Annotated in this window: 55 protein-coding genes and 1 tRNA gene (2 of these 56 cut by a window edge); 16 read left to right on the top strand and 40 right to left on the bottom strand. The window is 66.9% G+C overall.

Annotation, left to right across the window (positions count from 1 at the left end; all coding sequences use genetic code 11):
• A protein-coding gene (ppk1, locus tag QTI04_RS10865; RefSeq protein WP_286598572.1) for a polyphosphate kinase 1 crosses the window boundary here: on the bottom strand, positions 1–2,031 show its 5' portion. It extends 108 nt beyond the left edge of the window; the window shows 2,031 of its 2,139 coding nt (coding positions 1–2,031); it begins with the start codon at positions 2,029–2,031; its stop codon lies beyond the left edge, outside the window.
• Between the two features lie 114 nt (positions 2,032–2,145).
• A complete protein-coding gene (locus QTI04_RS10860; protein ID WP_286598573.1) occupies positions 2,146–3,012 on the bottom strand; it encodes a GNAT family N-acetyltransferase in 867 nt (288 codons plus the stop codon).
• 136 nt (positions 3,013–3,148) lie between these two features.
• Between QTI04_RS10860 and QTI04_RS10855 the strand changes: the two genes are divergently transcribed.
• From QTI04_RS10855 to QTI04_RS10840, 4 genes are all read left to right on the top strand, one after another.
• Entirely contained in the window at positions 3,149–4,825 is a 1,677-nt protein-coding gene (locus tag QTI04_RS10855; protein WP_286598574.1) for an FAD-dependent oxidoreductase, read from the top strand.
• Positions 4,826–4,855: 30 nt separating this feature from the next.
• The gene (locus QTI04_RS10850) at positions 4,856–5,116 is read left to right on the top strand and encodes a UBP-type zinc finger domain-containing protein (RefSeq protein ID WP_286598575.1); all 261 of its coding nucleotides are present in this window, start codon (positions 4,856–4,858) and stop codon (positions 5,114–5,116) included.
• Positions 5,117–5,187: 71 nt separating this feature from the next.
• Positions 5,188–5,892 (top strand): glutathione binding-like protein, encoded by a 705-nt coding sequence (locus QTI04_RS10845; RefSeq protein ID WP_286615614.1) that lies wholly within the window; start codon positions 5,188–5,190, stop codon positions 5,890–5,892.
• A gap of 50 nt (positions 5,893–5,942) precedes the next feature.
• Positions 5,943–6,019 (top strand) — tRNA-Pro (locus QTI04_RS10840).
• Positions 6,020–6,352: 333 nt separating this feature from the next.
• Here QTI04_RS10840 and QTI04_RS10835 read toward each other — a convergent pair.
• The 3 genes from QTI04_RS10835 to QTI04_RS10825 form a co-directional block, all read right to left on the bottom strand.
• Positions 6,353–8,914, bottom strand: coding sequence for a TonB-dependent receptor (locus QTI04_RS10835; RefSeq protein ID WP_286615613.1), 2,562 nt, complete (start codon positions 8,912–8,914; stop codon positions 6,353–6,355).
• Positions 8,915–9,019: 105 nt separating this feature from the next.
• Positions 9,020–9,655 (bottom strand): response regulator transcription factor, encoded by a 636-nt coding sequence (locus tag QTI04_RS10830; RefSeq protein ID WP_286598581.1) that lies wholly within the window; start codon positions 9,653–9,655, stop codon positions 9,020–9,022.
• A complete protein-coding gene (locus tag QTI04_RS10825; protein WP_286615611.1) occupies positions 9,652–10,563 on the bottom strand; it encodes a sensor histidine kinase in 912 nt (303 codons plus the stop codon). Before QTI04_RS10825 ends, QTI04_RS10830 begins: the two co-directional genes overlap by 4 nt.
• A 126-nt stretch (positions 10,564–10,689) precedes the next feature.
• Here QTI04_RS10825 and QTI04_RS10820 point away from each other — a divergent pair, with 126 nt between their 5' ends.
• Positions 10,690–12,648, top strand: a complete 1,959-nt coding sequence (locus tag QTI04_RS10820; RefSeq protein WP_286615609.1) for a prolyl oligopeptidase family serine peptidase — start codon at positions 10,690–10,692, stop codon at positions 12,646–12,648.
• Here the strand turns inward: QTI04_RS10820 and QTI04_RS10815 are convergent.
• From QTI04_RS10815 to QTI04_RS10765, 11 genes are all read right to left on the bottom strand, one after another.
• The gene (locus QTI04_RS10815; protein WP_286615608.1) at positions 12,603–13,598 is read right to left on the bottom strand and encodes a vWA domain-containing protein; all 996 of its coding nucleotides are present in this window, start codon (positions 13,596–13,598) and stop codon (positions 12,603–12,605) included. The genes QTI04_RS10820 and QTI04_RS10815 overlap by 46 nt on opposite strands.
• Positions 13,595–14,134, bottom strand: coding sequence for an MxaK protein (locus QTI04_RS10810; protein ID WP_286615606.1), 540 nt, complete (start codon positions 14,132–14,134; stop codon positions 13,595–13,597). The genes QTI04_RS10815 and QTI04_RS10810 overlap by 4 nt, the downstream gene beginning before the upstream one ends.
• Entirely contained in the window at positions 14,131–15,171 is a 1,041-nt protein-coding gene (locus QTI04_RS10805) for a vWA domain-containing protein (RefSeq protein ID WP_286615604.1), read from the bottom strand. The genes QTI04_RS10810 and QTI04_RS10805 overlap by 4 nt, the downstream gene beginning before the upstream one ends.
• Positions 15,168–16,094: a hypothetical protein gene (locus QTI04_RS10800; protein ID WP_286615603.1), complete on the bottom strand. Its 927-nt coding sequence runs from the start codon at positions 16,092–16,094 to the stop codon at positions 15,168–15,170. The genes QTI04_RS10805 and QTI04_RS10800 overlap by 4 nt, the downstream gene beginning before the upstream one ends.
• Positions 16,095–16,130: 36 nt before the next feature.
• The gene (locus QTI04_RS10795; RefSeq protein ID WP_286615601.1) at positions 16,131–16,985 is read right to left on the bottom strand and encodes a DUF58 domain-containing protein; all 855 of its coding nucleotides are present in this window, start codon (positions 16,983–16,985) and stop codon (positions 16,131–16,133) included.
• Positions 16,986–18,008, bottom strand: a complete 1,023-nt coding sequence (locus QTI04_RS10790; protein WP_286598592.1) for a MoxR family ATPase — start codon at positions 18,006–18,008, stop codon at positions 16,986–16,988.
• Positions 18,009–18,031: 23 nt separating this feature from the next.
• Complete coding sequence (locus QTI04_RS10785) at positions 18,032–19,024, bottom strand: tripartite tricarboxylate transporter substrate binding protein (protein ID WP_286615600.1); 993 nt, start codon at positions 19,022–19,024, stop codon at positions 18,032–18,034.
• Positions 19,021–19,818 carry an ABC transporter permease gene (locus QTI04_RS10780; protein WP_286599266.1) on the bottom strand — a complete coding sequence of 266 codons (798 nt, stop codon included), beginning with the start codon at positions 19,816–19,818 and terminating at the stop codon, positions 19,021–19,023. Before QTI04_RS10780 ends, QTI04_RS10785 begins: the two co-directional genes overlap by 4 nt.
• A 65-nt stretch (positions 19,819–19,883) precedes the next feature.
• Complete coding sequence (locus QTI04_RS10775) at positions 19,884–21,035, bottom strand: branched-chain amino acid ABC transporter substrate-binding protein (RefSeq protein ID WP_286599268.1); 1,152 nt, start codon at positions 21,033–21,035, stop codon at positions 19,884–19,886.
• A 23-nt stretch (positions 21,036–21,058) separates the two neighbouring features.
• Positions 21,059–21,976, bottom strand: a complete 918-nt coding sequence (locus QTI04_RS10770; RefSeq protein WP_286599269.1) for a PQQ-dependent catabolism-associated beta-propeller protein — start codon at positions 21,974–21,976, stop codon at positions 21,059–21,061.
• 110 nt (positions 21,977–22,086) lie between these two features.
• A complete protein-coding gene (locus QTI04_RS10765; RefSeq protein WP_286599270.1) occupies positions 22,087–22,800 on the bottom strand; it encodes an ATP-binding cassette domain-containing protein in 714 nt (237 codons plus the stop codon).
• Between the two features lie 365 nt (positions 22,801–23,165).
• Here QTI04_RS10765 and QTI04_RS10760 point away from each other — a divergent pair, with 365 nt between their 5' ends.
• The 5 genes from QTI04_RS10760 (at position 23,166) to QTI04_RS10740 (ending at position 27,428) form a co-directional block, all read left to right on the top strand.
• Complete coding sequence (locus tag QTI04_RS10760; protein ID WP_286598595.1) at positions 23,166–24,989, top strand: methanol/ethanol family PQQ-dependent dehydrogenase; 1,824 nt, start codon at positions 23,166–23,168, stop codon at positions 24,987–24,989.
• 123 nt (positions 24,990–25,112) lie between these two features.
• Positions 25,113–25,472 carry a cytochrome c gene (locus QTI04_RS10755; RefSeq protein ID WP_286599271.1) on the top strand — a complete coding sequence of 120 codons (360 nt, stop codon included), beginning with the start codon at positions 25,113–25,115 and terminating at the stop codon, positions 25,470–25,472.
• 23 nt (positions 25,473–25,495) lie between these two features.
• Positions 25,496–26,338 carry a substrate-binding domain-containing protein gene (locus tag QTI04_RS10750; protein ID WP_286615739.1) on the top strand — a complete coding sequence of 281 codons (843 nt, stop codon included), beginning with the start codon at positions 25,496–25,498 and terminating at the stop codon, positions 26,336–26,338.
• An 18-nt stretch (positions 26,339–26,356) separates the two neighbouring features.
• A complete protein-coding gene (locus QTI04_RS10745) occupies positions 26,357–27,034 on the top strand; it encodes a hypothetical protein (RefSeq protein WP_286598596.1) in 678 nt (225 codons plus the stop codon).
• Between the two features lie 10 nt (positions 27,035–27,044).
• Positions 27,045–27,428, top strand: a complete 384-nt coding sequence (locus QTI04_RS10740) for a hypothetical protein (RefSeq protein ID WP_286598598.1) — start codon at positions 27,045–27,047, stop codon at positions 27,426–27,428.
• A gap of 20 nt (positions 27,429–27,448) precedes the next feature.
• Here the strand turns inward: QTI04_RS10740 and pqqE are convergent, their stop codons facing one another.
• From pqqE to pqqA, 5 genes are all read right to left on the bottom strand, one after another.
• Positions 27,449–28,597: a pyrroloquinoline quinone biosynthesis protein PqqE gene (gene pqqE / locus QTI04_RS10735; protein ID WP_286615598.1), complete on the bottom strand. Its 1,149-nt coding sequence runs from the start codon at positions 28,595–28,597 to the stop codon at positions 27,449–27,451.
• On the bottom strand, positions 28,588–28,863 hold the full coding sequence (gene pqqD, locus QTI04_RS10730; protein WP_286598601.1) for a pyrroloquinoline quinone biosynthesis peptide chaperone PqqD: 276 nt from the start codon (positions 28,861–28,863) through the stop codon (positions 28,588–28,590). Before pqqD ends, pqqE begins: the two co-directional genes overlap by 10 nt.
• Complete coding sequence (gene pqqC / locus QTI04_RS10725; protein WP_286615596.1) at positions 28,860–29,576, bottom strand: pyrroloquinoline-quinone synthase PqqC; 717 nt, start codon at positions 29,574–29,576, stop codon at positions 28,860–28,862. The genes pqqD and pqqC overlap by 4 nt, the downstream gene beginning before the upstream one ends.
• Complete coding sequence (gene pqqB / locus QTI04_RS10720) at positions 29,573–30,493, bottom strand: pyrroloquinoline quinone biosynthesis protein PqqB (RefSeq protein WP_286615594.1); 921 nt, start codon at positions 30,491–30,493, stop codon at positions 29,573–29,575. The genes pqqC and pqqB overlap by 4 nt, the downstream gene beginning before the upstream one ends.
• Positions 30,494–30,583: 90 nt before the next feature.
• Entirely contained in the window at positions 30,584–30,658 is a 75-nt protein-coding gene (pqqA, locus tag QTI04_RS10715; protein ID WP_286567061.1) for a pyrroloquinoline quinone precursor peptide PqqA, read from the bottom strand.
• A gap of 206 nt (positions 30,659–30,864) precedes the next feature.
• Here pqqA and QTI04_RS10710 point away from each other — a divergent pair, with 206 nt between their 5' ends.
• Both QTI04_RS10710 and QTI04_RS10705 read left to right on the top strand, forming a co-directional pair.
• Positions 30,865–32,226 (top strand): HAMP domain-containing protein, encoded by a 1,362-nt coding sequence (locus tag QTI04_RS10710; RefSeq protein WP_286615592.1) that lies wholly within the window; start codon positions 30,865–30,867, stop codon positions 32,224–32,226.
• Entirely contained in the window at positions 32,223–32,852 is a 630-nt protein-coding gene (locus QTI04_RS10705; protein WP_286598607.1) for a response regulator, read from the top strand. The genes QTI04_RS10710 and QTI04_RS10705 overlap by 4 nt, the downstream gene beginning before the upstream one ends.
• Here QTI04_RS10705 and QTI04_RS10700 read toward each other — a convergent pair.
• From QTI04_RS10700 to QTI04_RS10670, 7 genes are all read right to left on the bottom strand, one after another.
• The gene (locus QTI04_RS10700) at positions 32,843–33,547 is read right to left on the bottom strand and encodes an HAD family phosphatase (RefSeq protein WP_286615590.1); all 705 of its coding nucleotides are present in this window, start codon (positions 33,545–33,547) and stop codon (positions 32,843–32,845) included. The two genes, QTI04_RS10705 and QTI04_RS10700, sit on opposite strands and share 10 nt — an antisense overlap.
• Before the next feature lies 1 nt (position 33,548).
• Entirely contained in the window at positions 33,549–35,444 is a 1,896-nt protein-coding gene (locus QTI04_RS10695; protein WP_286615589.1) for a chorismate-binding protein, read from the bottom strand.
• A 15-nt stretch (positions 35,445–35,459) separates the two neighbouring features.
• Positions 35,460–36,275 (bottom strand): formylmethanofuran dehydrogenase subunit C, encoded by an 816-nt coding sequence (locus QTI04_RS10690; RefSeq protein WP_286615587.1) that lies wholly within the window; start codon positions 36,273–36,275, stop codon positions 35,460–35,462.
• Complete coding sequence (gene fhcD, locus QTI04_RS10685; RefSeq protein WP_286615585.1) at positions 36,272–37,195, bottom strand: formylmethanofuran--tetrahydromethanopterin N-formyltransferase; 924 nt, start codon at positions 37,193–37,195, stop codon at positions 36,272–36,274. The genes QTI04_RS10690 and fhcD overlap by 4 nt, the downstream gene beginning before the upstream one ends.
• Positions 37,192–38,883: a formylmethanofuran dehydrogenase subunit A gene (locus QTI04_RS10680; protein WP_286615584.1), complete on the bottom strand. Its 1,692-nt coding sequence runs from the start codon at positions 38,881–38,883 to the stop codon at positions 37,192–37,194. Before QTI04_RS10680 ends, fhcD begins: the two co-directional genes overlap by 4 nt.
• Positions 38,880–40,187 (bottom strand): formylmethanofuran dehydrogenase, encoded by a 1,308-nt coding sequence (locus QTI04_RS10675; RefSeq protein WP_286615582.1) that lies wholly within the window; start codon positions 40,185–40,187, stop codon positions 38,880–38,882. Before QTI04_RS10675 ends, QTI04_RS10680 begins: the two co-directional genes overlap by 4 nt.
• A 309-nt stretch (positions 40,188–40,496) precedes the next feature.
• On the bottom strand, positions 40,497–41,204 hold the full coding sequence (locus QTI04_RS10670) for a HisA/HisF-related TIM barrel protein (protein WP_286598618.1): 708 nt from the start codon (positions 41,202–41,204) through the stop codon (positions 40,497–40,499).
• A 33-nt stretch (positions 41,205–41,237) separates the two neighbouring features.
• On the opposite strand from QTI04_RS10670, the gene QTI04_RS10665 reads away from it, so the two are divergent.
• The 3 genes from QTI04_RS10665 to QTI04_RS10655 are packed head-to-tail and all read left to right on the top strand — an operon-like array spanning position 41,238 to position 43,922.
• Positions 41,238–42,203 (top strand): ATP-grasp domain-containing protein, encoded by a 966-nt coding sequence (locus QTI04_RS10665; protein WP_286615580.1) that lies wholly within the window; start codon positions 41,238–41,240, stop codon positions 42,201–42,203.
• A complete protein-coding gene (locus tag QTI04_RS10660) occupies positions 42,196–43,353 on the top strand; it encodes a hydantoinase/oxoprolinase family protein (RefSeq protein ID WP_286598622.1) in 1,158 nt (385 codons plus the stop codon). The genes QTI04_RS10665 and QTI04_RS10660 overlap by 8 nt, the downstream gene beginning before the upstream one ends.
• A complete protein-coding gene (locus QTI04_RS10655) occupies positions 43,323–43,922 on the top strand; it encodes an aspartate kinase (RefSeq protein ID WP_286598623.1) in 600 nt (199 codons plus the stop codon). The genes QTI04_RS10660 and QTI04_RS10655 overlap by 31 nt, the downstream gene beginning before the upstream one ends.
• Here QTI04_RS10655 and QTI04_RS10650 read toward each other — a convergent pair.
• Genes QTI04_RS10650 through QTI04_RS10630 form a run of 5 tightly spaced genes read right to left on the bottom strand, consistent with a single transcriptional unit; the run spans position 43,916 to position 49,244 of the window.
• On the bottom strand, positions 43,916–44,623 hold the full coding sequence (locus tag QTI04_RS10650; protein WP_286615578.1) for a (5-formylfuran-3-yl)methyl phosphate synthase: 708 nt from the start codon (positions 44,621–44,623) through the stop codon (positions 43,916–43,918). The two genes, QTI04_RS10655 and QTI04_RS10650, sit on opposite strands and share 7 nt — an antisense overlap.
• Positions 44,620–45,213: a DUF447 domain-containing protein gene (locus tag QTI04_RS10645; protein WP_286615576.1), complete on the bottom strand. Its 594-nt coding sequence runs from the start codon at positions 45,211–45,213 to the stop codon at positions 44,620–44,622. The genes QTI04_RS10650 and QTI04_RS10645 overlap by 4 nt, the downstream gene beginning before the upstream one ends.
• Positions 45,210–46,616: a DUF6513 domain-containing protein gene (locus QTI04_RS10640; RefSeq protein WP_286615575.1), complete on the bottom strand. Its 1,407-nt coding sequence runs from the start codon at positions 46,614–46,616 to the stop codon at positions 45,210–45,212. Before QTI04_RS10640 ends, QTI04_RS10645 begins: the two co-directional genes overlap by 4 nt.
• Positions 46,595–47,254, bottom strand: coding sequence for a flavoprotein (locus tag QTI04_RS10635; protein ID WP_286615572.1), 660 nt, complete (start codon positions 47,252–47,254; stop codon positions 46,595–46,597). The genes QTI04_RS10640 and QTI04_RS10635 overlap by 22 nt, the downstream gene beginning before the upstream one ends.
• A complete protein-coding gene (locus QTI04_RS10630) occupies positions 47,178–49,244 on the bottom strand; it encodes a sigma-54-dependent Fis family transcriptional regulator (protein ID WP_286615570.1) in 2,067 nt (688 codons plus the stop codon). Before QTI04_RS10630 ends, QTI04_RS10635 begins: the two co-directional genes overlap by 77 nt.
• Before the next feature lie 153 nt (positions 49,245–49,397).
• On the opposite strand from QTI04_RS10630, the gene QTI04_RS10625 reads away from it, so the two are divergent.
• A complete protein-coding gene (locus QTI04_RS10625) occupies positions 49,398–49,892 on the top strand; it encodes a dihydroneopterin aldolase (protein WP_286598631.1) in 495 nt (164 codons plus the stop codon).
• Between the two features lie 113 nt (positions 49,893–50,005).
• Here the strand turns inward: QTI04_RS10625 and fae are convergent, their stop codons facing one another.
• From fae to QTI04_RS10590, 7 genes are all read right to left on the bottom strand, one after another.
• On the bottom strand, positions 50,006–50,518 hold the full coding sequence (gene fae / locus QTI04_RS10620) for a formaldehyde-activating enzyme (protein ID WP_286598632.1): 513 nt from the start codon (positions 50,516–50,518) through the stop codon (positions 50,006–50,008).
• 115 nt (positions 50,519–50,633) lie between these two features.
• The gene (locus QTI04_RS10615; protein ID WP_286598633.1) at positions 50,634–51,533 is read right to left on the bottom strand and encodes a triphosphoribosyl-dephospho-CoA synthase; all 900 of its coding nucleotides are present in this window, start codon (positions 51,531–51,533) and stop codon (positions 50,634–50,636) included.
• A gap of 2 nt (positions 51,534–51,535) precedes the next feature.
• Positions 51,536–52,525 (bottom strand): RimK family alpha-L-glutamate ligase, encoded by a 990-nt coding sequence (locus tag QTI04_RS10610; RefSeq protein ID WP_286615568.1) that lies wholly within the window; start codon positions 52,523–52,525, stop codon positions 51,536–51,538.
• Positions 52,525–53,532 (bottom strand): methenyltetrahydromethanopterin cyclohydrolase, encoded by a 1,008-nt coding sequence (mch, locus tag QTI04_RS10605; protein WP_286598635.1) that lies wholly within the window; start codon positions 53,530–53,532, stop codon positions 52,525–52,527. The genes QTI04_RS10610 and mch overlap by 1 nt, the downstream gene beginning before the upstream one ends.
• Positions 53,529–54,671: an ATP-grasp domain-containing protein gene (locus QTI04_RS10600; protein ID WP_286615566.1), complete on the bottom strand. Its 1,143-nt coding sequence runs from the start codon at positions 54,669–54,671 to the stop codon at positions 53,529–53,531. Before QTI04_RS10600 ends, mch begins: the two co-directional genes overlap by 4 nt.
• Positions 54,672–54,684: 13 nt before the next feature.
• The gene (locus QTI04_RS10595) at positions 54,685–55,593 is read right to left on the bottom strand and encodes an NAD(P)-dependent methylenetetrahydromethanopterin dehydrogenase (protein WP_286615564.1); all 909 of its coding nucleotides are present in this window, start codon (positions 55,591–55,593) and stop codon (positions 54,685–54,687) included.
• A 16-nt stretch (positions 55,594–55,609) separates the two neighbouring features.
• On the bottom strand, positions 55,610–55,672 hold the end of the coding sequence (locus tag QTI04_RS10590) for a beta-ribofuranosylaminobenzene 5'-phosphate synthase family protein (RefSeq protein ID WP_286615562.1). 993 nt of this gene lie beyond the right edge of the window; only the last 63 of its 1,056 coding nucleotides appear in the window; the start codon falls outside the window, past its right edge; it ends in the stop codon at positions 55,610–55,612.

The raw sequence follows: 55,672 nt of genomic DNA, 5'->3' as shown, positions 1-55,672 counted from the left end.
ATGCGTGTCCTCGTAGACGCGGTGGTAGGCACCATCCGGGCCGAGGTCCCAGGCGTCTCGCCCGTCATGCAGATAAGCCACCAGGCATTCGTCGATGAGCCGCTGGCGCAGCACCGGATCGGTCACCGGCCAGGCCAGTTCGATGCGCCGCATCATGTTGCGGTTCATCCAGTCCGCGCTGGAGAGATAGAGCGATTCGTCGTGCGCCTGACGGAAATAGAAGACGCGCGAATGTTCGAGGAAGCGGCCGATCACCGAGCGCACCCGGATGTTGTCCGTCAGCCCCGGCACGCGGGCAGGCAATGTGCAGGCGCCGCGCACGATCAGGTCGACCTTCACGCCCTTCTGCCCAGCCCTGACCAAGGCGGCGATGAGATCCTCGTCGGTGAGCGCATTCATCTTCGCGACGATGCGCGCGGGCTCGCCGGCCGCCGCGGCAGCGCCGAGCGCTTCGATGCGGGCGATGAGATTGCGGTGCAGGTCGAAGGGCGCGAGCCACATGTGATTCAGCTTGGGCAGCCGGCTCTGGCCCGCCATGTGCACGAACACGGCCTCCATGTCGGCCGTCAGCAGCGGATCGGCCGTCAGGTGGCTGATGTCGGTGTAGAGCGCTGCCGTGCGCGGGTTGTAGTTGCCGGTCGACAGATGCCCGTAGCGCCGCATCTGCTTGCCCTCGCGGCGCGTGACCAGCAGCATCTTGGCGTGTGTCTTCAGCCCGACCACGCCGTAGACGACCTGCGCACCGATCGATTCGAGCATCTCGGCCCAGTTGATGTTGGCCTCTTCGTCGAAACGCGCCTTGAGCTCCACCACCACCGTCACTTCCTTGCCGCGGCGCACGGCTTCGCGCAGCAGGTCCATCATTTCGGAGTCCGTGCCGGTACGGTAGATGGTCTGCTTGATCGCGAGCACCTGCGGGTCCTGGACCGCTTCGCGCAGGAACGCCAGCACGCCTTCGAAGCTTTCGAAGGGCTGGTGGATCAGCGCATCGCCCCGCTGCAGCCTGTCGAAGAAGGACTGGCCCGGTGACAGGGTGACCGGATAGGACGCCTGGTACGGCGGAAAGCGAAGTTCGGGCTCATCGAGCAGGTCGATCAATTGCGTCAGTCGGGCCAGGTTCACCGGCCCGTGCACCCGATACAGCGCCTGCGGTGGCAGGTTGAATTGCGCCAGCAGGAAGTTCGACAACGACTCGGCACAACTCGACGAGACTTCCAGCCGAACGGCCTGCCCGTAGTGGCGGTGCTGCAGACCTTGACGAAGCGCCGTGCGCAGGTTCTTGACGTCTTCCTCGTCCACCGCGAGGTCGGAATGCCGCGTCACCCGGAACTGCGAGAACTCGCCTACCTCGCGCCCCGGGAACATGCTCGACAGGTGCGCCCGAACGATGCTGGACAGCGCAATGAACAGCGTCTTGCCACCCGCCACCTTGGACGGCATGCGGATCACGCGCGGCAGCACGCGCGGGACTTTCACGATGGCGATGGGGTTCTCGCGCCCGAATGCGTCCTTGCCACTGAGGCGCACGATGAAATTGAGCGACTTGTTGGCAACCTGCGGAAACGGGTGCGCCGGGTCCAGTCCCACCGGGATCAGCAGCGGCCGTACCTCGCGCTCGAAATACTCATGCACCCACTTGCGCTGCGCCGGATTGCGCTCGCCATGCGAGATGACCTGGATGCCCTTGCTCACGAAGGCCGGAATGAGCTCGTCGTTGTAGAGCGCGTATTGCCGCGCCACCAGCGAGTGCGCCGCTTCGGCCAGCCGCTCGAACGATTCGACCGTGTAGTTGCCCTTGCGGTCGCCCGCCACGCTCGCGCCGAGGTGCGGCGCGGCGCGCACCTCGAAGAACTCGTCCAGGTTCGAGGAGACGATGCACAGATAGCGCAGCCGCTCGATCAGCGGCACCTCGGGTCGATACGCCCAGTCGAGCACCCGCTCGTTGAACGCAAGGATGCTGTGATCCCGATCGAGCAAGGTCAGAACGGGTTCGGCGGCAACGGTCAACCTGTCGCTGATGGCAGGCGGCATGGAAAAGGATTCTGGAACAGCCGGCACGGAAGCATTCAAAAGCCAAAGCATGACAGTGTCCGGCGCAGATGTGACATTTACATGACAAAAGCGTGACGGGTTCCCGGCGCTGTCTTAATTGCCGAGGAAGTGCTTCCGGTACCGCGCCGGCAGGTCTTCGATGCGCATGAGCATCGGCAGGTCGGCGGTGTTGAAGTCCGGATCCCACGCCGGTGGGCCCAGCACCTTGGCGCCCAGGCGCAGGTAGCCCTTGATGAGCGCGGGTGGCTCGACGGCCAGGTCGCTGTCGAGGCGGTGCACCGGCAAGGGCAGGCGCGGCTGCACGTGGTACTGAATTGGCGCCATGTGCGTGGCCGAAAGCTGACGCCAGATGCTCGCCGCCGCATCGCCGCTGGTCACACCGTTGTGCCACATGGGGATGCTGGCGCAGCCAATCATCGTGTCGAGCTTGTTGCGGTTCATGAATCCGGCCAATGCCCCCCAGAGCGCCAGGATCACGCCGCCCTGGCGATGGTCGACGTGCACGCAACTCCGGCCGAGTTCGACCATGCGCTCGCGCAGGTCGCGCAGGCGGGTCAGGTCGAATTCGGTGTCGCTGTAGGTGCTGCCGACGCGACGGGCCTGCGCCGGCGTCAGCACGCGATAGGTGCCGATGACGCGCTGCGTGGACTCCTCGCGGACCAGCAAGTGCTCGCAGAAGTCGTCGAACAGGTCGATGTCGTGGCCCTCCACCGGCGTCGTGAGGCGGGCCCCCATCTCGCCGGCAAACACTTCGTAACGAAGACGTTGTGCGGCGCGAACGTCATCCAGGTGACGAGCCCAACCCACGCTGATGCCACCGCCGCTGGTTTCGCCGGACGGCGCCAACGCCTGCGGCACGGGTATTGCTGAAGGAACCTGGACCGGATGGGGCGCAGGCCACAAGGCGGCGCGCAGGCCCAACTGCGAGAACGGAAACGTGGGCGTGGGTAGTTCTTTCATGCGAGACCCTTTCTGCCGACGGAGTCTCGGGATCTGCGGTGAAACAAGCGTGTCATTCCGATGGCAATTGGATGACGCGCACGCGCGAGGGCGGCATCAGCTTTAATTCTGCAGATCACCCACTGGAGTTTTCTTGATGGCTACCGAAAGAATCGAGGTCGAAACGCGCCGCCACCAGATGTTCCCGGTGCTGAGCGCCGCCGACATTGCCCGGATCCGGCGCTTTGGCACCGTGCGCCACTACGACCGCGGCGCCTGCCTCTTCAGGGCTGGCGAGCCCGGCCCCGGCATGTTCGTCGTGCTGCAGGGCACGGTGGCGATCAGCCAGCGCGACGGGCTCGGCCATGTGGTGCCGATCGAACACCAAGGCCCGGGCCATTTCCTGGCCGAGATCGCGCAACTTTCGGGACGGCCCGCGCTGGTCGACGGCCACGCACAGGACGACGTCGAAACCCTGCTGGTGCCGCCCGACCAGTTGCGTGCCCTGATCATTGCGGAAGCCGACCTCGGCGAGCGCCTGGTCCGCGCCATGATCTTGCGGCGCGTGGCGCTGATCGAATCCGGCGCCAGCGGCCCGGTTCTGATCGGGCCACCGCAGTCGGCTGCGGTGCTGCGGCTGCAGAACTTCCTGGGACGAAACGGCTACCCCTATCAGGTGGTCGATGCCACGCAGGACGTCGACGCCGCCGCCTTGCTCGAGCAGTACGGCGAGTCCGAACTGCTGGTGGTCTGTCCCGACGGATCGGTCATGCCCAACCCGACCGAGCATGCGCTGGCACGATGCCTCGGCATGGTCGACAGCATCGAGCACGAAGACCTGTTCGACGTGCTCGTGGTCGGCGCCGGCCCCGCCGGGCTGGCGACGGCCGTGTATGCGGCTTCCGAGGGCCTGCGCGTCATCGTGATCGATTGCCGCTTCTTCGGCGGACAGGCTGGGGCGAGCGCGCGGATCGAAAACTACCTCGGCTTTCCCACCGGCATTTCCGGCGGTGCCCTGGCCGGGCGGGCCTACGTGCAGGCGCAGAAATTCGGCGTCGAGATGCTGATCCCGGCGCAGGTCTCAGCGCTGGATTGCAGCCTGGCCGAAACGCAGGGCCAGGTCTCGGTCCAGCTCGTCGATGGGCGGAAGCTGCGCTCGAAGACCTTGGTGATCGCCAGCGGGGCACGCTACCGCCGGCCCGAGGTGCCGCGCCTGTCGGAATTCGAAGGCCGCGGCATCTGGTACTGGGCCTCCGCGCTCGAAGCCAAGCTGTGCGCGCAGCAAGAGGTCGCCCTGGTCGGCGGCGGCAACTCGGCCGGACAGGCGGCGGTGTTCCTGTCGCAACACGCCGCCAAGGTCAACGTGCTGGTGCGCGGTCCGTCGCTGGCGGCGACGATGTCGCGATATCTCATCGACCGCATCGAGGCGACGCCCAACATCGCACTGCGCCCGCACACCGAACTCGTGCACCTGCACGGTGAGCCGACCAGCGGCCTGAACGGTGCCACCTGGCGCGACCGGCTCAGCGGCAATGAGGAGGACTGCCCGGCCCGCAACATCTTTCTGTTCATCGGCGCCGTCCCTGAAACCGACTGGCTCGAAGGCTGCGGCGTCGCGCTCGACAAGCACGGCTTCGTGCTCACGGGCCAGGCTGCCCGCGGCGGGTTTCCGGCGAAGACGGCCGCCCCGCTCGAATCCAGCGTGCCCGGCGTCTTCGCAGTCGGCGACGTGCGATCGGGCTCGGTCAAGCGCGTCGGCGGCGCCATCGGCGAAGGCGCCGCGGTCGTCGCGCTCATTCATCAGCACTTGGCATCTGCAGCGGCCGCTGCCTGATCCGCATCACGAAGTCACCAAGGAGGTTCGATGTCCGTGTACCCCTGCTCCCACGTACCGAACGTGATCGTCCCTCCGACCTCGGCCGGCTGCGAGGAATGCCTGGCCTTGGGCGACGAGTGGGTGCACCTGCGCCTGTGTGTCCATTGCGGCCATGTGGGCTGCTGCGACTCGTCGAAGAACAGGCATGCCAGCCAGCATTACGCAGCAACCGGACACGCCGTCATCGCGTCGCTGGAACGGGACGAGGACTGGATGTGGTGCTTCACGCACAGCAGTCAGGTCGGGTAGTCCGGCGTCTGCACGAAAAGCCCGCGAGGGCTATGCTGGCCGGCCTTGTCATCACCCACGGATCCAGAGACATGCCCCAAGCACCCATCGACGTCTACTCCTGGCCCACGCCCAACGGCCACAAGATTCACATCATGCTGGAGGAATGCGAGCTCCCCTATCGCGCACATCCGGTCAACATCGGCAAGGGCGACCAGTTCGAATCGGCCTTCCTGAAGATCAGCCCCAACAACAAGATTCCCGCCATCACCGACCCCGAGGGACCGGATGGCAAGGCGATCTCCCTCTTCGAGTCAGGCGCCATCCTCGTCTACCTGGCCGGCAAAACCGGCAAGTTCCTCCCGACCAGTGACCGGGCACGTTACGAGGTCCTCCAGTGGCTCATGTTCCAGATGGGCGGCGTCGGCCCGATGCTCGGCCAGACGCATCACTTCCGAAACTACGCGCCCGAGAAGATCGGCTACGCGATCGACCGCTATTCGAACGAAGCCAGGCGCCTCTACGGCGTGATCGACAAGCAACTCTCGGCGAACAAGTTCATCGCCGGGAAGACCTTTTCGATCGCCGACATCGCCATCTTTCCCTGGCTGCGAAGCCATGAGAACCAGGGCATCGTGCTCGCGGACTTTCCCTACGTGAAGGCATGGTTCGACGGCATCGCGGCCCGTCCTGCAGTGCAACGCGGCGTGAAGGTGCTGGCCGACCTGCGCACGCCGATCACCGGCGAAAAGGAACGCGAAATTCTGTTCGGCAAGACCCAGTATCAACGGCGCTGAGTCCAAGTCCGGATTCAGGCCCGCGAAAAAGGTTAGAATCGAAGGCTAGTCGGGGTGTAGCGCAGCCTGGTAGCGCATCTGGTTTGGGACCAGAGGGTCGAAGGTTCGAATCCTTTCGCCCCGACCATCAAAAAAGTGATCGAGGACAAGCATTCAGGTGCTTGTCCTCTTTTCATTTGCGCTGAGCTTGGAAACTTTGCTGCAGCGGGTAAGCTGCCCCTGATGAAGCACCTCACGCAACTCCTCCTTCTCAGTGCAGTCGCGTTCGCTGGCCTTGCCTCTTCGGCGGAGACTGCGGCGCCGGCGACGAAATCCACCAGGTCCTGCCACTGGGACCGGCAAACGGGCCGCATGATCTGCCAGCGGGTCCGCGCACCCGCCACGCCCGCGCCGCCGCCTGTCTCGAAGCCGAACCCTCAGCAGTCCGGCACACCTTGAGCAGGGTCGCGCCTTTGGCCGCTCAAGCGCCGAACGTATAGCGCAACCCGACCCAGGCAGTGCGCGGCGCACCGGGCGAGAACAGCGTCGCGCGGTTGACCGGGAAGTCGCCATTCGCGTTCGCCGGCAGCGGCCGGGCGATGAAGTTGCCGTTCACGGTGAAGCCATTGGTGCCAAGCAGGCCACCAGTCGTGTACTTGCGATCGAACAGGTTGGTGATCTGCACGAACAGCTTCACTCCCGGCTTGGGCTTGTAGTCCACGCCAAGGTTGAACACCGCGTAGCCCCCGCTACGCCCCGGGCCGGTGTAGTAGAGCCCGTCGGGCGTGTGCAGGCCGTTCTCGTTGCCGCGCACGGAGGTACCGCTCACCGCGTTCATGTCGGCGCCGATGCGCCAGGACGCGTTGGGCTCCCAGTCCGCGTAGAGCTTCAGGATTTGACGCGGCAGCTGCGGGATGCGATCGCCCGGATTGATCTGGATGGTCCCTTCCGTGCCGGGGAAACCGTCCACGGCGGAACTGTTGCTGCTGTTGCCGGAACCGTCGATCGTCTCCGTGCTGCGGTACGTGGCATCCAGCAGGCTCAGGTTGCCGCCCACGGTCCAGGCACTGGTGGGCTTGGCGAGGAGCCCCATCTCGACCCCTTGCCGCCGTGTCTTGCCGAAGTTCTTGAAGTAGCCGAAACCACTCGAACTGTCCGAAACGAAGAGCAGGTCATCGCGGTTGTCCGAGCGGAACACGCCAAAGTTCCAGGCCAGGGTCCCGGTCACTGTGCCGCGCAGTCCGGCTTCGAAGGTGGTGGTGACGACCTGCTTGAGAGGCGGGTCGCCCGCGAAGGAATTCGGCAGCTTGCACGGGCTCGCGGGATCCGCGCAACCCAACTCGATCGCCGTGGGCGCCCTGCTGCCCTGGTTGGCGCCAGCGTAGAAGGTCACCATTTCATTCGCCGCAAAGGTCAATCCGACGGCCGGGTTGAACCGGCTGAAGGTGTGTTCGCCGTCCAGCGAACCGGGGCCGCCGCCCGGAGTCAGGCCATCGACATTCGTCACCGAGGTGTGGTTGTAGCGGCCGGACAGCGTCAGATGCGTCTGCGTGTTGAGCGCCATGGTGTCGGTGGCATAGATGCTTCCGGTGCGCGAGCGGCTTGACAGGTCGACCCGCGCATCGAAGGCGTCTTCGGACGATTGGGAACCGTCGGCAAAGGCTCCGGGCCCGAACACCGGTGTGATCGTGCGGTCGGGGTTGATGTAGCCGAACTGCGCGCCTTGCGTGAAGGTCACGCGACTGGCGTCATAGGCGGCGCCGACGACGAACTGGTGCCCGACGCTGCCCGTCGTCGCCTGCGCCGACAACTGGCCTGCGAGGCCATAGTTGGTCTGTCGCGCCTGCGTCTGGTTGATCAGGCCGTTGCACTTCTCGTTCGGCTCGTCGTTCAGCAGCGCGTTCGCGATGCAGCGCCACTTGGGAAAGGGCGTGTTCGATGCGTTCTCCCCGCTGGTCGGGAATCCCGTGTATCCGGCGGCCGCCAGTGCCGCCCGCTCGGCGGCGTTGGGCTGGTAGACCGCCTGGTCGAGGGAGTCGTCGTTGATGTCGCCGTTGAAGGTCCTGGCCCTGATGTTGCGATAGTAGACGTTGCCCGAGAGGGTGAGCGTGTCACTCAGGGCCTGCACGGTGGCGAGATTGAGGAAGGCGGACCGATTCTGGGTGTTGTCGGGGATGGTGCGAACGCTGGCCCAGTCACGCTGCAGGGCGCCCTGCTCCTGCACGCCGTTGCCGGTCAGATCGTTATCGGCGAGCGCGACTGTCAACGACACATCGCCATCGCGTGTCTTGTGGCCGACTTTGGCGAACAGCTGGCGCAGGTCGGAAGGCGATTCGGTGCGCCAGCCGTCTTCGTGGAAAACGTTGCCGGTGACGTACCAATGCACGCCGTTGTCGACGTTGTAGCCGCCGGTCTCGAACTCCGCGGCCGCACGGCCGTAGGAGCCGCCCAGCACCTGGACCGAAGTGCCCGGGTAGTGGATGCCGTCCTTGGTCTGGATCGACAGCGCGCCGCCCAGGGTGTTGAGGCCGAACAGGGGATTGCTGCCCGGCATCAGGGCGATCGACGCGATGGCCGTGCGCGAGAACAGGTCCCAGCTGACGACATCGCCGAAGGGCTGGTTCAGGCGCACGCCATCCAGGAACACCGAGAGCCCCTGCGGCGTGCCGAGCAGCGGTGACGCCGTGAACCCGCGGTAGTTGATGTCGGGCTGGAAGGGATTGCCCTGGGTCTCGTTGACGCTCACGCCGCCGATGGCGCGAGCCAGGAAGTTCGACAGGTCGAGCGAATGAAAGCGCTCCATGTCTGCGCCGGTCGCGGTTTGCACATTCGACGGTATCTGGTCGCGCGGCACGTCGAGGCCAGGCAGCGGCGTGACCGCGATGACGTTGATGGTGGGCAGATCGGGCACACCCTGCGCGGCCGGAGGGGATTCCCTTGCGGGCTCGACCTGTGCGTGGGCCGCCAGGCCATGGCACAGCAGCAGGGCTGCCGCGGCCACAGGCGCTGACGAGAAAACAACGGCGCGAGCGTTGCCTGACATCTTGTCTCCTCGGGTGATGAAGTTCTTATCGCGCATGACGGCGCGCCCCTCCCCCAAGTTATCGCACCGCGTTCGAATGCGACAGGGAAGATTTCCCGGCGTAAATCAGGGGTTGTCGGCAGGTATGAGGCCGTGCCGGAGCGCCAGGTGCGCCATCGCGGCCGTGGTGGTGACGCCCAGCTTGTCCTTGATCAGGCTCTGGATGTTCGAAACGGTTTTCTGACTCAGATGCAGCGTGTCGGCACAGCTGGCCACCGACTCGCCGCGCGACAGCAGGCGGAAGATTTCGAATTCGCGCTGGGTCAGTGAATCGAAGCCCGATGACTCGACGGTGCCGTCGAGAAGGCGCCGGGCCAGAGCCGGGCTCAGGTAGCGGCGACCCTCACGCACGCTGTGGACCGCATCGATGAGGCACTCGGGCGGACTGCTCTTGGAGACGAAGCCGAGCGCTCCGAGCTCGAGCGCGCGGCGCACCAGCATGTTGGTGTCGTGCATGCTGAAGACCAGCGTGCGCGCGTGCGCATCGCGTTCGCGCAGGCGGCGAATCAACTCGAGTCCGCTGCAGCCGGGCATCGCGAGATCGGTGACGGTGATGTCCGGCTTATGGACTCCGAACAGTCCGAAGGCCTCATCGACACTGTCCGCCTGCGCAACGACCGCCATGTCGCCGCCCTGCTCCAGCAGGTGGCGGTAGCCCGTGCGCACCACGGGGTGGTCGTCGACCAGCAAAAGCCGGATCACGCCGCCTCCGCACGGACTTGCGGGGCCGCGGGCAACCGCATGCGAATCCGCGTGCCGGCGCCCGGCGCGCTGTCGGCCTCGAAGCTGCCGCCAAGTGCCGCGGCGCGCTCGGTCGCGCCGAGCAGGCCGAAGCCGCGCCTCGGCGATGCGACGGTGAAGCCGCGGCCGTCGTCCTCAACGCTCAAGCTCAGGCACTGCGAAGTCGCAGCGAGCTCGATCAGCACGCGCGTGGCATTCGCGTGACGCACGACGTTCGCCAGCGCTTCCTGGGTCACGCGGTAGATGGTGGTGTCGATGGCTTCGCCGCGCTCATGCAGATCGCCCTGGGAATGAAACTGACAGGGCACGCCACTGCGCGTCGCCCACGCCTCGCACAACGACTCCATCGCGGCGACCAGGCCCAGTTGATCGAGTTCCGCCGGCCGCAATCGCCGCACCAGGCGCCGAACGCCCTCCTGCAGCAGTTCGGCAGACGCGGCGGCGCGGCGCGCGGCTTCGCCGATCTGTTCGAGCGAGGACGAGCGCTGGATGTAAGTGGCCTCGATGCGGATCGCGGTGCAATGCTGGCCGAATTCGTCGTGCAACTCGCGCGCCAACGCCAGCCGCTCGCTGTCCTGGAGTGCGATCAGTTCTTGAGCGAGTTCGCGGTTCTGGGCCAGCAGGCGCGCAGCTTCTTGCTGACGGCGCCGCGCGTACCAGGCCAGGCCCAGAGACAGTGCCATCAGCGTGAGCGGGACTTCGTCGACCTGCCATGCCTCGGCGTGCTCGAGGATCGCGGCCAATCGTTCCCGCACCTCGAACGCGCTCGACAGCACGAAGGTCAGCACCGTCCCGCCAAGCACCCAGGCGAGATCCCATCGCCCCGGGAAGGAGGCACGCGAACGCAACAGCCGCCACACAGCTCTCATCTGCCATCCCTCCAGTTCGAGCACTCGCGCGGCCAGCATCGAGCACGTCAGCCGCAGGCATTCGTACAATCGATTTTGCCTCCAGCCGACCTGTTTCCGAGGTCCCCATCTACCCGAGGTGTCCCTATGCCCCATCCGACTGCGACACCCTTCGGTACCTGGTCGTCGCCCGTCACGTCCGAACTCGTGGCGAGTGCCGCGATCAACCTTGCCGATGTGTTGCTGGATGGCAGCGACGTGTACTGGGTCGAAGGCAGGCCGCAGGAAGCCGGGCGCCATGTGCTCGTACGTCACAACGAAGACGGGGCGAAGCTCGACGTCACGCCGCCGCCTCTTTCCGCACGCACGCGTGTTCACGAGTATGGCGGCGCCGCGGCGCTTGTCGCGGACGGCATCGGCTACTTCAGCAACTTCCAGGATCAGCGGCTCTATCGCATCGAAGGCGGCGGTCCTCCCGTGCCTCTCACGCCACCCCCTGCTTCAGGCCAACCCGATGCCGCGCTTCGGTACGCCGACGGACGGATCGACAAGGGTCGCCACCTGTGGATCGGCGTGCGCGAGGATCACCGGCAAGCAGACAAGGAGGCCATCAACGCGATCGTGGCGCTGGATGTGACGTCGGAAGGAGCCGGCAACGTGCTGGTCCAGGGGCATGACTTCTACGCCTCTCCGCGCCTCAGCCCGGACGGTCGCCGCCTCGCCTGGCTCGCGTGGGACCACCCACGGATGCCATGGGAGGGCACCGAGCTTTGGGTCGCGGCGTTCGACGGTACCGCGGTGGAGAACCCGACCCGGGTCGCCGGGGGTCCCGGCGAATCCGTATTCCAGCCGGAGTGGTCGCCCGATGGCGTCCTCCATTTCGTGTCGGACCGGTCCGGCTGGTGGAACATCCATCGAACGGATGCGAGGGGCAACGCCGTCAATGTCTGTCCGAAGGCGGCGGAATTCGGACGACCGCAATGGAACCTGGGGATGTCGACCTATGCATTTCTGTCGCCTGCAGAAGTGGTGTGCACGTACGTCGAGGGTGGCCTCGGCAAGCTGGCGCTGCTGGACCTCGAAACCGGCTGGCTGACGGATATCGACCTGCCCTACAGCGACTTTTCGTCGGTGCGAGCACAAGACGGAAAGGTGGCTTTCAAGGCCGGGGCTCCGACGCTGGCGAGCGCGATCGTGGTGCTGGATCCGCGCTCGGGCAAAGCCACGGTGATTCGAAAGTCCAGCACCCTCGCCGATGACCCGGCGATCCATCGACACCTTGCCGCACCCCAACCGATCGAGTTCCCGACGCGGCGCGGCCAGACCGCGTTCGCCCATTTCTATCCGCCGAGGAATGCCGACCATCTCGCCCCGGACACCGAACTGCCGCCGCTCCTGGTCCGATGCCATGGCGGGCCGACCTCTTCGGCGTCGATCACGCTCGACTTGCGCACGCAGTTCTGGACCAGTCGAGGCGTCGCGGTCGTCGATGTCGACTATGGCGGAAGCTCCGGCTACGGTCGCGCCTACCGCGAGCGCCTGCACGGGATGTGGGGCGTCGTCGACGTCGAGGACTGCGCCGCCGCCGCGCGCTATCTGGTCGACAAGGGATGGGTCGATGCAAGCCGGATCGTGATCACCGGCAGCAGTGCCGGGGGATTCACGGTGCTCGGTTGCCTCACCTCCAGCGATCCTGCCGTGCGCCGGATGTTCCGGGCCGGCGGCAGCCACTACGGGGTCAGCGATCCGGAGGCCCTGGCCCGGGATACGCACAAGTTCGAGTCCCGCTACCTGGACTGGCTGATCGCGCCTTACACGGACACGGACGGTCATCGCGAAACCTACCTCGAGCGCTCCCCCGTTCGCCATGCCGACCGGCTGACGGCGCCAGTCGCGTTCTTCCAGGGTGCGGAGGACAAGATCGTCCCGCCGAGCCAGACCGAGCTGATGATCGCGGCGCTTCGTCAGAAAGGGATCACCACGCAGTACCTGCTCTTCGCGGGAGAACAGCACGGCTTCCGTCAGTCTTCGAACATCCAGTGGGCGCTGGATGCGGAGTTCTATTTCTTCAGCACCCTGGTCTTCCGCAGCCACGGCGCCGCATAGCGCGCCAGGAGCAGGCAGAACGCCAGACCTGCCAGGACGAAGCGGCTGCCGGTGCGAACCGACGCCGGCTTGGCCAGAGCGGGCGACGTCAACGCTGCCGCCAGCCGTTCCCGCGATTGCAGACGAAGAAACACCATGCCCTGCTCGCCGGCCAGCAGACGCAGATAGCCTTCCCGCAGCGACGACAGGTGTTCGAGTCCCGGCGTGGCGCCGAGCATCGGAGCGGCCGCACCCGCGTTCTCGTCTGCCAGTGTTTCGCCACGCACACTCGCGCCGCGTCCCTGGCTGCGCAGATCGGTCTGCATCACCTCGTCGGCTCGCCAGAAGCCGAGCGGCTGTCCTTCGGGATCGGTCTTGGGGATCGGCGATGGAAGCTGGTCGCCCACACCCACGATCAGCCCCGGGACTTCGCCCGGCTTGTCGTCGAAAGAGGGCCGGTAGTGCGCGTTCAGCGGCGGCGCCTCCTGCCCGTCGGTGACGAACACCAGCGACGGCGAGTCCGGCAGTTGCTTGGCGATGCCGATCGCACTGTGCAACCCCTTGGCGATCTCGCTGTTGCCCGACCAGGCCATGCGCGCATCGATCTGCGCCAACGTCGAACGCAGCTCGCTCAGGTTGGCGCACACCTCGATCGGCGCGAGCAACAGCAACGCACGGTACTCGGTGAAGATCGCCCAGCCCACCTTCGAGCCGCACGGCAACTGCAGCAGCGATTGCCGCAAGGCGTGCTTGGCGAAAGCAAGGCGCGAGACCGGCTGGCCATCGATCTGCTCGTCGGTGACATTCATGCTCTGGGTCACGTCGAGCACGATCACGTGATCGAACAGCGAGCGCTCCATCATCACGCCCGGATCGATCAAGCTGGCCGCCAGCGCGAGGGCGGCCAACGACAGCAGCCAGCGGTCGGTGCCGCGCCGCCACGAGACGCGCAATCGGTGCCAGAGCGTCATGGCAGACCCGGCGAGTAGCCGCGCATGGTGGTGGCCGCACGTTCGGCGTCTCGCCTGGTTTCGGGCGGCGCGACGTCCATCTCGTCGGGATCGGGGAGCAGGCGCTGTGCGCGCTCCAGGTTGTAGCGCGCATCCCAGTATTGCGGGTCGACGCGCAGCACGTCGCGGTAGATTTCCTTGGCGAGTTCGATCAGCGCGATGGCCTTGCCGGGCTCGGCGCCGGCTTGCACCACCACCGCCTGACGCATCAGCAGGTTGGCGCTGTTGTAGCGAGCCGCCTGGCCCAGCGGCGAATCGTCTTCCAGGCTGCGATAGAGGCGCAGGGCCGCGTCGTCGGCGCCGCTGTCGGCCCGCGCATGGGCCTGCGCGAATCGCACCTGGACCGGCACATCCTTGTCATCGGCCGGCAACGGGCCCGAGACAATCGCTTCATTCCACATATGCTGCCGCCAGGTGTGCGCGCCATCGATTGCCGCTGCAGCGGCGACCACCGCGAACAGACCCAGCACCACGCGCGTGCGTCGCTGCGAGCTCATGCCCATCGCCGGATCTCCGCCAGGTTGGCTGCCAGCAGCAGCAGGATGCAGCCCAATGCAACACCCAACACCGGTGCCGACACGTCGCGCCTCGGCATGGTGTCGAGGTAGGTGATGGGCAGGTTCTCGAGACGGTTCACCGCATCGATGGCCTTCTTCAGCGCCTCGGGATCGCTGGCCTCGTAGGCACGGTATGAAGTGCCGAGCGATTCGAAGAAGCGATGCAGCGCGTACTCCGGCACCGACTCGACACTCTCCGGCGCTTCGCCCTTTTCCAGGATCAGTCCCGGGCTGTTGGTGGAGCGAAGGTAGATCCAGTAGAACGTGACGCGATGCTTGCGCGCAAGGTAAGCAATGCGCTCGCGGGCATCGGTGTCCAACCGGTCGCCGCCGTCGGACACCAGCATGACGATGCGCGAGCCGGTATAGGGACGATCGTCGAAGGACGACAGCGCCGATTGCAGCGCGAGGCCGATGTTGGTTTCCGAGAGGCCGCGGCCCACGTCGCCAGCCGCAATGGCGGCCTGGATCGCTTCGTTCTTCTGCGTGAACTCCAGGACCCGGATCGGCAAGGTGCTGAAAACGATCATGCCGAAGCGGTCGTCCTGCCGCTTGGCGATGAACTCCGACAGCAACTGCCGGGCGACCTTGCCCTTGGATTCGCGCATCCGGCTCGACTGCTTCATGTAGTAGTCGATGACCTCGGGGCTGGTGCCCTTCATCGCCGCGCCCGAGGGTCGTGCGCCCGCGAAGCCCTGGTCCATGCTGCGGCTGCGATCGAGCACCAGCACAATCTCGGCGCCCTTGCCGATGCGTTCGACCTCGTACTCCGGCCAATAGGGGCCAGCCATGCCGATGTCGAGGGCCGCGAGCGCCAGGACACCGATGATGCGCAGCGCCCAACCCAGAAGGTCGGAAGACCGGTCGCGCGGCATCAAGGCGGCCCAGCCGTTGTCGAGCGCACTGCCCGACCGCGCGAACAGCGGCAGCAGGGCCAGAGGCAACAACCACAGCAGCCAGGGATGGTCGAAGCTCATGCGGCACCTCGCTCGGCATCGCGGCAACGCCGACAGAACCCGATCAGCCAGCTTCGGTCGGCACCGGCTTGCGGCTGCTGCTCGTCCTTGCCGAAGAACTCGAGGCGCGACTGCCGGAAGAACCTGCCGAGGTCGTCGCGCAAATGCGCGAACTGCGGTTTCGCCGTGACAAAGCGATCGACGCCCTCCTCGAAAACGACCTCTCCCATCGTCCGGTTCAAGGCGCCATGAAGATGCTGGAACGCCTCGCGCCATTGCCGCTCGGGACTCGCCGGCGTCAGGTCGCGCAGCGCGCGCCACGCCAGCGTGAACGGCCGATGTGCGCGTGTCCACCACGGCAGGCCGATGTACACGTGGGCAAGGTAGCCCAGCAGCACCAGCGCGACGAGGCCGTAGGCGGCGAGGCGCCAGCGCGCGAAGCGCGTGTCGATCAGCGGCGGGGCCGCGTCGGGCTGCAGTTCGCCGAGGCCGCGCCGGGGCGAGACCTCGACCGGCACCAGTGGCGAAACCGTCACCGGCCAGGCTTCGACGCGGACCTCCTGCGCCCGCGGCTGCCCCTTGAAGCGCAAGGTGAACCCCGGCATCTCGAGCGTGCGCGGTTGCGGCGGCGAAAGAAACACCTGATAGGCCAACGTCAGTTCATGGCGCCGCCCTCCGGGCTCGGCACTGCTGCGTCGCACGACGCTGCGCAACTCGAGGGCGTTGCCGCGCGGGCCGGCCTGCGGCACGCTGGACTCGTCGAGCACGAGGCCGTCCGCAGCGTCGACCGTGACGGTGCGCGACACCCTGTCGCCAAGCTGGTAGCCGAAGGCCCTCGGTTCACTCAGGGTGGCATCCACCTGTCCCGGAAGCATTGCTGCGCAAGCCGCCGATGCGACCCAGCCCAGCAGCGCGCCGCAGAGCTTGCGTGAGGCCAGGGCCATCTGCCGGATCGTCATCGTGCATCGCTCACGTGCGGCTCACGAGTGGAAGTGCCGCGTCACCGCGTCGGCATCGAAGGCGCCCTCGATGAACAGCGGCTTGACCCGGTTCACCTGAAAGATTCGGAGCAAGGCATCGCGGCGCTGCTGCTGGGCCGCCAGCCATTTTTCGCGCAGGGCCGGACGCCACCACAACAGTCGCGTGACGCCGGTTTCCGGGTCGGTCACTTGCACCAGGCCGCGCCGTGTGCTCGGCCCGAACTCCAGTGGGTCCCACAGGACCACCGGCACCAGATCGTGGTGCGCCATCGAGGCCACCGTGTCCTCGACCTCCGACAGCGGCAGATGGAAGTCCGAGACGAGAAAAACCAGCGAACGTTGCCGGCCCAGGTAGCGATGGGCCATCGACAGCGCGCGCGCCGAGCGGCCCTGGAGACGCAGCGAGCGAAGCGTCCGAGCCAGCGCGTCACCCATGCCGCGCGCGCGCGTCAATGGCAACAGAACATCCTCGCGCACCGTGCTGTCGCAACCGACGAAGCCGAAGCTGTCGCCGGTGCGCCAGGCCGACCACGCCAGGCTGTCGACGAAATCGGCCAGCACATCGAGCTTGCGGCGCGTGCCGGCAAAACCCATGGACGCCGACAGGTCCGCGACCAACACGACCGGAATCGCCTTGCGCTGGCTGTAGACCCTCACGATCCAGCTGCCGAACGGATCGCGCAGGCTTGCGTGCAGATCGAGCCGGCGCGGGTCCGGTGCATCGAGCAGCGACGCATGGCCGCGAAACTCGAAGCCGCTGTCCCCCCGCGAGCTGCGGTGATGGCCGGGAAAGTGGCCCAGCGCCGGCACCCCGATGCGGTAATGCAGTTCCTGCGAAGACTGGGGCGCGTTCATCTATGGTGCTGCCACGCTGTTGAGGATGCCACTCATCAAGCGGCCCGATATCTCGTGACGCCGCATCTCGTACACCGGCTGGTAGCACAGCCGGTGCGAGATGGTTTCGACGAAGACCGCCTGCACGTCCTTGGGCGTGACGTAGTCGCGCCCATCGAGCCAGGCCGCCACGCGGGCGGCGCGCAGCAGCAGGCTCATGCCGCGCGGGCTGGCGCCCGCGAGCATCAGGTGGGCGGCGTCCAGGTCCGACAGCCGCACGCCGTAGTCGGCGGGCGCCGCCGTCGCACGCCACAGGTCCATCGCATAGGTCTGCAAGGCCTCGGAGGTCTGCACGCCACGCTGGATCAGCTCAGACACCTGGTTCAGCTCCTGGTAGGCGACCAGGCCGCCGGCCAAGTCGCCGATCAGTCGATCCGTGTCGTGGAAGCGCGGCTCGGTCATCAGCTGGCGTCGCTCGGCATCGGTCGCAGGCGCGTCGATGGTCACTTCGAGCATGAAGCGATCACGTGCCGCGGCCGAGATCTCGAAAGTCTCTTCGCGCTCGACGCGGTTGCGATCGGCAAACACCACGAGGTGCGGAAAGCGGAACTCCCGATTGAACGCCGACACGCTGCGCTCGGCCATCACGCGCAGAAGCAGCGAATGAACCTGCGGGCGCGCCCGGTTGATCTCGTTGAAGAAGAAGACCGCAAGGCTCTCGCCGTGCTGGATCAGGGGCCCGCGCTCGACCGCCGGCTTGCCCTCGGCACTGATGTAGGTGTAGTAGATCAGGTCGTTGGGCATCAGGTCGATGGTGCCTTCGATGCGCCCGAAGTCACCGCCCAGCACCTGCGCGAAGGCCCGCAGCAGCGTCGTCTTGCCCACACCGACATCGCCTTGCAGCAGCACGTGGCCGCGCGCGAAGACGGCCGTGTTGATGAGGCGGATCGTCCGCGCCTGGCCGATCACCGCCTTGGCGACCTCGGCTTCGAGCATCAGCGCACGCTGGCGCCAGTCGCTCATCACCCCATCGTCTCGATTCATCCGGAAACCTCCGTCTTTGGCCATCAGCCGCCCGCGCCGCGCGAGCCCTTCATCCGCTCGACAGCCGCACGCTCCTTGGCGTATTCCTCCCTGCAGGCCCGTGCGTAGTCTTCGGGGCCGAGGTAGGTGACCTCCTGGTCGTACCTGGCCAGGTCATCGACGAAGCGCGGATCGAACAGGGCCTTCTTGAAGCCGTCGTGCAGCACGGCCAGCACGTCGGGTGGCAATCCGCGCGGACCGGCCAGGCCGTAGGGCGACATCGCCACGATGTCGAAACCCAGCTCGCGCAATGTCGGCACCTTCGGCCACCGCGGCGAGCGCTGTGCCCCAAAGGTTGCGAGCAGCCGCAGGCGGCCCGCATCGACCTCCGGCGCGAAGCCCGATGAATTGACGCCCGCCATCACCTGGCCCGACTCCACGGCCAGGGTCAGCTCGGAGGTGCCTTTGTACGGCACATGGATGTAGCGCAGCCCGCGCTCGGTGAACAACGCTTCGAGCACGAGGTGCGGCGTGGTGCCGACGCCGTTGGTGGCGATGCTCAGCTCGCCGGGCCGCTTGCGTGCGAAGTCGAACAACTGGCCGAGCTCGCGCATCGGGCTGGCCGCACGCACCAGCACTCCGAAGGTGACGCCCGAAATCTGGATGATGGGTGTGACGTCCCGCACCGGGTCCCACAGTACCTTTTGTAAGAACGGCGCCCGAAACACCGGCTGCGGCATCTGCGCGATCGTGTAGCCATTGGGTTCGGCCTGCTGCAGGATCGGCATCGCCAGCGTGCCGCCGGCGCCAGGGCGGTTCGCAACGATCACGGCCTGGCCGAGCGCCGGCGCCGCGAGTTCGGCCAGCAGCCGCAGCGACAGGTCGGTCGCGCCACCCGCCGCCCACGGCACCCACATCATGATCGGCCGGGAGGGAAAGGCGTCGCTGGCGAGCGCGCGCGGAACATGCGCAAGAGGCCCCGCCGACATCGCCAGCGCGGCGGCGCGGCCCAGCCAGCGTCGGCGGTCGAGGTTCATGCCGGGCCTCCACCGCGCTTCGTCAATCCGCCAAAGCCGCGCTGCGGGTCGTAGCCCCAGCAGGCCAGCACGAAGAACACCACGAGGCACCCCAGCACGATCCAGGGCGCCTCGCCCGGGTCCTTGCCATACAAAGCGAACCGGATCCACTCGATGGCGTGCGTGAACGGGTTGAAGCGGGCCAGTTGATAGACCCATTCGGCGCCGGACTCCCTCAGCTTCCACAGCGGGTACAGCGCGGTGGACATGAAGTACATCGGAAAGATCACGAAGTTCATCGTGCCGGCGAAGTTCTCAAGCTGCTTGATGTGCACCGACAGCAGCAGGCCGAGCGCGCCCAGCATCAGCGCTCCGCAGACCAGCGCTATCAAGGCATGCAACCCGCCCAGCGAGAGCAGTGGCAGGTCGGTGCCGATCAAGGTCGCGACGATCACGAAGGCCAGGGCCTGGAGCACCGACAGCAGCCCCGTCGCGCAGAGCTTGCAGAACAGGAGCCACGCGCGTGGCAAGGGTGCGGTGAGCAGCAGCCGCATCAAGCCCATCTCGCGGTCGTAGACCATCGCCAGCGACGACTGCATCCCGTTGAACAGCAGCACCATGCCCACCAGGCCCGGCGCGATGTAGACGTCATAGGGGATATAGGTGTCGTAGGGCTCGACGATCGCGACGCCGAACACGTTGCGAAAGCCCGCCGCGAACACCGCCAGCCACAAAAGCGGACGAACCAGCGCCGACACCAGGCGGCCGGTCTGCTGCGAGAACTTGAGCAGCTCGCGCATGACGATCGCCTGCATGGCCTGCAGGGCGTGCGCGAGCCCACGGCGCTGCGCGAGTTCAGCTTCGCCGGCTTCCACGGGAATCAATGCGTCGTCTTGCATCGCTTCTCCGGGGCGTCCGCGCCCAGTGTGTCCAATACGTTGGTCGGGTGCAGCAGACCCTCCACCGGCGCCTGCGCAATCACGCCTTGCCCGTCGGTGAGCAGCATGGTCTGGCGCAACTGGCCGTCCCAGGGCCGAAAGCTCAGGTTCGTGCCCTTGGAGCCATCGAGCGGCGTCTTGGCGAGCCCTTGCGCCCAAGTCGCGGCGGGCCCCTTCGGCGCCGCGGTCGCGACCGCGATCAGCGCCTTGCCTGCCATCCACGCCGACCAGTCGCTCTCGGTCATGGGCCGGCCGGCCGCCTTGGCGAACCGGCGGGAGACCTGTGGGGCGCCGTAGCGCTCGAACTGCGCATGCCAGGCCACGGCCACCAATCCCGCATCACCCACCACCGGCCGAGGCAACACCGTGCGATACGGCAGGCTGCGCGCGAATTCGCCATCGCTGTCGACCACCCAGACGGCGTCGTAAGTCGTGCCGGCCGTAAGCAGCATCGGATTGGCCAGGTCGCGCTCCCGCGGGTCGCCCGACAGCTTGAAGGGCTTGGTCGCGACCACCTGCAAGCCGTAGCGCTTGAGCGAGGCCTGCACCGTCGCGGCCCGCAACTGATCCTGCGCACTCGGGCCGACGAGCAGGAGCACTTTGCTCCATTTGCGCGACACGAGCGTTTGCGCCAGTGCGTCGGCACGCATGCGCTCGCTCGGGACGATGTGGAACAGGCGCGCCCGGCAGTCCTGCTCGCGCAGGCGGTCGGCGGCGTCGCCGATGTTGATCACCGGCAGCTTCACGGCATCGACCACGGCCAGCGTCCAATCGGCAGGAAGGTCCGTGAGGAGCACTGCGGCGCCCGCCTTTTCGGCCGCCTGCGCAGCGGCGCGTGCCGCCTCCGGCGAGGCGGCAGACTGCTTCGTCAACACCACGGCCGCATCGACGGCCTGCAGCTCGAACTGCCCTTCCTCCAGCGCGACATCCAGCCCGTCGCTCGCCGGGCCGCCAGGGTGGCCCAGGAACTGGCGCTCCAGGCGCGAGCGTTCGAGCCGCGCGTCGGAGTCGGGCACCAGGAGCGTCGCTTTCAACGGAGTGACCGCGCCCGCCGCCTGTCCGGCCGACGTCGACGCCGCAAGCAGCAGCGACATGCCGACGAAACAGGCGGCTCCCTTCATTCAACCACCACCAGCCCATAGGGCACGCGGCCGACCGGGATGCTCTTGATCGGCTTGGCCGCCGCGACATCGACCACCGTCACGTCGTCGCTCAAACCGTTGACCACATACAGCCGGGCTTCGGCCTTGTCGAGCGTGACGTTCCACGCGCGCTTGCCGACCAGCACGAGATTCGTGACCTTGCGCTGCGGCACGTCGACGAACGCGACGTGATTCGCCCTGCCCAGCGCCACGAAGGCGCGCTTGCCGTCGCGCGACATCTGGATGCCCACCGGCGTGATGTCTTCGCTGCGCGCGCCCTTGACTTCGAACTTCAGATTGCCGACCACGGCACGGGTGGCCGTGTCGATGATGCTGACGCTGGCATCGAGTTCATTCGTGACCCACAGCTCCTTGCCGTCGGGCGTGAAGGCCATGCGACGTGGCCGCTTGCCCACTTTGACGTTCTTGACGATGGAAGCGCTGGCGACGTCGATCACGTGCACGAGGCTCGCGACCTCGGAGGTCACGTACAGCGTCTTGCCGTCCGCACTGACTTTCACGCCTTCGGGCTCCTTGCCGACCTTGATCGACTTGAGCACCTTGCCGTTCGACGCATCGACGAAGCTGACCGCGCCTTCGTCCTCGTTGGACACGTAGATGGTCTTTCCGTCCGGCGACAAATCGAAGGCCTCGGGCTCGTCGCCCAGCGGAACGCGGCGCAGCGACTTGCCCGTCGCCGGGTCGATCACGTCCGCAACGTTCGACTCGGTGCAGGCGAGCATGATCAGGCGATCCGGCATGACCTGGATGTGCCGCCCTCGCTTGCACGTCGGAATGGTGCCCTTGACGCTGAGCGTGGCCAGGTCGATCAGCGTGACTGCCTGGTCTTTCTCGCTCGACACATAGGCGGTGCCCTGCGCCATCGCGGCCATGCCGAGGCACGCGCCCAACAAGGCCGCTAACGAACGGGCGGCACACTTCGGAACCCCGGCAACTTCAACCATCTCGACGTCTCCTTGTTGATTTGAATCGGAACTACGGATCAGCTCGTGCGCGCGATGAAGCCCTCCTCCAGCGTGGGTTGTCCCAGCGCCTGTGTCACCTGGGCCGGCGTGCCATCGGCCAGGAGTTCGCCGTGGTGCAGCACGAGGACGCGGTCGGCACCTTCGGCCTCCTCCACCCGATGCGTGGCCCACAGGACGCAGACTCCGCGCTCCTGCACGTTCGCATGCAGGGCGCGCATCAGGTCCTGGCGCGATCGGGGGTCCAGGCCCACCGTGGCTTCATCCATCAGCAGCACGGAGGGCCGATGCAGCAAGGCGCGCACGAGTTCGACCTTGCGTCGATTGCCGCCGGACAACTCGCGCACCCTGCGATCGAGATCGGCGTCGATGCCGAGCTGGGCGCAGCCGGCCTCGATGCGCTGCGCCGCCAGGCGCCGCGGCAGCCCGTGCAGGTCGGCCTGAAACAGCAGGTTCCGGCGGATGCTGAGATCCAGGTCGAGCGACACCTGCTGGAACACGACGCCGATATGGCGCAAGGCCGCTGTCGCAGACCGGTGGAACGAATGGCCGGCCACTTCGACCTCGCCTTCGTCGGCGGCAAACAGCCCGGTGAGCACCTGGAACAAGGTCGACTTGCCCGCGCCATTGGGCCCCAGCAGCGCCACGAACTGACCTGACGCCAGGCTGAGTGAAAGGCTCTTGAGCGCCGCCCGCGCGCCGTAGCGCTTGGTCAGACCGGTGGTCCGCAGCATGGTCGTCGTTGGCAACGTCTGTGGCATGAATACCTTCGAGCATGCAATAGGCGCGCCCATCGGCGCAAGCGGGTTGCGCCCTGCAGGCGGCACGGGCTGCAGATGCTTCGTCTGCCGGTGAAACACTCTGTGTCGAAAGTGGTTGCCACAATTTCGGCGCAGAGGGTTTCCCCTTAGCGCAATGGCCAATTCGAACGACTCGAAATAGAGGCGGCGGCATCTGGCTGGACCCGCGAATTCGAAGTGTTCCAGCGGGCGCGCATCTTGCATTTAGTGCACTTGCCGGCTTCATTGCGTTGCGCGGCAGTCGCCCTGTCGGCACGTCCGTGCGGGCGGTATCTGTGAATCAGAACAAGGAGACTTCGATGCGAATTTCCGGGCATTTTCACGGGCGACTTTGGCGTTATTCGGCTGCGGCGCTCCTCGCGATGCCAGCGTTGGCATTAGCCAATGCCGACGTCGAGAAAAATATCGCCAATTCGAAGAATTGGGCGATGCAGGCTGGGGACATGTACAACCAGCGCTACAGCAAGCTCAAGCAGATCAACACCGGCAACGTGGGGAAGATGCAGGTCGCGTGGACCTTCTCCACCGGCGTGCTGCGAGGGCATGAAGGCTCGCCACTGGTCATCGACGGCAAGATGTACCTGCATTCACCGTTCCCCAACAAGGTCTTCGCGATCGATCTCGATACGCAGAAGATCCTCTGGAAGTACGAGCCGAAGCAGGACCCGGCGGTGATCCCGCAGATGTGCTGCGACACGGTGTACCGCGGCCTCGCGTATGCCGAGGGCAAGGTCTTCCTGCAACAGGCCGATAGCAATCTCGTCGCGCTCGACGCCAAGACCGGCAAGCCCGTCTGGACCGTGAAGAACGGGGACCCGAAGCTGGGCGCCGTCAACACCAACGCGCCGCACGTCTTCAAGGACAAGGTCATCACCGGCATCAGCGGCGGCGAGTGGGGTGTGCGGGGCTTCCTTGTGGCCTACGACATCAACACGGGCAAGGAGGTCTGGAAGGCCTACAGCACGGGACCCGATGCCGAAATGCTGATGGACCCGGACAAGACCATGACCTGGACCGACGGCAAGATGGCGCCCGTCGGCAAGGACTCTTCACTGAAGACCTGGAAGGGCGATCAGTGGAAGCTCGGCGGCGGCACCACCTGGGGCTGGTACAGCTACGACAAGAACCTGAACCTGGTGTACTACGGCACCGGCAATCCGTCGACCTGGAACCCCTCGCAGCGCCCCGGCGACAACAAGTGGTCCATGACTATCTTCGCGCGTGACGTCGACACCGGCATGGCCAAGTGGGCCTACCAGATGACGCCGTTCGACGAATGGGACTTCGACGGCATCAACGAGATGATCCTGGCCGACATCGACGTCAAGGGCAAGCCCACGAAGGCGCTCGTGCACTTCGACCGCAATGGCTTTGCCTACACGATGGACCGCGTGACGGGCGCATTGCTGGTGGCCGAGAAGTACGACCCCAAGGTGAACTGGGCCACGAACGTCGACATGAAGACCGGTCGCCCGCAAGTGGTGTCCAAGTACTCCACCGCGCAGAACGGACCCGACGTCAACAGCAAGGGCATCTGCCCGGCAGCGCTGGGCTCCAAGGACCAGCAGCCGGCCGCCTTCGACCCGGAGACCAAGCTCTTCTACGTGCCGACCAATCACGTGTGCATGGACTATGAGCCGTTCAAGGTCGAGTACACCGCCGGACAACCGTACGTCGGCGCCACGCTCTCCATGTACCCGGCACCGGGCAGCCATGGCGGCATGGGCAACTACATCACCTGGAACGCCGGCACCGGCAAGATCGTGCAGAGCCATCCCGAGAAGTTCTCGGTGTGGAGCGGCGCGCTCAACACGGCTGGCGGCCTGTCGTGCTACGGCACGCTCGAGGGCTACATGAAGTGCGTGGACAAGAAGAACATCAACAAGGAACTCTTCAAGTTCAAGACGCCCTCCGGCATCATCGGCAACGTGTTCAGCTATGAACACAAGGGCAAGCAGTACATCGGGGTGTTCTCGGGCATCGGCGGCTGGGCCGGCATCGGCATGGCCGCGGGCCTCGAGAAGGACCAGGATGGCCTGGGCGCCGTGGGCGGCTACAAGGAACTGAATCAATACACCGAGCTCGGTGGTTCCTTGACCGTGTTCGCACTGCCCGGCAACTGAGTGTGGGGCCCCTGTGGGCCGGATCCGGAGATGGCAGTCGAAAGGCTGCCATCTCTTCATGCTGAAGACAACAAGGATCTCGCAATCATGAGTTCTAGGAAGGCGTTTCTTATCGCTTGCGCAATGCTGTCCATGGCAGGCGCACTTCACGCGGACGACAAGCCCCCTTACAAGGTGGTGGATGGCTACAAGGTCGACAGCGAAACGATCAAGGGCTTCCGGGCGTGGCGCGCCGCCGCCTGCGACCGCTGCCACGGCGCCAACCAGGAAGGACTGGTCGGGCCATCGCTGATCGTCAGCATGAAGACACTCTCTAAGGAGGACTTCGTCAAGGTCGTGACCAACGGCCGGCTGGACAAGGGCATGCAGAGTTTCGGCACCAGCCCGGTCGTCATGGAAAACATCAACCAACTCTACGCCTACCTCAAAGGCCGGTCCGACGGCGCCATCACGCGCGCGAAGGTCGAAGAGATACCCAAATGACCCTTGCCGGCCCCCATCGATGCATGCTCGCGGCAGCCGGCATCGCGCTGGCGGCGCTCGCGGCCGGCGTGGCTGCCCAGGACACCCCTGCCAAGCGCACCGCGCTGCGTGTCTGTCAGGACCCGAACAACCTGCCGTTCTCGAACGTCAAGGGCGAGGGGATCGAGAACAGGATCGCTGAAGTGTTCGGCAAATCGCTGAGTTTGCCGGTGACCTACTACTCCTTTCCGCAGCGCCTGGCCTTCATCCGGAACACCCTGAGGTTCAAGCTGCCGGGCCAGGACTACCCGTGCGACATCGTGATCGGCGTGCCCGCGGGCTACGACCAGGTGTCGGTCACCAAGCCGTACTACCGCTCGACCTACGCGTTGGTCTTCCCGAAGGGCAAGGGCCTGGACAAGGTGGTGTCCGGCGAGGACTTCCTGAAGCTCGATCCGGCCCAACTGGCCAAGCTGCGTATCGGCATCTACGACCGCTCGCCCGCATCGGCGTGGCTCGTCAAGCACAGCCTCGTCGAGCAGGGCGTGCCTTACCAGGTCATGAACGCCGACCCGGCCCAGTATCCCGGCGAGATCATCGAGAAGGACCTCGCGGCCGGCAAGATCGACGTCGCCATCGTCTGGGGCCCGATCGCCGGCTACTACGCGCAGCGTGTCAAGTCGCCGCCACTGGCGGTGGTGCCGCTGAAATCGGAGCCCGGCGTCCAGTTCGACTACCAGATCGCCATGGGCGTGCGCTACGGCGAGCGCGAATGGAAGCAGCAGGTCGAAGGCCTGATCGAATCCAACCGGTCGCAGATCGAGGCCATCCTGAAGGAGTACGGCGTGCCGCTCGTCGACGCCTCGTACGCGGCCCCGAAGCAATAGTGCGCCCCCCTCCTCCCGATGAACGCAATTTCCGCCCTCAGACTGGCACTCGCGTTGATCTGGTGGATGCCCTGGCTGGCCGTGGCGGCGACCGATTTCTCGGTGGCCGAACGGGCGCTCTTCATGGACAACCAACTCGCCGGGCTGCGGCCTCCGCTCACCCTGCACTACGCCTTTCACAAGACCGGGACCCTGGAAGAGCCCTTCGACGACACGGTGAGCCTGATGCTGACGGCGCAGCCCGACGGCAAGTGCTGCGCTGTTCGCGCCGAGTTCTTCAGCGGCGCGCGCGCTGTGCGCCAGCCCGAGATCGAAAGCGCCGAAGGCAACCCGGCCATCCTCTACTTCCTCGAACGGGACATTCGCGAGATGCAGCGCCTGACGAAAGGCCAGGCCAACTACTTCCGCAAGCGCATCCGCATGGCGGTGTACCAGGGTGCCACGGTGCGCACCGTCAACCTGCCCTATCGCGGCAAGCCGGTCGCGGTGCGGGAGATCAGCATCTCGCCCTACCTCGACGATCCGCTTCGCGCGCGATTCGAAAAGCTGGCCAACAAGACCTATGTCTTCCTGCTGTCGGATGCCGTACCGGGCGGCCTCTATGGCATCCGCAGCCGAATCGACGGAGAATCCGCCGCCTCGGCGCCGTTGATGGCCGAGGAGATGCTTATCGACGGCGCCGGACGCCAACCCTGACGGACCTCCCATGCAACGTTCGCCCACATCGCTCAAGTCGCCCCTTCTGCTGCTGGGCCTGTGCGGAGCCCTGCTGATGGGCGCGAGCCCAGCCCATGCAAACGACTTCCCCACCGCGGACCGTGTGCTCTACGTGCAGGAATGCATGCGCGCGCACCCTGGTCCTCAGTTCGAAATGATCAACAAGTGCTCGTGCGCGCTCGACGCGCTGGCCACCAACGTCAAGTACAAGGACTACGTGACGATGAGCACGATCACCAAGGCCATGTCCATCGGCGGCGAGCGTGGCGGCGCGATTCGCGACGTGCCTTCGCTGGAGCCTCAGGCCAAGCGCTACCGCGAGCTCCAGGCCAAGGCCGAAAAAGGCTGCTTCATCACCCCCGACGCCAGGTAGTCGGCGCGCAGCCAGGCACTTCAGGACTCGACGGGCACCCCGCCGAGCCGACGCGAGTTTTCCGGCGCGCGAAACACCAGGGGATGCTCCACGGCACCCGCCGGCGACAAGCTGCCCGCGCGCTCGACGGCCTCTTCCACCAGGTGATGGTGCGGACTCTTCACGCAGGCCGGGTCGGCAACGGCCGGGTCGTTGGCCAGCATGTACGCCTGGCAGCGGCAGCCACCCAGATCCTGCTCGCGGAATTCGCAGCTCACGCAAGGCTCCTTCATCCAGCCGGTGCCGCGATAGCGGTTGAAGCCCTCGGAATCGAACCAGATCTCGCGCAGGTCATGCGTGCGAACGTTCGGAAAGCTCAGCCCCGGCAGCATCTTCGCCGTGTGGCACGGCAAGGCCGTGCCGTCGGGCGTCACGTTCAGGAAGGTGCTGCCCCAGCCGTTGACGCACCGCTTGGGCGTGCCTTCGTGGTAGTCGGGCGCAACGAAGAAGATCCGCATGCGCTCGCCCATCCGCGCCCGCCAGGCGTCGGTGGTGCGCTCGGCCTGCTGCAGCTGTGCATGCGTCGGCAGCAGGTGATCGCGGTTCAGAAAGGCCCAGGAGTAGTACTGCGTGTTCGCCAGTTCCAGATACTCGGCGCCGAGTTCGGCCGCCATGCCGATGATGCGGTCGATGTGGTCGATGTTCATGCGGTGGATCACCACGTTCATCACCATCGGCCAGCCCTGGTCCTTGATGATCTTCGCGACGCGGCTTTTGAGCTCGAAGGTCTTGGTGTGCGAAAGAAAGTCGTTCATCTCCTTCGTGGAGTCTTGGAAGGACAACTGGACGTGGTCGAGCCCGGCGGCTTTCAGCGCCGCGGCGCGCGCCGCCGTCAGGCCGACGCCGGACGTCAGCAGGTTGGTGTAGTAGCCCAGCCGATGCGCTTGGGCCGTGATCGTCTCCAGATCGTCCCGCACCAGGGGTTCGCCGCCCGACAGGCCCAGTTGCACGGCGCCCAGTTCGCGCCCCTGGCGCAATACCCTCAGCCAGTCCTCGGTCGTGAGCTCTTCTTCCTGCCGCGCAAAGTCGATCGGGTTGTAGCAAAACACGCAATGCAGCGGGCAGCGGTAGGTCAGCTCCGCCAGCAGCCAGAGCGGAGGCCCCGGGGGTGCGTGCTGTGTCAGTCCCATGCCAGCCACCGCTGCTTGCCGGCCATCTCGACGAAAGCCAGCACATCCTCGCCCAGCCCCTGGGTCGAAAAGGCCTGCTCCAACTCGCTGACGATGGCCGCGACGCTGCGCTGCCCGTCGCAGCGCTTCAGGATCTCGCCGCCGCTCTGGTTCAGCTTCACCATGCCCTCCGGGTAGAGCAACACGTGGCAGTCCTGCGCCGGCTCCCATTGCAGGCGAAAGCCCGTTCCGACACGCGGCTGGGTGGCGATGCTCGGCGGCGTCATGGAGTCACTCCGTATTTCAGGGCCATCGCATCGCTCATCGCCCACAGGATGTCGAGCTTGAACTGCAGCACCTCCAGCGCCCTTTCCTGCATGGGCCGGGTGGTGAAGTGCGCGAGCGTGATCGCCAGCCCCTGCTCCACGTCGCGCCGCGCCTGGCTCACCCGATTGCGGAAGTACGACATGCCTTCCGGCTCGATCCACGGGTAGTGCTCGGGCCAGTTCGCCAGCCGCTGCTTGTGGATCTCGGGCGCAAAGAGTTCCGTCAGCGACGAGCAAACCGCCTCTTGCCACGGCGCCCGGCGAGCGAAGTTCACGTAGGCGTCGACCGCGAAGCGCATCGCCGGCGCCACGTGGCGCAAGTCGAGCACTTCTTCGCGTGTGAGGCCCACCGCCGTGGCGAGACGCAGCCAGGCTTCGATGCCGCCTTCGTCGCGCACGCCATTCAGCTCGAACCCGTCGTGGTCGAGGATGCGCTGCACCCAGCCGCGCCGGACCTCCTGGTCGGGGCAGTTGGACAGCACCGCCGCATCCTTGATCGGAATCGCGATCTGGTAATAGAAGCGGTTGGCGACCCAGCCCCGTACCTGCTCTTGCGTCGCGCGGCCACTGTTGAGCATGAGATTGAACGGGTGGTGGATGTGATAGGCGCGACCGCGCTCGCGCAGTTGCGCCTCGAATTCGTCCCTCGTCCATGCCGGGGTGGTCTGAGTCATACGTCGATCTGCATGTTGTCCTCGCAGACCGCGATGCCGGCGCGCGTCAGCGTCGCACGCTCATCGGAGTCTTCGTCGAGGATCGGATTGGTGTTGTTGACGTGGATGAGCATGCGCCGCGTGTGCTGCGGCAGCTTGGCCATCCACTCGATCATTCCGCCAGGGCCCGACTGCGGCAGGTGACCGATGTCGCGGGCGGTCTTCGTGCCCAGGCCGAGGCGCGGCATCTCGTCATCGGTCCAGAAGGTGCCGTCGACCATGACGCAGTCGGCGAGCGCCATGGCGTCGAACACCTCGGGCGTGATCTGCCCGAGCCCGGGCGCATAGAACGCCCGCCTGCCGCTGCGGTCATCGGAGATCAGGATCCCGATGTTGTCTCCCGCCACCGGCCGATCGCGGTGCGGCGAGTAAGGCGCGGCCTTGCTCGACAGCGGCAAGGCGCGAAAGCTCAGGTCCGCGACGCCTGTCACGGCGAACGAACCGCCGTCCAGGGCGATGCGATGCCGGTCCACGCCGCAGTAGTGGTCGAGGACGCGCAGCACGGGGTTGCCTTGGCTCAGGTCCTCGGCGACCGGGTCGGTACACCACAAGGGCAACGCGCCCTTGCGCTCGCGCAGCATGAAGAGCCCGGTCGCGTGATCGATCTGACCATCCATCAGCACCACGCCGGCGATGGCCGAATCGCGCAGTGAACGCGCGGGTTGCAGCACGGGCTTGCTGCGGATCTGCTCGAGGATGTCGGGAGATGCGTTGAACAGCACGCCGTCCACGCCGCCGTCAGGCTGAACGAAGATCGACGACTGCGTACGTGCCTTTGCTTTCAGCGTGCCCGCTCGCAGTCCCGCGCAGTTCCGGCAATTGCAGTTCCACTGCGGAAAGCCTCCGCCGGCAGCCGAACCCAGGACGGTGATGCGCATCGGCGGGGATGGACGACGCCCGACCGGGTGCAGACAAGCCGACACGCCGAAGGCCATGCCCCCGGAGTGCCGGACCTGCCGCAACCGGCGTCAGCGGGCAGCCACGTACATCGTGATTTCGAAGCCGAGGCGCACGTCAGTCGCGGTCGGGGTTTCCCATTTCATAAAGGTCTCCTTTGAAATGACACGGACACCGTGTGGTGCCGCGGGAATCTTTCGATCCCTTGATGCATGGTCTCCCTTCGAGCGTGACCCGCACAGCCCACGGATCATGATTCGAGGCTCATGATTTTCATGAATCGGACCCCACGCCGGGCCCGGCGAGCCGCTACCATGGCCCGCCTCCGTTCCAATCCGGGCCACCTCCACTCATGAGCCTTCGGCTGAAGATCAACCTCATCGTCGTTTCGCTGACTTTCTTTTTCGCAGCGACCGTGCTGGCGTTGGAACTGCGCAGCATGCGCGAATCCGTGCATGAGGAAGTGGTGGCGGCCAACCGCGTTGCCGCGCTGCTGCTGCAGGGCACGGCCTTGCGCTACGCTGCACAAGGCACGCCGGCTATGCTGGCTTTCCTGCAGAGCATCGGACGGATCCGCTCCAACGATCTCACGCTGTTCGATGCGGAAGGACGCGAGCTCTACCGCTCCCCGCCGCCCACCTACAAGGCCGGCCGTGACGCGCCGGACTGGTTCAGCGCGTTGATCACGCCAACCCCCTCCGTGCAGGCCATCGAGTTCCCCGACGGTAAGCTGGTCGTGCGGGCGAACGCCTCGCGGGCCGAAGTCGACGCCTGGGATTACGTGGTGACGCTCGCCGTGGGCGCCCTCGGATTCCTGCTCGTGGTCAATGCCATGGTGTTCTGGCTGGTGGGGCGTGCGGTGCGGCCCTTCGGCCAGATCGTCCGGGCCCTGAACCAGCTGCAAGCCGGGCAGTTCAACGCGGCGCTGCCGCCACTGGCAGGCACCGAGGCCGCGGCCATCGGCGCGGCCTTCAACCGCATGGTCGGCGTCCTGCAGGGCCACATCGAGACCGAACGCCGTGCGGTTCGCGCCGAGATGCAGCTCTCCGACAGCCGCGACCTCGCGCAGTGGATCGACAAGCACATCGAAGCCGAGCGCCGCATGATCGCGCGGGAACTGCATGACGAGCTCGGCCAGTCGGTCACGGCGATGCGAAGCATGGCGCTGTCGATCGCCACGCGTGTGCACTCGTTCGACCCGCAGGCCGAACAGGCGGCGCGCCTGATCGCCGACGAATCCTCGCGCCTGTACGACGCGATGCACGGCATCATCCCCCGCCTGACACCCCTGGTGCTGGACAACTTCGGCCTGGCCGAGGCGCTGAACGACCTCGTCGAGCGCACGCAGCGCACCCACGCGGACGTGCAGATCGCGCTGAAGGTCGAGCTGTCCGACGCGGTGCCGGGCGCCGACGCATCGCTCGCCCTGTACCGGGCGGCGCAGGAAGGCCTCACCAATGCGCTGCGCCACGGCAGGGCTCATCGCCTGCAACTCACCCTGCAATGCCTCGCCGGCGAATTGACGCTGGAACTCGTCGACGACGGCAGCGGCATGCCGCCCGAGGATCCGCAGCGCAGTGGCCACTACGGACTGCGCTGGCTGGCCGAACGAGTCGAGGCGCTGAAGGGCACCCTGGAGATCGGGCGCGTTTCGCCCCATGGCGTGCGCCTGCAGGTGCGCTTGCCCCTGTCGGCCAGCGAGGGCGCCGCATGATCCGCGTACTCCTGGTCGACGACCACGCATTGGTACGCGTGGGCTTTCGCATGCTGCTGGCCGACGCGCAGGTCGAAGTGGTGGCGGAAGCCGAGAGCGGCGAGCAAGCCTGCATCGACTACCCGCGAGTCAGGCCGGACGTCGTGGTGATGGACATTTCGATGCCGGGCATGGGTGGCCTGGAGGCGGTCCGGCGCCTGCTGGCGCAAGACCCGAAGGCGCGCATCCTGGCCCTCTCGGCCCACGAAGACACCGCCCATCCGAGGCGCGTGCTGCGCGCCGGAGCGCTCGGCTACCTGACGAAGCGCAGCGCGCCCGACGCGCTGATCGCCGCAGTCACCGCGGTGGCGCGCGGCGAGCGCTATGTCGACGGCCGCACCGCACAGGCGCTGGCGCTGACGCAACTCGAAGGCGACACCAGCCCGGCCGACACGCTGAGCGAACGCGAGTTCTCGGTCTTCATTCAGTTGGCGCGCGGCCAGACCGTGGCGCAGATCGCCGAGACCCTGAACCTGTCGCCGAGCACGGTGGGGACGCACCTGTACCACGTCAAGCAGAAGCTGGGCGCGAGCAACCAGTCGGAGCTGACGCTGGTCGCGCTGCGGTGGGGGCTGATTCAGGCTTGAAAGACCGGTCCCGGATCAAGGATCGGCCATCCGGATTGCGACGCGTGCGCACGCAGTCTTTCGTCCGGGGAGACTGCGACCGGGTGGGAGACGGCACAGAGCAACGGCAGGTCGCCGATGGCGTCGGAATAGAACCACGACTGCTCGAACTCGGCCAGACTGCGCCGCGATCCTGGGGGCCGTGAAGCCAGCCAATCATTGACCCGGGTCACCTTGTGCTGCCGGTAGCAGGGCTCACCGTCGATCTCTCCGGTGAACGGCGACCTCGCCAGTCCATCCACGGTGGCGGGGCGCGTGGCCACCAGTTGGTCGACGCCGAACAGGCGCGCGATCGGCCCGGAAATCAGTTCCGTGGTCGCAGTGACGATGGCGCACAGGTCACCGTTGTCCTGATGGCGCTTCACAAGCGCCAAAGCCCATGCCGGCATGCGGGGCGCCATCTCGCCCTCGAACTCCTGCTGCCATTGGGTGAGGGTCGCCCGTGGATACTGCAGCAGCGGCCGCATGTTGGCGCGGTGCATGGCATGGATGTCGAGCGTCCCGGCAATGTATTCGTGACAGTAAGCCAGGTAGCGCCCCTCGGCGTCGGCCGGCAGGATGCCCCGGCCGATCAGGAATTGCGTCCAGGCCATGCCGCTGTCGAAAGGGATCAGCGTGAGGTCCAGATCGAACAGCGCGAGCTTGCCGGAGCCCATGTCACTCGACCTGTGCAGGCACCGCTTGCATCAGCCGCGCGGGCAGCGTGCCACGCAGCGCATTGCACACGACGATGGCCTCGGCCCGTTGCAGATCGCTCCACCCCAGGCTGCGCTCGATGGCGCCCCACGCCGGGTCTTCGAGCAGGCAGCCGCGCATCACGCCCGGCAGCGCGCCGTCGGTCACCGGGGGCGTGATCCATCGGCCATCGATCTTCAGGAACACCGACGTACGACCGCCTTCGACCAGGCGGCCATCGGTCGTGAAGAACAGGCTGTCGAATGCGCCGACACGCTCGGCAGCACGTACGCCTTCGTCGTACACCTGACGCAGCGCGGTCTTGTGGGCGGCCAACGGATTGAAATTGGGCAGGCGTTCGTCGGCCACCCGGAGCACGACCGATTCGACTTCCAGGGGCGCAAGGGCCGCATGCTGGAGTTGCAGACTCCCGTCATGGGACAGTGCCAGCCGCACGCGCCAGCGCATGTCGGGCACCAAGGACTGGACGAGCCCCGACACGGCGTCCAGGGCCGAAGCACGGTCGAATCCAAAGCCCAGCACGCGGGCGCTGTGCGCCATCCTCGCCAGATGGCGATCGAGATGGCGAAGCACCGGCCGGGCGCCTTGTTCCGACACGGCAAGCATCGTCTCGAACAATTCGAAGCCGGGATCCAAGCCCGTCAGGAATCGCGCCTTCAGATGACTTTCCCTGAACTCGTCGACGGCCTGGCTGTCCGCCACGATGCCCGCGCCGATGCCCAGGCGCGCGGGCCGCAGGCCCCGCACTTCGTGCCCCAGCGTCAGTGTTCGAATCGCCACCGACAAGCAGAAGTCGCCCACGCGCGCCACGCCCTCCGGCGCATCCATCCAGCCGATGGCGCCGCAATAGAGGCCGCGGGGCGTGGTCTCCAATCCGGAGATCAACTGCATCGTGTGGTGCTTGGGCGCACCGGTGATCGAGCCGCACGGGAACACGGCACGCAGCACCTCCGGAAAGCCGACTTCGGGCTTCAAGCGGGCCTGCACGGTGGAGGTCATCTGGAACAGCGTGTTGTAGGGCTCGATCGCGAACAGTTCCGCCACCTTCACGCTGCCGATCTGCGCGAGGCGGCCCAGGTCATTGCGCAGCAGGTCGACGATCATCACGTTCTCGGCCCGGTTCTTGACGTCGATCGACAGCAGTCGCGCGGTCTCGCTGTCGCCTTCTACGCCTTGCGCGCGCGAGGCCGTGCCTTTCATGGGCCGGGCGGTGAGCAGGCCTTCCTCGTGGCGAAGGAAGAGTTCCGGCGAGCAGGACAGCACGTGTGTCACCGCATCCACGGATCCGCAACGTGCGGGCAAGGTGATCAGCGCGCCGTAGGACACCGGCTGGCGACCGCGCAATCGCCGATACAGCGCCACCGGCGATCCATAGGCTTGTCCGAGCAGTCGGAAGGTGTAGTTGACCTGATAGGTCTCGCCGGCTGCGATGGCCTCGTGGATGCGCGCGATGGCCTCGGTGAACGCCGGCTCATCGACGCTGGGCGTCAGGCCCAGCACGCCGGCCGCGGACACCGGCCCCGGTTCGATGCCCGCGAGCCAATCATCCACCTCGGCGGCCGAGAGTCGCGAAAGGTCGCGGAACATCAGCACGCGCAATGCGGATGCGTCGTCGTTGCCGAGTCGCTCGTGGCCTGCCTTCAGGAGCTTGGTGCCCCATTCGTAGTCGATGAGCAGAACGGCGTGCAGACCTTCGCGCAGGTCGGCATCCACCGGGGCCCACATCGCATCGAGGCCGGCCGGGTCGGTGCAGTGGTGCTCGCGCACGAAGCCACGGTACAGCCGGCTCGTCGGCCGGTCGGGGGTCGCCTCGCTATCGTCGAGCAGTGCGAAACAATCGGTGGGCGAGGTTTTCAAGGTACGGTTCGCTAGCTAAAAGGCAATGATCATCTCGCCCCTGCCGTCCACTGCCAAGTCCCCCAGGTGCCGTTCGATGCGCCGGTTGCCCAGCGCCGCGAAGGGTCCGCCGTGGCGTGCCAGATCGCGTGCCAGCAATTGCCAGAACACCTCCGCCGCAGCAAGCGCGGGAACGAAGGTCGCGGGAGCGTCCCAAGCCGCCTGACCGCTGGCGAACACGACGCTGCCGCGCCGCATGCCCCAGCCCGCGTGCGCTCCGGGGCGCCCGCCGACGGCAATGGTGCCAGCGACCACGCGCGAGGCCAGGAAGTCGCCGGCATCGCCGTGCACGATCGCGCTGCCGCGCCGCATGCGATCCCCGAATCGCGCACCGGCATTGCCCTTGACGACGAAGGTGCCGCCGCGCATGCCGTCCATGCTGCCCGGCAAGGTGCTGGCCGCGAAATCGTCCACATCGCCCTGCACGGTGAAGGTGCCGCCTGCCATCTCACAGGCGGCCAGCAGGCCGGCGCGTCCGTTGACTCGCAACTCGCCCGCGCTCATGCAGCCCCCGGCATAGTGCCCGACGTTGCCATCGACATGGATGCGGCCCCCCGCCAGCTGCCAGCCCACGCGATCGAAGCGCGACAAGTCGCCGTCGAAAACGAGCCCGTCGCTGTCGTGCGGCTCCAGCTTGAAGAACTCTGCCAGCGGGACCCATGCGTTGCCATACCCCACAGTCACGCGCTCGACCTCGGTGACCGACAAATTCGCCAACGCCCCAGGCGTCACGCCGCGCAGGTCCACCCGGAGTGCAGGCGATGCCTTGAGCGTCAATCGCCAGCCGCTCATGGACCGCCCTCCCCCAGCAGCTTGCGCAGATGGAAGTGGAACGGGCCGAGCTTGCCGCCGTAGTTGCCCGCCGAAATGCGCAGCAGCCCACAGGCCGCACCGCATGCGATGCCAGCCTGCATGCCCACGCGCATCGCCGCGCCGACATCTGCTTCGGTCAGGCCGTCGATCACGATCTCCATCACGCAGCGTGTCTGCGGCGTCAGCTCGCTATGGGCCACCAGACCGTAGAGGCTGGGGCAGAAAGCGTCGTTGGTCGACGCATTCAGCGCCGCGTATTTGCTGCCCACCTTCGAGCCGGAACGCACCACGCCTCCGGGAAAGGGCAGGATCACGTTGGGCAGCGTCCTCATCGCGTTGACTGCCGCCTCGGAGACGGCCAGCGCGCTGTCGGTGTCGCTGCACAGCAGCAGCAGGTTGCCGCCGCCCACGCCCTTCACCACCGCCGTGCTTTCCTGCGCGACGAACTCGCCGTCCATCACCGGCACCCGCCAATAGCGCACGCCATCGATCACTTTCGAGATTTGCCAGCCATCGCCGAAGAAGCGCAGGTTCTGCCCCAGCGCGATCGCCTCCCCTTCGGCGATGCCGGCGTACACGGCGGTCGTCGGGCAGGTCAGCACGCATTGGCCGACACGCCGCTCGACCTGCTTGGCCAGCTCCTTGCCCGACATCGAGAAGATCAGCACGCTGAGGCCGGGGCGTCCGTCGGGCGTGTCTTCGGGCCCGAGTTCGCGTTCGATGCCTGCCTCGCAGCCGCAGGCGATCACCGAGGTGGCCAGGCCGGTCGCCGACACCGCCGCATGACGCGCCCAAGTGGCGTTGTGCGCAGTGATGATGATGCGCGTGGCCTTCATCGGAAAGGCTTCGGCGAAGCCGTCGTCGATCTGCACGCCGTTTCTGATCAAGGGATCGCTCATGACAAACCCTTGAAACACGCCGCCGGCAGCAGCCGCCCGCCGTTGCAGCAGTTGCACAGTTCATCGTGGCCGATCGCGATGTGATCGAAATTCACGGAGCCGTGCGCCGCGAGGTGCTTGCGCAAGGTCTTCTCGATGCCGCGGTCGTAGTCCGGCTCGACGAAATGGGTGCCGCCGACTGGCACGGCAGTGATGCGACCTCCGCGCGCCACCAACCCGCCATCCTTGAAGACGAACTCGGGCGTGGTGAACATCGCTTCGCGGTCAGCCCGTTCGCGGTACACCGCAATGTCCGCCGCCGCACCCATGCCCAGGTGCCCCCTGTCGCGCAAGCCCAGCAGCCGCGCGGGCGCGGCGCGCGTCATGATGGCGATCTCCCGCAGCGTCAGCTCGCGCGTGATCGAGCGCAACGCGCAGTTCGCCGCCACGTCCGGGTGCAGCTTCGCCAGTTGCTCTTCGCGGAAGCTGCGGTCCATCAGCAGGCGGATCAGGTGCGGGTAGCTGGTGAACGGTCCCCCGTTGGGGTGGTCGGTGGTCAGCACCACGCGCCACGGGTCCGTGACGAGCAGGAAAATCTCCAGGCCGATGACCCACTGCAAGGCATTCACGTAGCTCTGCTCGCGGTACCTGAAGGGAACGACACCGCAACCGGCCTCGCACTCGATGTCGCTGCCGGCCCATTTGCGCGGGCTGGCGAGTCCGGACTGGGCATGCTGGCGCATCGTGTCGCCCGAGGCCGTGACGGTCTGGCCGAACATGATCTGTCCGACATCGATGCTGACGTTCGGGTTGGCATTGACGGCTTCGGCGAGTTGCAGCGCCGCCGATGAAAACTTCTTCGGCCCTTCGGTGCCATAGGCGTGGAACTGCACGTGCGTCAGGTGCGCGGGCAATCCTTCCAGCGCCTGGATGGTCTGGAGCGTCGATTCGATGTTGCCGGCCACGCCGAGGTTGCTGCCGTGGATGTGCAGCGGGTGCGGCACGCCGAGTTCGCGCAGGGCCCGCGCCAGCGTGTGTACCACCTGGCGCGGCGTCACCTGCCAGTGGACATGGCGCTCGTCGACGTCCAGCTTGCGCTGGTTGAACTTGAAGGCTGAAATGCCCGCGGGGTTGACCACCTTGACGCCCATCGCCTTGGTCGAGTGAATCGTCCAGCCCATGTAGTCGCGGAGGGTCTCGAAGTTGTGCCCGCCCTCGCCGCCCTTGGACAGCAGTTCGAGAAACAACTCGTCATTGCCGAGCATCACGTAGGCGCCGTGATCGAGGATCGGCGTGTCGCCCATTTCCATGTGCGCGTGGCGCGCATTGCTCGCGACCATCGCCGGCTCGAAGGCGGCGGTGTAGCCCATCTCCACATAGCGGTAGCCCGTGGCCAGCGTGCCGGGCGCACAGCCGCCGCAGGACGCCAGTTCGAGCGGGTTGGCCGAGAGCGCCATCGGATTGCCATTGGCGCGATGAAGCTCGGGCATCAGCAGGCGCGCGAGGTTGACCTTGCCGCCGCCGATGTGCGTGTGCATGTCGATGCCGCCCGCCATCACGACGCAGCCGCTCGCGTCGACCTCGACATCGACCGGATCGCGCGCATCGAGCGACGCGATGCGGCCGTCCAGCACGCACAGGTCTCGCACGGTGTCGGCGGGCTGGGTCGGATCGATGATGCGACCGCCGCGCAGGCGCATGCTGCTCATGGACTGGCCGCCTTGGCGCGTGACGCCCGCACATCCTGCGTGATGCTGCCGACCACTTCGGCCAGCGTGGGCAAGGTGTCGCGATAGACCGGAACCAGCGGCAGCACCGTACCGCCGTCGGCGCGGAACAGATGGCCGGCCGAGCCGATGCCCGGTGTCGACACGGGAATGAACACGCTCCCGACGCGCGCTGCCGGCGAAGCCAGGTCGGGATGCCCCAGCAGAACGAGCGGCACAGGCGAATCGGGCGGCGCACACGTGGGGTCGAAGCTCGAAATCCACAGCAGGCCATCTACGGCCGCGTCGGCCAGAAGGCGCTCGGCGTCGAAGCACAGCGGTTCGTGCTCCAGCCCGGCGGGGCCGGAGCGGGAGCGCAGGGGCAAGCCCGAGAGCCAGGTGAATACCTCGTTGACCGTGCCCGCGCCGTTGCCGCCACCCAGCCACATCGCACCCGCGCGCGTGGTGCTGTTGAGTGTGCTGACGATGCGTTGGACGCCTTCGATGATCAAGGCGCCTTTCGCCGGCAACCGGCCCGTTTGGCCGACGATCACGGCGTAGCGTGCGGCGCGCAAGCGCTCGGCCAATGCAGCGAGCGGCAGGGGCGCTGAGCGCACGGCGCGTCGCGCCAGCAGCGCCGACAGCAAGGCCACCGTGGAGAACAAGTCGCCGTGCAGCGGGACCACCTCGGTCGTGACGCCGCTGTGGCGGGCCAGCGCCGTCAGTTCGGCCTGGCCGGCCGCCGCGTCCCCCAGCAACACCACGTGCCGCTGCGGAACCAGGCTCGCCTCCCCCAACCCGCAGCGCGCAAGGAACTCGGCCGCTTCCGCGGCAGGCAGTTCGCCCAGGCAGACGATGAGGTCGGCGCGGGTGCGCACCTCGGCCAGTGTGGTGCTGAAGCCGCCCCGATCCTGCAGCGAGCGCACGGACTGCATCAGCGCCGTGCCACCGGCGGGGTCGCAGATCGCGCCGGTTTCGCAGGCCAGGCGGTACACGGCGCGGGCGCCTGCCACGTCGGTGCCCAGGCCGCCGAAAAGTGGCTGCCTGCACGCCGCCAGTATGCGAGCAGCCTCTGCGATCGCATCGGACAGCTCGGCGGCATTCCCATCGATCAGCGGTGTCGCGGCCGAAGGAGTGGCCGAAAAGCGCGCGAGGCCAACGCGCGCGCTGGCGCACTGGCCATCGGCCAGTTCCAGCGACGCGCCGGACGCGCTGGTCCGGACGCTCAGATCGTCGCAAAGCAACACACAAAAAGGACAGGTCCAGCGCGCCGTACCGCCTTCCCTCGCCAGTAAGGATTCAGTCATCGCGCTGTTTCACGCAAGCGATGTGCCCACCGAACGCCTCACTGGTGCAGCGCGAGTGCGAACGGATGGCGAATGGAAAGCCGCCAGAAGTGAAACACTGTGTGGCGCCGCGTGTTGCAGTTCTGGCCCGGACGCACCATCTCGGTTTTCCTAACCCCAGGAATACCGCGGAACCGGCTCCGCCGGGCCGCCGGTATTGCCCCCGGCAGGGGGCGGGCGGCCACACGAAGTGGGCAAGCCTGGGCGCGAGCAAGGTGGCACGAAACGTGATGCGGGTAAACCCATGATGCAAACCAACATCGCCTTTCGTCAGCCGCGCACCCGGGGCAGTCCGCCGTCGTGCAGTGCGCTGGCCACCAACCAGGCTCCGGCACCGGCGGCGCCGGCGGCCTCCAGGTCACCCGGGTTGCGAATGCCGCCGGCCCCGACGAAGAAGGTCGCAGGCGATTTGCGGCGCACGTCGTCCAGGGTCTCCAGGTCGGGACCGGCACCTGCACCGACGCGCTCGAGCGTCATGACGATCACGCGCCGGGGCCACAGCGCGGGCGCATCCCAGCAGCCCGCGGCGTCCATGTGCTGGCCGTCGCGGCGGTCCAGCGACAGCACGCCTTCGCCGTTGCTACCACCACTGAAACAATGCTCGAGTTCTTCGCGCGACGCCAGCGACTCGCTGCCGAAGACCGGAACGACCCGTGCGCCGGCCGCACCAAATTCGAGCCTGAGCGCATCGGCCGCGCCTGCGTTCGCGAAACCGGCGTCGAGCCACAGTTCCAGCCCGGGCATGGCTTGCAGCAGTGTGCGCAAGACCGTCGACTGGCCGGGGTGCCCGAGCAAGGCGTCGAGGTCGGCCACGTACAGCTGGCGCGTGGCGCAGTGCTCGCAGAGGATCTTCGCCACCGTCACCGGGTCGCTGCTATGGCAAAGCCGCGATTCGATGGGCCGGTAGGCCTGGCGGTTGCCGCGCACGGCACGCACCACTTGGCCCTGCATGAGGTCGATGACGGGAATGAGGTTCATGTCGAGCGAACGAAGGGGGTGACGGGTGGAGCGATGAATCGGATCTTTGTCTACGAGTACCTGAGCGGCGGCGGAGAGATGGCCCCCGGCGAACTGCTGGCGATGGGCCAGTCCATGCGGGATGCCATCATGGCCGACTTGCTTCGCCTTGGAAACCATGAGGTGTCGGTCGCCACCTGCCAGCTGGCGTCGACCGTGCCGGAGCCTGCCCGTCCGGTCACCCCGCGCCCTGGCGAGTCGGCCTTCGATTTCGTCGCGCGCCAAGCCGACGCGCACGACCTCGCCTGGGTGGTCGCACCGGAGACCGACGGCCTGCTGGCGCGGCTTAGCCAGTGCGTCGATCCGGGCCGCTGGCTGGGCTGCGAAGGCCCGGCCATCCAACTCGCGACAAGTAAGCGCATGACCTTGATGACGCTGGCCGAAGCAGGCATTGCCACGCCATTGGCCTTCGAGCACGAGCAGGAGACCACGCGCTGGGTGGTCAAGCCGGACGACGGTGCCGGCGCCGTCGCGACCCGCCTGCATCACGACCCGGCTGCGGCGGTGGACGACTGGTCGGGGCGCTCGCGAGCCGGCAGCCCGATGGCGGTCGAGCCATGGGTCGAGGGCGCCGCGCTCAGCCTGTCCCTGCTGTGCGGCAGGAAGCGATGCGATCTGCTGAGCATCAACCGCCAACACCTGGACATCGACGAGCAAGGCTTCCTGTCGTTTCGCAGTGTCGAGGTGAATGTGATACCGCTCACCGATCCGCGCGCCGCGGCGCTGGGCACCCTGGCCGCACGCGTGCACCAGGCCATCCCCGGTCTGCGGGGCTTCGTCGGCATCGACCTCGTGTGGCATCAACGGCGCGGACCCGTGGTGATCGAGGTCAATCCGCGCGTGACCAGCGCCTACGTGGGCCTCTCGCGCTCACTGGGCCGCAACTTGGCGGCCGAGGTGATCGCGACCCGGGACGACGAGCGGGCTTCCAAGCCGAAGGCGGCGCACAGTCATGCCTGAGCGCACCGTGATCGGCTGGGACATCGGCGGCGCACACGCCAAGGCTTGCCTCCTGCAAGGCGGTGAAGTGCTCGACGTGGCGCAATGGCCCTGCGCTCTCTGGATGGGCATGGACCGGCTCGATGCGGTGCTGCAGGCAGCGCGGCAGCGATGGGCCGGGCTGGCTGAGGCTCAGCACGCCGTCACGATGACCGGTGAGATGGTCGACCTGTTCGCGGACCGCGAAGACGGCGTGCGGAAGATCGCGGCAGAGCTGGCTCGGGCACTGCCTGCGCCGGACCCTCCGCGCCTCGGGGGCGGCCCGGGCGCCGTTCATTTCTTCGCCGGCGATGCCGGCTGGTGCCGCGACGCAGAGGTGCCGGCCCTGTGGAATTCCATCGCATCGGCCAATTGGCTCGCGACAGCACGCCATGCTGCACAGTGCGTCGGCACCGGCTTGCTGATGGACATCGGCAGCACCACCACCGACCTGATCGCGTTCAGGAACGGACGCGTCCTGACGCACAGCCGCACCGATGCACAGCGTCTGGCCAGCGGCGAACTGGTCTACCACGGCGTGGTGCGCACGCCGCTGTGCGCGGTGGCGCAGCGCATCGATTGGCTTGGGACGCCGCACAACGTCATGAACGAGCTGTTCGCGACCACCGCCGACGTGTACCGGCTCACCGGTGAACTGAACCCCGCCCACGATCTGCACCCCAGCGCCGACAACGCCGACAAGGAACTGGATGCAACCCGCCAACGGCTGGCCCGCATGATCGGGCTCGACCGACGCGACGGCTCACCCGGCGAGTGGCTGGACTTCGCGCGGTCCTGGCGGGCCGTGCAGGTGGGCGTGCTCGGAGGCGAGATGCGCCGCGTGATGGAAACGCACGAGCTTGCGCACGACGCGGTGATCGTCAGCGCCGGTTGCGGCGACTTCCTGGTGCGCGACGTGGTGGCGAGCGCCAGGGCGGGCACGCCGCAGCCATGGACCGCGGACCGCCACGTCGCCTATGGCCGGGACGTGGTGCGCGCACGGACGCAAGCAGGCACCGGCCGCGCCGCGGTGCAGGACTGGGCTCAGGTGTGCGCTCCGTGCGTTGCCGTGGCAACGCTTTTCGACATGGACCCTTCGGTATGTGGATCGTCAAGATCGGCGGCAGCCTGAACGCGAATCCGATGCTGCCGGCATGGCTCGACCTGCTGGCCGAATGCGGTGGGGGCCGCGTGATCGTGGTCTGCGGTGGCGGCACCTTCGGCGACGAAGTGAGGCGTGCCCAGGCACAGTGGCACTTCAGTGACCTCAGCGCGCACAACATGGCGGTCCTCGCGATGGCGCAAACCGCCTACCTGGTGCACGGCCTGAATCCCGCATTGCAGCTCACGCGCACCCGGTCGGACATCAGTCGCGTGCTGCACAAGGGGCAGACGGCGCTGTGGCTGCCCCTCGAACTGCAACGCAACCGGACGACCGCGCAGACGAACTGGGAGTTCACGTCCGACAGCATCGCACTCGATCTCGCAAGTCGCCTGAATGCCGAGCGGCTGGTACTGGTCAAGTCGTGCGAGATCGACCCGCGATTGAGCCTGGCCGAGTTGGGAGATGCGGGCGTCGTCGACCAGCGTTTCGGGGCACTGTCGGACGGCGCGGCCTTTCCGATCGACATCGTCCACTTCAATGAGGTGGGCCGAATTCGATCATTGTTGCTGGGTCACGTCCGCTTCGACGATCAATGATTCGGCGCGCCGGATTCGGCGGCCGCATGGCGGTGCATCAGCGCGACCAGCGTCCGCAGGCGCTGGGGGTCGAGCGCCGAACTTCGGTCGCCGACGCACACCGCGGTCCGGAAGCCCGCGAAGTCGGGCGCTAGCGCGCGCAACAAGGGTTCATGCGCGACGCGCAGGGCGCCCGCCAGACCGACCATCGTCCCCGCCGCGCGCGCCGTGACGATGAAGCGCCGCAATTCGTCCATCCGCACAGCGTCGAACAGGCTGCCGGCACGCTTGTCGAAGGTGTCGGCCATCACGCCGGCGAACCCCAAGGCGCAGGCATGTGCCACATCGGCCAACTCCAGTCCCTTGTCGGCGATGAAGACCGGCACGATGGGCCAGCCGCTGGAAGCGAGTGCGTCGAGCACCGACCGCGCCTGCGGCACGCGCTCGATGCCGACCTTCACATAGTCGACGCCACACGCACCGACTGCCTCGACGCACGCCGCGATGCGGCCCCCCTCGTGCATCGCCACGTCGCCGATGGTGGCGCTGATGTCCAAGCCGCCGCCATGCCGGCGCAGCGCACCCACGATCTCGCGGATGGTAGTGATCGGCAGGCCGCCCAATGCACCGCGGCCCGGTTCCTTGAGGTCGATGAAGTCGGCTCCCCCGTCCGCAACCAGCAAGGCTTCCTCGACACTGCGCACGCTGACGAGCAGTTTCATGACGATGGTCCCTGTGTGACATGGGTGGTGCCGGCCCGGTGGCGCTGCACGGCGTCTACCAGCCAACCCCAGGCTTCGCGCTCCTCGGGGCCGGCCGTCTTGTCGATGGCGATCTGCAGGTAGGCCATCTCGCTGTCGACCTTGTGCGGCGGCAGCATGTGCAGGCGGCTTACCAGCACGGCGCCCTCGATCACGGCGGCCTGTGCGCGATTGAAGCCGGCGAAGTTCGCGTGCGTGACCTCGTGCACCCGCGTCATGCGCAGCACCGGGCGCTGCGCATCGTCGATCAGCTCGGCCAGCCTCAACTCCACATGGCTCAGGGCACTGTCCAGGCGAACGCCCACGATCTTCTCGGCCGGCCGCGTCGGCCAGTCGCGGCGGCCGGTCACGCAGCCGGCGAAGACGCGGGTATCGGTCACGATGTTGAGCACGGCGCAGGCGGTCGCGCAGATGTTGTCGTAGGTCGTCGATGGCTTGAACGGCATCAGCACCACCTGGTCGTCGTGGTAGCGCACGCCCATCGGTGCGACATGCGGCTTGCCGTCGGGCGCGACCGTGGTCACGACGGTTTCAAAGATCACGTCGTTCATTTGAAGGGCTCTTCGGTCGTCTTGCGTGGGGCCTTCGTCGTGCCCGGCGCGCACCACGCATCGAGGTTTTCGGCGCTGCGATCGATGGCGCATCCCCAGTCCAGTGGCTGATCCTGTACGTAGCGCTTGCCGAGCTTGTGGGCGATCTCGGCGTGCGCCAGTTCCACGCCCATGTAGAACGCATGCGCCGCATCGTCTTCGAGGCCGAGTTGCGGCCACAGTTCGAATGCGCCCTGCCCCCTGCGCAGCCCGTCGCGGTTGTAGACGTGCAGGCCGCTCACCGACACCTGCACGCGGAAGTTGGGATCGCGCACTTGCGCGGCGGTGGCCGCGATCTCTTCGGGCGTGTCGAGGAACGGGCGCTTGGAATGCACCGTCATCAACGCATCGGTCATGCCCTTGGGCAGCGTGCCGTGGTGGCGCGCGGCATACATGATGCGGCGTGCCCAGTCGGCCTCCTTCACCGCGCGGCGGGCGTGGTTGCTGACTTGCGTGGTCAAGACAGCGGCGACGTCGAGCTCGGCGCAGATCCCGAACAGCAAGGCGTTGATGCCGCTGGTGTCGGCTTCCGTCAGCTCGGTCAGATTGCCCACGCCCATCATGATCGGCACCTCGGGAAAGCGCTCGCGCAGCCGGTGATAGCGCACGATGGATGCAGTCAGGCCGAAGGGAATCGGGTCGAGGATCGAATCGGCGAGGAACTCCCTGCCCCGCCGCTGCATGATTTCGACCGCCTCGTGCAGCGAGGCTTCATCGCTGGGGACGCGAGGGATCAGGACCGGCGTGGATGCGACCTCATCCGCCACCCACAAGGTATCCACCGTCAGGCTGAGCAGGTAGTCGGCGCCCGCCCGGCCGCCGCGGAGCAACTCGCCGCTATCGACCGAATCGACGCTGACCCGGAAGCCCTCGGCCTTCAGCGCCAGGACGCACTCTTCGAGGTGTTCGAACGGGGTCTCCGGCAGGCAGCCCAGGTCGATGACATTGGCGCCGTCGGCGCGCAGGAGCCCGGCGCGCGCAACGACTTCCGGCACGGTCAGGCGGGGCGCATCGACGATCTCGGCAAAGATCGCGACCTCGTATTCGTCCAGCGTGATGGCCTTGGCAGCGCGGTCGAAAAAGCGCGGCAGGTCTTTCACCTCCTCGGGGCCGCGCTGCACCGGAATGCCGAAATGGCGCGCCAGAGCCTCCATGTCGCCACGACAGCGCCCCGGCACGACGATGCGGTCGACGCCCGCCGTCAGAGGCACCCGGCGGAGGATCATGTCGGCCGTCATCAGCCCGGCCACCTGCAGGCCCAGGTCTCGCACTTCCCAGGTGAAGGGCGCGGAATCGATGCTGGCCAGCACCCGCTCCAGACTCGGCTGCGCGAGGTGCCCGGTCAGGAAGAGGATGTGTTCCATGCGAGCGAGATTTCCTTCAGTCGGACGTCCAGTGCGGCTTCGAGCTCGGCCGGTGAGGTGACGACCCGGCAGAAATCGATCCCGCGAAGGCGCTCCACGTTGTCGAGTTCGATTCGCCTCGGCCGCAGCGTGACCCAATCGTGCGGCGACCGGGTCACAACCACCGGCTCGGTATCGCATGCAAACACGATGCCCGGTATGCCCCGCTTGCCGGCCTGCGCAAACATGTTGGTCGGCAGCGAATCGCTGATGCCGTAGGCGCACTTGGCCACCGTGTTGCTGGTGGCCGGGGCAACGACGACGGTGTGATAAATGTCCTCGTACAGCATGCCCACGGGCACGCCGCTGGCCGTCTTGTCGCGAAAGATCCTGAAGCGCGACTTCAGGTCATCGAGGTGCAGCCTGTAGATCTCCAGCACCTCTTCGCCGGCCGCCGAGAGGAACAGGTCGACCTTCGGCAGGCGTGCGGCCAGCGCCAGCGCCTCGTCCAGAAAGTGGCCGGAGCCGGTCACGCACCAGGCGAAACGCGAACGCGGCTCGCCATCGTCGGCCGGGGAATTCTCAGGATTCTTGCTCGGGATGGGAGACCTCGATCTGGAGCTTGTGGATCTTGCGGTAGAGCGTGTTCCGGCTGACATCCAGCGCCTTGGCGACGTTGCTCACGTTCCACCGGTGCTGTTCGAGCATTTGCAGCAGCAGTTGGCGTTCGTTGGCCTGGATCAAGTTGAGCTTGGCACAGCCTGGCGCGTTGTCGCCGTGCCCGTCGCGTGCGGTTCCCGGCGCCGCGGCCGATGTCGAAGCCGGCGCAATCGAATCGACCCGTTCGCCATGGATCCCTGACGCCGGTTGGAGGTTGACGGCCATCGCAGGCAGGTGGACGCGGGTGATCGGCTTGCCATCGGCCAGCGCAGCCGCGGTGCGCAGCGCATGCCTCAGCTGGCGGATGTTGCCGGGCCAGGCGTGTGCCATGAGCAGGCGCTCGGCCTCGGGGCTCAGGGACGCATCGGGGCCACCCTCGGTGGCCAGCAGGGCGCGAATCAGCGCGAGCCTGTCGCTGCGCTCGCGCAGGGGCGGCAATTGCACTTCGATGCCCGCGAGCCGGTAGTACAGGTCTTCGCGGAACTTCCCCTCACGCACCAACGTCGGCAAGTAGCGATGGCTGGCGCTGATCAGCTGGAATTCGACCGCATGGCTTTCCTCGGTCCCCAGTGGCGTGACGCGGCGCTCGTCGAGCACGCGCAGCAGGCGCGATTGCAGTTCCAGCGGCATGTCGGCGATTTCGTCGAGAAACAGCGTGCCGCCGTCCGCCTGCAGGACCTTGCCGCGGCGCCCTGAACGCTGCGCGCCAGTGAATGCGCCGGCGCAATAGCCGAAGAGTTCGGATTCGATCAGGGCTTCGGGCAGGCTTGCGCAATTGATCGCCACGAAGGGGCCTGCCGAGCGCGGGCTGCCGTCGTGCAGCGCACGCGCGAACACCTCCTTGCCCGAGCCGGTTTCGCCGCAGACCAGCACCGGCGTGCCACGGGCGATCACCCGCCGGCCGATGCCCAACTGTTCCTCGAGCCGCGGGTCTTCGAAAGTGCAATCGGCCGTCGCGGCGCTGAGGACGGCCGGCCGGGCCTTTGCACGCGCGATCGGAGCCGTCGACGAGTCGCCCGACGGCAACGAGACGGCCATCGCATCCGCCGCCGAGGCCGGGCGCCGCGCGACTGCGAAGAAGCGCAGTGCCGCGTCGGTGCCGTAGGTGACGACCGGGTGGAACGACGAGGATGCGCTGCGCTGCAGCATGTCGGCGAGCGAAGTCTGGAACAGGTCTTCGATGCGCCGCGAGCGGATCTGGTCCATCGACTGCAGCCCGAGTTGGAACATCGCGCTGCGATTGGCGGCAAGGATGCGCCCGTCGTCGTCCACCGCCAGCTTGCCCTCGTGCAGGGTGTAGACGAACTCCGGGCGGCTGTGGAAATGCAGCGGATGGGCGTTGCGGAACTGGCGATCGATCAGGCGGTTCTCGATCATCCGTGCGGTCATGGACAACAACACCAGGAGGTGCTGCTGCATCAGGCTGGAACGGCTCGTCACATCGAGCGCGGCGACGATGTTGCCCGTGGGGTCGAACACCGGGACGGCCGAACAGGTGAGCTGGGTGAACTGCGTGTAGAAGTGATCGTCGCGGCACACGGTCACCGGGCCCGCCGCGGCCAGGCAAGTTCCCATGCCGTTGGTGCCGGCTTCGGTTTCGCTCCAGATGCCGCCGGCGCGCAATCCCAGTGGCCCGACCTCGGCAGCGAACTCGGGCGACGACACCATGTGCAGGATCACGCCATCCGTGTCGGTCAACAACACGGCCATCTCGTTGTCGGCCAGTTGCTGGTACAGCGTGGTCATCTCGTACCGCGCGCACTCGATCACGGCGGCGTGGCGCGCGCGCCGCTCCTCGAGCGGTCCGCGCGCGATGATGTTCGGGCCATGCGGCTTGTCCGGCCGCAGGTTGTATTCGTTGAGGCAGCGAATCCAGGAACTCGTCACCACGTCGGTGGTCTGGTCCTGAAGCCCGCCGCGCACGATGTCCAGCACACGATCCGCGTGCGGGTCGGCAGGCTTTTCGCCTTTTCGAAGGGTCAGCGCCATCGATGTCTCCATGTGCGGCCGGCCTGCCCGATGCATGGTGCCTGGGGCCACTGTGTGTATGGCCCGCATTTTGCAGCTTGTGATGTGTTGCACGCAAAAGATACTTTTTGCGACAACATGCCGCCACGCACGAGCCACTAACGAAAGCGCACGTTGACCTCTGGCCATCACTCCCCGAGTTCCACGCCCTGGATCGCCCCGCCCTCGTTGGCGGACCGGCCCGCGTTGGACGTGATCTTCATCGAAGGCTTCGTCGGCCACACGGTCATCGGCATCCACGAGACGGAATTGCACCGCGCACAGCCGCTGGTCATCGACGTGCACGCAGGTCTCGCCCGCGCACGCGCCTGCGACACCGATCGCATCGCCGACACCATCGACTACGGCGCAGTGTGCGAGCGGCTGCGTCGCCTGCTGGCGGAACACGAGTTGCAATTGCTCGAGGCCTTCGCCGAAGCCATTGCCGATATCGTCATCCGCGAGTTCGGCGCGATCTGGGTTCGTGTCAAGGTGGCGAAGCCACGGAAGTTCGACGACGTCAATGCCGTCGGCGTACAGATCGAGCGCCGGGCACCGCCCGACGAGACGCTCTCCTCCCACTCAGGCGCAGTCCTGCGCCTGATCGGTTCTGGCATGGTGCCTGAGTAGAAAAGCGCCAACCAAGCGCCCGGCCCCTTCCAGGAACACCCCGGGCCGCTGGGTGTTGCCCCCGGAAGGGGGTTGGCGACGCGACACGAAGTGCGCGCAGCCTGGGGGCGACTTCAGCTGTGCGCCGCGAACGGATGGGCGGCGCTGCCCTTCTTGGCGACGACCTCGGCGGCCGTGGGCGAACCGGAGACGGCACGCTGGATGGACTCCTTGGTGGCCTGGTAGTTGTAGTCCTGGATCTTCGTGTCGTCGTCGGCCAGCCAGTGGATGAAGACGCCGACGCAGATGAACAGGTTGTCGGCTTCGTCGGCCGGGATGGTGCCGTCTTCGACGCAGTCGGCCACCGCCATGGCAACGGCCCGCTGGGCCGGACCGAACATCTGCACGGCCTGCTTGGCGCCCTTGATGGTGACCTTGTTGAAGAGCACTGTCGCCGGCTTGGTCAGCAGGTTGGGTGCAACCACGGCCAGAAGACAGGTGAAGCCGTCCTTCTGGTTGGTGAGAGCGTTCGCGAAGGCTGTTTCGGCAGGGCTGCCGCGCGGCCCGATGATCAGATCGATGTGAGCGACCTCGTTGCCCTCACCGACGAGTGACTCGCCGACCATCATGCGATCAATTTTTGCCATGGTTATTAGTCTCCTGAGTGCGTTCTGGGGCCATAGGGGACACTGGCCTGACGGCCAGCGCAACGTGTCAGGTATCACGATCCGTGCCACCCGGGCCGGGCGGCGCGGCGGCAGATCACGATGGGCCCGTCAGGCCCGAGATCAGCAACGCGGCCACCGTCAAATCGGCCGTCGTCCCCGGGTTGATGCGATCTGCCTTGAGCGAGGCGTCCCAGGCCGCGAAATCGGGATCGACGTCGAGCCCGCCATGGCAGCGCTGGCGTACCCGCCATCCCTGCGCCGCAGTCATGACAATGTGTGCCACGGCTTCGCCATGAATTCGAACAATGTGTGAATCGGGAAAGCTGCTGAGCAGCGCCAGATAGAGCCGCTGGACCGCTGCGACGGTGCCCGTATCCGGCGCGCCACTGACCGAGGTCGCCATCAATGTGAACCTGGTCCCGAGCGTCGGCCCCCCCAGCTCGAACAGGTCGTAGTAGGCGTCGCGATACTGGCGTGCAATGCTGTCGCGGTGTGCAGCGAGCGCCATCGCCGCGCGAAGGTCCACGCTCGGCGGGTGCCTGACGTCCTGCTCCGGCGCGGTGGCCAGACCGCCCGGACGAGCGCGCGCGATGGCGCGGAAGGCCGCCTGCGCATCGGACAGATCGAGTTCGCCCAGCACGGATTCGACAGCCTCCCGCAAGTCCGCCGGCACCGTGGCGTCGGGCCGCAGTTCGACAGCCCGGGCAATGGGCGCGCACAGCAGCACGATGCCCAGATTGCTGTTGCAGCCGGCGGCCGCCCAAGTCGCTTCCACCGACGCCTCGATCCGCTCGCCCACCGATGCGCCGGACTCGAACAGCGGCCCCGCCACGGCCCGTGCGCTCGCGATGAAGGTCTCGGCCGTCATGCCGTGCCCGGCCGATGCCCGGCTGACATTGCCCGGCTTGCGCACGTCCACGTCGAGCTCGCACGCCCGCAGGAAGCAGGCCCTGGCCCGGTCCGTTGCGCACTGGCGCATTTCTGTGACAGGCATGTTCATGCGCGGCGCGGCAGCTTCAACTGCGCCCCGCCCTCGGAGCCGGCGAGCTTGCGGTCGAGCAAGTCGTCGACGATGCAGCGGGCGATGTCGAAGCTGGTCACGCGCTGCAATCCCTGCCAGGCCGCGACACCGTTGACTTCGATCACCTGGATACCGCGCCTCGATCCCGACCTCGTGCGCGGTGCCGAAGGCATCAGGTCCACGCCCGCGTAGTCCATGCCCAGCGCGAGCGCGGCGCCTTCGGCCAGTTCGGCCAGTTCGGGCGTCAGCTCCGCCGGCTCGCAGCGCGCACCTTGCGCGACGTTGTGAATCCAGTGCCGGCTCACTCGCCGCATGGCGGTGACGGCCCGCCCGCCGACCACCAGCACCCGCCAGTCGAAGCCGGGCGTCGTCGGCGCCGGAATGAAGCGCTGCAGATAGGCGAGCGATCCGTAGGCGGCCTCGATGTCCGGCAGCGGGTGGTGAACGCCATCCACCTGGCCCACCAGCTGCAAGCCCTTGCCCTGGGAACCGAACAGCGGCTTGAGCACCAGCGCGTGGCCGGCCGCGCCTTCTCGGATCGCGATGCGCTGCGCCTGTGCCAGCGATTCCGTGGCCCAGGTAGGCGGCGTGGGAATGCGTGCCGCATGCAGCAGCAGGCTGGTCATCGATTTGTCCACGCTGCGCTCGATCGCCCGAGCGTCGTTGTACACGGGCACGCCGAGTTCGCGCAGCGCATGCAGCACGCCGAGCCGCTTCGTGACCTGCTCGAAGGTTCCGCTCGCGATGCCACGCACGAGCGCAGCGTCGGGCAGATCGCGGCCGAAGCCAGGGATGACCAGGCCATGCCAAGCCGCCGTCGTGTCGATCCGGCAGTCCGCCAGATCGACGCAGCGACCGACGCAGCTTCGGGCCCGCAGCGCCGCCTGGAGCCTGCGCGTGTGCCAACCGGTCTCGTCCGTCATGATGGCCACGTTGAAGCCTGTGAAGCGTGCGAGGCTGACCATCACGCTTCCTTCCGCCACAGGCCGAGCAGCAGCGGCATGTTCAGGCCACCGGCGTGCCAGGTGTTGCCGCTGTCGAGGTTGCTGACCCACACCTCGGCGGGTGCGAACAAGGCGCCGTCGATCTTGTAGAAGTCGAATTCGGCCGCCTTGAAGATCTCCGCAAACGAACGGCCGTAGTCGCCGGAGTTGCTCGACGGTAGCTGCTTCGCCAGTTCGCGCGCCGCTGCATCGCCGCCACGCACGGTGAGGTGCACGCGGCCGCCGTAGAGGATCGCGTCGTTGGTTCGTCCCATGGCCTCCACGCCGTCGGCGCTCGGGGCGGGCAATGGCGCCGCGCCCGCACCGCCAACGATGTGGCCGAGGTCGAATCCCAACTGGTGCGCCTTGTGCAGCGCGACCTCCAGCACGCGTGCCACCACCTGCGTGGTGCCGGCGAGGCTGGTCGTCGGCGTGAGGATCAGCGTCAGCCCTTCGCCGCTCAAGTGGCAATCGCGCAGCAGCTTGTCGATGATCACCTGCGGCGGCGCGCGATCGACCTCCAGCACGAGCACCCCGGCCTCCGCGCGGTCGCGGTAGCCGAGTTCATCGAATAGCGTTTCCTTGGTCGCCAGCGCGCGCGCCGGGCCCGAGCCGAGCGAGAAGAATTTCTTGCCCCCCGTTTCCTCCTTGCTGGCCGCAAGGCTCCAGCCGGCGTACTGGCTGCCCAGGCAGGCCAGCACCGGCTGCGCGCTGTGCACCTCGATCCAGCTGGGCCAGCCCTCCCTTCCGTCGGGACGCAGGCTCACCTGGCCGAGCCCGCCCATGCAGATCTCGCCCACGAGCAGGCCCGCCGCCACGCTGCCGCCCACGGAGATACCCGCATCGACGATATAGGGACCGGCCCCGTCACGATGTGCCCGCACGTCGAGCGCATCGGCGGTGGCCAGCAGTCGCTCGACGAGCGGCCGCGAGAGCGCGTTCACGCTGAGCGTGGATGCGGCCAGGGGTGCCGCCGCGACATCGGTCATACGGATGACTCCAGGGATTGATGCACGGCCATGCGGCCAAGCTGCAGTAACTCGCGCACCTGCCCGGCGTTCGTGCCGCTGGCGCTCACGCTGCACAAGGGATCACCGGCCTCGAAGCCCGAAGCAGCGGCGGGCAGATCGTGGCAGCCGGCGCGTGCGGCCAGACGCTGCGAGGCGGGCTCATCGAGCCAGAGCCGGCGCGGCGCGAAGACGACTTCGTTGCCACGAACGAGGTCGCTCGCCGCCTGCGCGGGCCTCGACGGAAGGTCGCCCTGAACACAGGCACGCACATGCGCTGCCACGATGCCACGACCGTAAAGCGCCATGCTGGCCGGCGGCCGCGGGTTGACCTCGAGCACATTGACGGTATCGACGTCAAGCATGAAGTCCAGGCTGCCGAGGCCGCGCAGGGAAAAGGCCGCCACCAGCGCGCGCAACGCTTCCGTCACTTGGGCGCCCACGATGTCGGGCAGTTGCACCGGCCCCACGGAACCGCAAAACACGAAGGGCCGCCCCGCCAGGGGCCGCACGATCAGTTCGTTGAATCCGAGCAGCGAGGCATCGCCCCCATTCGCGATGAACGTCGCCGACATCGGCGTGCCCGAGGTCTCGCGCTGGAAGTAGTGATGGGCACTCAAAGCATCGTCAGGCGGCGCCCTGCCCCGCTGCGATGCCGCCCGGCTGATGTGCCAGCCGCCGCAGCCATGCGCATCCTTGACGAGCCAGCCGGCCGCATCCTCGGGAGCAGTCATTCGCACTTCCGGATGGACGATCCCTCGTGAGTCGAGGAAACTGAAAAAGGTCTTCGGCTCCCGCACGCGCCGCATCGCGTCGCCCTGCGTGCCGATCAGCGGCAGCAGCGCCGCACCGCTCTCCAGCAGATCGGGCCGGCCCTCGAACCCCGAGCCGGCGATCCACCCGGCCACACGGCCCCGCTGCGCGAGCGCTTGCAGCGCCGACAGCAACCGCGCGCCGTCGACGCTCAAGCTTGCCGGATCGCCGAGCGAATGCCACTCGGCGCAGGCACGTCGGGTGTCCGTGTCGCCGAACAGATCGAGCGCCACCACTTCGAAGCCGTCAGCGACGGCCGACTCCGCCAGCATTCGCGCGGAGATGGAAACCACGGCAATCGCTGTCATCACGGTGGGCGGCTCAAGCCGCCTTTTCGGCAATGAAGGCACGCGCAGTGGCAAAGGCCTCGGTGAAACTCAACACCACCGGCGCTTCCGCCTGATGCATCTGCACCAAGAGCCGTTGCTGGGTTTGGTACTTGACGTTTCCGATCGCCAAGGCGCCGATGCCCACCGCCGTGGTGCCGCTCAGCGGCTTGGCGTTGTCCGTCGCGCCGACGCCGGCGATGCCCTCGGGCGGCACCGCGTTGACGTCGGCCGCGACCTTGAGCCGCTTGGCGAAAGTCAGCGTCTCGGCGGAGACAGCCTGGACCCCTGCCGGCGCGCAGGCAAGCACCACATCGGCATCGGCGATCGACGCGCGCACCGCTGCCGTATCGCCACTGGATACGCCGCCCAGGCTGACACCGAAGCGCTTGCCGCTCTCGCGCGCGACCGTTTCGGCCGCGTCGGCGCCGCCGCGGCTCGAGAGAAAGACCTGGGCGCCCGCCTGTGCCGCGATCACCCCTGCGATACGGCCCACCGGTCCCGTGCCGCCGATGACGACGACGCGCTGGCCGTCCAGGCCTTTTGCGTGGTGGCTTGCCAATGCGGCCTCGACGCACGCCACCATCGCGGCTGCGGTCGTGTAGGCGCCGCTGGGGTCGGCCATCAGCGACACGACGAAGGGCTTGAACATGGCCGCCTTCGCCCGGTCGAGCATGTCGGCGGCCTCCAGCGCATCGCGTCCGCCGATGAAGATGCCCGTGCGCAGCAGGCCCTTCGGACTGCGCGAGAAGATCGTGTCCTGCGTGAGGCCGGCAACGCCGTCCGCGTCGACCTCGCAGTACGGCACGATGACCTGGTAGCCGGCGTCGGCCGCCATGTTGATGTCGAACGGGCTCATCTGCCGGCCCGGTGTGAACATGTGGAGGATGTAGGAGCGTTCCATGAGAACCCTGCGTTGATCAAGGGGTCGACGCCAGCGGCGACGAGAGGCGCCGATCCAGCAGCGTGGCGCCGGTGTTGCG

It is taken from the genome of Variovorax sp. J22R115 (genome assembly GCF_030317005.1).
Lineage (GTDB): Bacteria > Pseudomonadota > Gammaproteobacteria > Burkholderiales > Burkholderiaceae_C > Variovorax.
This window is presented reverse-complemented; position numbering and strand designations above follow the sequence as displayed.

Bases quoted from the DNA above. Each gene is read 5' to 3' on its own strand.
- QTI04_RS10665 (WP_286615580.1), top strand. From the start codon at position 41,238: ATGAATCGGATCTTTGTCTACGAGTACCTGAGCGGCGGCGGAGAGATG.
- QTI04_RS10750 (WP_286615739.1), top strand. From the start codon at position 25,496: ATGCTCGCGGCAGCCGGCATCGCGCTGGCGGCGCTCGCGGCCGGCGTG.
- QTI04_RS10855 (WP_286598574.1), top strand. From the start codon at position 3,149: ATGGCTACCGAAAGAATCGAGGTCGAAACGCGCCGCCACCAGATGTTC.
- QTI04_RS10645 (WP_286615576.1), bottom strand. From the start codon at position 45,213: ATGAACGACGTGATCTTTGAAACCGTCGTGACCACGGTCGCGCCCGAC.
- QTI04_RS10705 (WP_286598607.1), top strand. From the start codon at position 32,223: ATGATCCGCGTACTCCTGGTCGACGACCACGCATTGGTACGCGTGGGC.
- QTI04_RS10765 (WP_286599270.1), bottom strand. From the start codon at position 22,800: ATGCTGCGGACCACCGGTCTGACCAAGCGCTACGGCGCGCGGGCGGCG.
- mch (WP_286598635.1), bottom strand. From the start codon at position 53,532: ATGACCGATGTCGCGGCGGCACCCCTGGCCGCATCCACGCTCAGCGTG.
- QTI04_RS10655 (WP_286598623.1), top strand. From the start codon at position 43,323: ATGTGGATCGTCAAGATCGGCGGCAGCCTGAACGCGAATCCGATGCTG.
- QTI04_RS10790 (WP_286598592.1), bottom strand. From the start codon at position 18,008: ATGAATCGAGACGATGGGGTGATGAGCGACTGGCGCCAGCGTGCGCTG.
- QTI04_RS10635 (WP_286615572.1), bottom strand. From the start codon at position 47,254: ATGTCAGCCGGAACACGCTCTACCGCAAGATCCACAAGCTCCAGATCG.
- QTI04_RS10825 (WP_286615611.1), bottom strand. From the start codon at position 10,563: ATGAGAGCTGTGTGGCGGCTGTTGCGTTCGCGTGCCTCCTTCCCGGGG.
- QTI04_RS10755 (WP_286599271.1), top strand. From the start codon at position 25,113: ATGCTGTCCATGGCAGGCGCACTTCACGCGGACGACAAGCCCCCTTAC.
- QTI04_RS10710 (WP_286615592.1), top strand. From the start codon at position 30,865: ATGAGCCTTCGGCTGAAGATCAACCTCATCGTCGTTTCGCTGACTTTC.
- QTI04_RS10760 (WP_286598595.1), top strand. From the start codon at position 23,166: ATGCGAATTTCCGGGCATTTTCACGGGCGACTTTGGCGTTATTCGGCT.
- QTI04_RS10820 (WP_286615609.1), top strand. From the start codon at position 10,690: ATGCCCCATCCGACTGCGACACCCTTCGGTACCTGGTCGTCGCCCGTC.
- QTI04_RS10860 (WP_286598573.1), bottom strand. From the start codon at position 3,012: ATGAAAGAACTACCCACGCCCACGTTTCCGTTCTCGCAGTTGGGCCTG.
- QTI04_RS10600 (WP_286615566.1), bottom strand. From the start codon at position 54,671: ATGACAGCGATTGCCGTGGTTTCCATCTCCGCGCGAATGCTGGCGGAG.
- QTI04_RS10745 (WP_286598596.1), top strand. From the start codon at position 26,357: ATGAACGCAATTTCCGCCCTCAGACTGGCACTCGCGTTGATCTGGTGG.
- QTI04_RS10670 (WP_286598618.1), bottom strand. From the start codon at position 41,204: ATGAACCTCATTCCCGTCATCGACCTCATGCAGGGCCAAGTGGTGCGT.
- QTI04_RS10845 (WP_286615614.1), top strand. From the start codon at position 5,188: ATGCCCCAAGCACCCATCGACGTCTACTCCTGGCCCACGCCCAACGGC.
- QTI04_RS10780 (WP_286599266.1), bottom strand. From the start codon at position 19,818: ATGCAGGCGATCGTCATGCGCGAGCTGCTCAAGTTCTCGCAGCAGACC.
- QTI04_RS10615 (WP_286598633.1), bottom strand. From the start codon at position 51,533: ATGCCTGTCACAGAAATGCGCCAGTGCGCAACGGACCGGGCCAGGGCC.
- QTI04_RS10785 (WP_286615600.1), bottom strand. From the start codon at position 19,024: ATGAACCTCGACCGCCGACGCTGGCTGGGCCGCGCCGCCGCGCTGGCG.
- pqqE (WP_286615598.1), bottom strand. From the start codon at position 28,597: ATGGGACTGACACAGCACGCACCCCCGGGGCCTCCGCTCTGGCTGCTG.
- QTI04_RS10675 (WP_286615582.1), bottom strand. From the start codon at position 40,187: ATGACTGAATCCTTACTGGCGAGGGAAGGCGGTACGGCGCGCTGGACC.
- QTI04_RS10850 (WP_286598575.1), top strand. From the start codon at position 4,856: ATGTCCGTGTACCCCTGCTCCCACGTACCGAACGTGATCGTCCCTCCG.
- QTI04_RS10800 (WP_286615603.1), bottom strand. From the start codon at position 16,094: ATGGCCCTGGCCTCACGCAAGCTCTGCGGCGCGCTGCTGGGCTGGGTC.
- fhcD (WP_286615585.1), bottom strand. From the start codon at position 37,195: ATGAGCGATCCCTTGATCAGAAACGGCGTGCAGATCGACGACGGCTTC.
- QTI04_RS10740 (WP_286598598.1), top strand. From the start codon at position 27,045: ATGCAACGTTCGCCCACATCGCTCAAGTCGCCCCTTCTGCTGCTGGGC.
- QTI04_RS10795 (WP_286615601.1), bottom strand. From the start codon at position 16,985: ATGAACGCGCCCCAGTCTTCGCAGGAACTGCATTACCGCATCGGGGTG.
- QTI04_RS10835 (WP_286615613.1), bottom strand. From the start codon at position 8,914: ATGTCAGGCAACGCTCGCGCCGTTGTTTTCTCGTCAGCGCCTGTGGCC.
- QTI04_RS10595 (WP_286615564.1), bottom strand. From the start codon at position 55,593: ATGGAACGCTCCTACATCCTCCACATGTTCACACCGGGCCGGCAGATG.
- pqqB (WP_286615594.1), bottom strand. From the start codon at position 30,493: ATGCGCATCACCGTCCTGGGTTCGGCTGCCGGCGGAGGCTTTCCGCAG.
- pqqC (WP_286615596.1), bottom strand. From the start codon at position 29,576: ATGACTCAGACCACCCCGGCATGGACGAGGGACGAATTCGAGGCGCAA.
- QTI04_RS10660 (WP_286598622.1), top strand. From the start codon at position 42,196: ATGCCTGAGCGCACCGTGATCGGCTGGGACATCGGCGGCGCACACGCC.
- QTI04_RS10680 (WP_286615584.1), bottom strand. From the start codon at position 38,883: ATGAGCAGCATGCGCCTGCGCGGCGGTCGCATCATCGATCCGACCCAG.
- QTI04_RS10640 (WP_286615575.1), bottom strand. From the start codon at position 46,616: ATGGAACACATCCTCTTCCTGACCGGGCACCTCGCGCAGCCGAGTCTG.
- QTI04_RS10805 (WP_286615604.1), bottom strand. From the start codon at position 15,171: ATGAGCTTCGACCATCCCTGGCTGCTGTGGTTGTTGCCTCTGGCCCTG.
- QTI04_RS10775 (WP_286599268.1), bottom strand. From the start codon at position 21,035: ATGTCGCTGCTGCTTGCGGCGTCGACGTCGGCCGGACAGGCGGCGGGC.
- QTI04_RS10815 (WP_286615608.1), bottom strand. From the start codon at position 13,598: ATGACGCTCTGGCACCGATTGCGCGTCTCGTGGCGGCGCGGCACCGAC.
- QTI04_RS10810 (WP_286615606.1), bottom strand. From the start codon at position 14,134: ATGAGCTCGCAGCGACGCACGCGCGTGGTGCTGGGTCTGTTCGCGGTG.
- QTI04_RS10630 (WP_286615570.1), bottom strand. From the start codon at position 49,244: ATGGCGCTGACCCTTCGAAAAGGCGAAAAGCCTGCCGACCCGCACGCG.
- QTI04_RS10650 (WP_286615578.1), bottom strand. From the start codon at position 44,623: ATGAAACTGCTCGTCAGCGTGCGCAGTGTCGAGGAAGCCTTGCTGGTT.
- fae (WP_286598632.1), bottom strand. From the start codon at position 50,518: ATGGCAAAAATTGATCGCATGATGGTCGGCGAGTCACTCGTCGGTGAG.
- QTI04_RS10770 (WP_286599269.1), bottom strand. From the start codon at position 21,976: ATGGCCGCGATGGCGCAGGGCACCGCCTATGTGTCGAGCGAGAAAGAC.
- QTI04_RS10690 (WP_286615587.1), bottom strand. From the start codon at position 36,275: ATGAGCGGCTGGCGATTGACGCTCAAGGCATCGCCTGCACTCCGGGTG.
- pqqD (WP_286598601.1), bottom strand. From the start codon at position 28,863: ATGACGCCGCCGAGCATCGCCACCCAGCCGCGTGTCGGAACGGGCTTT.
- QTI04_RS10700 (WP_286615590.1), bottom strand. From the start codon at position 33,547: ATGGGCTCCGGCAAGCTCGCGCTGTTCGATCTGGACCTCACGCTGATC.
- QTI04_RS10610 (WP_286615568.1), bottom strand. From the start codon at position 52,525: ATGGTCAGCCTCGCACGCTTCACAGGCTTCAACGTGGCCATCATGACG.